Below are 57,671 nucleotides of genomic sequence, written 5' to 3'. Positions count from 1 at the left end.
CCATTTCCAACAGCGGCTGCCATTGGCGCAGCGCCTCTGTGCAAACTTCATCAATCGCAGAAGGATCCAAGCTTTTGAACGGTTTAAGACTCATCTCCAAGGAGGCTCGTTGAAGTGTTTTTTTCGTAACGTGATCTATCGCCATATCTGTCATCTCCTCACAATCAATTTATACAATTACCAGCCCTGCCACTATTCCTTCACACTGCCCAGAATAATTCCTTTTGTGAAATACCTTTGTAAAAATGGGTAAATGATGAGAATCGGCAGCGCTCCAAGAAAGATTTGTGCGGCACGTGCGGTACGATCCGATATGAGCGCCAACATCTCTAGATCTGTATTGCTTTTGATCAGTGTGTCCAGACCAACAACCACCGTATATAAATAGCTTTGTAGTGGATAATGCGATGGCGAGTTCATGAATAGAATACCGTCAAACCACGAATTCCAATGGGAAACTGTCGCGAAAAGCGTAAGTGTGGCCAAGGATGGCGTAGACAAAGGCAAGTAAATGTTCCACAGAATTCGCCACTGCCCTGCGCCATCCATGAGGGCTGCTTCTTCCAATTCCTTGGGCAATGCCCGGAAAAAGTTCAGCAAAATTACAACATTATACACAGGCACAGCATGCGTTAAAATCAAGGCCCAAATCGTGTCTAATAAGCCGAGCGAGCGTATCGTCATATAGAGTGGGATAATCCCTCCACTGAATAACATGGTGAACACGAATATCCAAACGTACACTGTTCTACCCTTGAAGTTTGCTGCTTCCTTGGACAGTGGATAGGCGACTAGAATGGTCAACACCATATTTACGATGACACCCAACACAACTCTTTTGATCGAAATGATGAAAGAGGTCATAAACTCTGGTTTTTCAATGATGAATTGATACGATTTCCATGTGAATTCGACAGGCCAGAAAGTGACTGAACCTGTAGCAACTGCATTATTGGAGCTGAGCGACATCGCCAGCAAATGAATTAATGGCAGAATACAAAGGACAGATAAGCTAACAAGAAACACATAGTTCGCAATTGTGAACCCTTTATACGCCCAAGACGCCGTCTTGATCATGCTGAATTCCCTCCTTCTGCTCAGAAAATGCGGTAATTGGCAAAACGATACGCCATCGTATAAGAAAGTGCGATGAGGATAAATGAAACGAGTGACTTAAAGAGTCCGACTGCTGTCGCCACCCCGTATTGCGCATCGATCATCCCAATCCGATACACGAAGGTGTCGATGATATCTCCACTTTCATACACAATAGGGCTGTACAAATTGAATACCTGCTCGAACCCCGCGTTCAGCACATTTCCAATACTGAGTGTCGCCAGCAGGACGATGATCGGTGCCATGCCGGGCAAGGTAATGTGCAGCGTTTGCTTCCACCGATTCGCGCCATCCATCGTCGCCGCCTCATACAGCGCTGGGTTAATGCCGAGGATCGCTGCCAAATACACAATCGTGCTGAAACCGAATTCCTTCCACTCATTCGTCAGTACTAACGTGAACGGAAACCACTGATTGTCTCCCAAGAAGAAAATCGACTGCATCCCCAAGGCTCGGAGCCCCGCATTGACGATCCCTTCTTTTGGCGAAAGGACATCCAATAAGATCCCGCTTAGAATGACCCATGAAAGGAAATGCGGCAGATAAACCAGCGTTTGAACAATACGTTTTACCGCATTCTTTCGAATCTCATTCAGCAAAATGGCAATGAGAATCGGCACGATCAGACCTACAATAATTTTCATGAGGGCAATATAGATCGTATTCCAAAGCACGCGATAGAAATCTGGCAACTCCATCACATATCGAAAGTTATCCAGCCCAATCCATTTGGAATGAAAAAGCCCCTGTGTTGGCATGTATTTCTGGAACGCAATAACAATGCCGGCCATCGGATAATACTGAAAAATAAGGATGGCAATCAATCCGGGAATGAGCATCAAATGCAGGGGCATTTGCGCTTTCCATTTCATTCTGTTCACATGTTCTCCCCCTTACCGGATGAAAAAAAGAAGCTGGATTATCGCCAACCTCTTCCATGTCTTCATTATAAAATTAACGAACATGCCACCGATACGGGACATTATTGCGGCTCTTGCCTTATATTAACCAGTTAATCGAGAGTCGCGATACACCTGTGGTGTAAGACCCGTAATCTTCTTAAATAGCCGTGTAAAATAAGGCGCAGACTCCAATCCAACCATCGCTGCGATCTCATGGATTTTGTGCTCAGTCGTCATTAATAGGGTCTTTGCCCGCTGAATGCGCACATCCGTAATATAATCAAGCAGACCTTGCCCTGTTGTTTGTTTATACATCCGAGAGAGGTATGGCGGGCTCAAATATACCAGCTCCGCTAGGCGCGTTAACGAGAGCTCTTCTTGTAGAAACGCATGCACATAATGATGAATCTGGCCGATCATATCCGTCGTTCTCTCCGCCTTTTTCAGCCCGTTATAGTCCGCCAGCGACAGCGCGATGCCCGCCAGAAATTGAACAGCATCCACCGTACTGTTGTGCTGAAAAGGATTCAGAAGCTCCTCCATTCGGAACGCTTCACCGAGCTGTGCGATCAAATGACGCTTATTGATATACGTTAAAAGAAAAGCAGCAAGATGCGAGAACGCCTCATAGGCGAGCGCCTCTCCCGAATCGTTGTGCGATATCAATTTGATTGCCTTAACGACCTCACCAAACAGGTGCTCACAGCCTTCTTTTTCACCGTTATCCAAATAGGTCTCCAGCAGATCCATCTTGTGCAAATGAATACGCAAATCCTGCTCTTCATAGAATTGCTTGCTAGAGCGCAATTCTTCTTTGTCTTCCATGCGTTGCTCGGTCAACAGCATCTCATGGCCTTTCCCGATGCCATAGGCCAACTGCAGCTTCAAGGCCTCAATCCGCTGCATCATCGCCTCCCAGGTGCAGAAACTAGAAGCAAGCATGAAAGAAACTGGCACCTTCAGATGCCGCCGACAAGCCGCCTGAACCAGCTCTACGCCGCCAGAGAGCGTACGAATCGCTTGTTCTTGCTCCTCTTGCGCTTCGGTAGGCTTGGTTGGTTGCACAAGCCAAATAAATCGATTGCGATCATAGGGAAGCGCTATCATCTTAAGTGAGCCATTTAAATATTCTTCCGCTATGTTGTGAACGGAATAGAACAGGAGCGATTGATCCGATGGTGCGGCGAAGGACCCCCATTCATCCAAACGACCGATGACGAGGAGCACAGGACTCCCTGCATGCAGCCCGATGGCAAGCTCCTCGAACCGTCTAGCCCTGACGGCGAGCGATTCTGACTCGCCTTGAACGAGCTGCCGCAAGTAATCGCGGCGTATCGTTGGCAATGCTGCGTGCAGCTGCTCTCGGGAGCGCTTCAGAATCTCTTCACGGTTGATCTCGAGCGCGATATCCTGCGTCGCCTTCTGTACCGCTTGAATGATCGCCTCATCGCCCTCTGTTTTGAGGACGAAATCGATACCCCCATTGCGAATGGCTGTCTGAGCGTACGCAAAATCATCAAAGCCCGTCAAGAAAATAATGCGGCAGCGCGGCCACCTTTTACGCGTATAATCGGCAAGCTCCATCCCACTCATCCCCGGCATCCGAATATCCGTGAGCAGAACGTCCACTTTTCCCGCTTCCATCTTCTCTATCGCTTCCTTGCCGGAGTGGGCTTTCACCATTTCGAAATCCATGTCCTCCAGCTCGAGCAAAGTTTCTGTCAAATAGTGAACGGCCAGTGGCTCGTCATCCACGATCATCATTGTCAGCATGACATCACTCCTCTTTTTACAAATTGATTTCCCTTATCCGACGAATGGAATGACGACCGATACCATTAGACCACCTTCATCCCGTTGTTGAATTCGTATGCCCGCCTTCTCGCCAAACCTTAATTGCAAGCGTCGGTGCACATTCAACATCCCCGTTACTTCTTCCGTTGCCTGCCCCTCTTGCGTTTTGGCCTGAAAATCTCGCAGTTCCTCGTCGGTCATCCCTTTTCCATTGTCCTCTACTTGGATGATAACGAGCATCTCACCCTCATCGTCCTCATGGCATGTGGTCGAAATCCGCAGATGACGCTCATGATGATCCTGATCAAACCCATGATGATACGCATTCTCCACGATCGGCTGTAAGATAAGCCGTGGAACAACAATTTGCTTGCATACCTCTGGCAGAGGCTGCATCTCAAATGAAATCCGGTTCATATACCGGATGGTTTGAATCTCAGCAAATGCGCGAACATGGCTTAACTCCCGCTCCAATGGGACCTCTTCACTGCCATTTCGCGTCATGTACTGGAAATAATCGCCGAGATATTTGGTGAATCGGGTCGAGTTCTCGAAATCTTGCGCTTTCGTCATGCGATATAATAGATAGAAGCTGTTATATAAAAAATGCGGATTTATCTGCGACTGCAGCTGCTTCAGCTCGGATTGCTGAGTACGGATTTTCTGCTCGTAAATTTCGAAGATCAGTTTCTTCAAATGAGCGACCATGTTGTTGAACTGAGCATATAAATAATGAAATTCATCACTGCTTTTATACGTTAGCTCGACTTGCAGATCACCAGATTCCACCTTGCGGAAGGCTCGGACAAGCCTGCTGAGCGGGCGATGAATGATGCGATACACATAGATGGAGAACAAGATGATGACAATGAGCGCGCATAATGAGATGAGATATAAATATACCTGATAATGATCAAGTGGCCCCATAACAGCTTTTTCCGGGACATAGGCAACCAACGTCAGATCCAATGACGGTGAATACGTGGAAACCGTAAGAAGTCGCTGATTTCCGATTTTGATAAGCTCATTGGTTGCTTGCGCTTTCTGCGAGGATTTGTCTTGCAATGCGGACATATGCCCGCGAATCGTCTGACTAATGATGGTGTAGGCCTCTTTATTTTGTGTATGGACGATATCCCAATCTGCTTTAACGATCGCTGCTCCGCCCTGATCATAATTGTTAATCTGCGCTAAATACGATTGCATGGCTGGCATAGAAAGCTCCAGTTCGAGAACGAACATCGGGTCGCGCCCTTCCACCAACTGATTATTGGGATAATATTCACGCAGGTAAAGATGATCGCCATCGCGATAAAATAACCCTGTGCGTGAGCTGGAATCTCGTTTTAATTGATCGAGCCGCTCTCTAGGCAAGCTGTCGGCTAATTCGGAGGAGGTAATAATTTTATTAATAGGCGGAATGAACACACTCGCCCGTTCAATATACATACTCGATTCCTTCAGTAAGACGAGGCGTTGCTGAAACCTTTTCAAAATAACAAGCTTCTGATATTCCGTTAAACTATCGGCAGTCACACTCAGCGCTTCCAAATCTTCATCATTCATGTATTGCCGTTGAATACGTCCCATTCTGTCAATTTCATTTTCGAGTGAAGAGCGATAGAACTGGATTTGCGACTCAAGTGATTTCGAAATTTCGCCACGAACGAGTTCTGCCCCCCACTCATTAATGCGAGTTCCAATCACATACATGGGTGAAAGCACGATGAGAAAAGTCACTATTAATTTGCCAAGTATTGAGAATCGTCGTTGTCTCCCTGCCATCCGCATAACTCCTCACCCAAACGTCCTTTAACTCACTATACAAAAGATTGACCTGATTGGATATATGAGCGACAAACTACCCCGCCAGTAGATTCCTCTACTTTCGGGGCAGTTCAACCTCATCCTATTTGTTCTTCGCGTACCAATCGTTTACTTCTTGCTCGATCTTATCGCCTCCGAGTTTTTGGAACTCTTCAGCAAATTTGTCGAACTCATCGATTGAAGAATCGCCCATAATGATTTTGGTGAACGTTTCCGCTACTTTCTTCTTCAATGTCGGCAGCTTCTCAGCCATAGTCGGTGTTGCTGGCGCTAGGAATAGATTATATTGTCCGATCTTCGCTTTGTTATATTGATCGATAACACTATAGCTGCCGCCATCGCCCATCACGATATTGCTAAACCACATGGAATCATCACCAGCTTTAAACTTCGTCATACGATCAAAATGAATATTGGCCGGGAAACCAAGTTTACTGCCATCCCCCGTCTTCAGCGCGTCTTGCACAAGATGGTAAGCTTCTAAATTCGTATTGAGCGCATCCATCGTCACTGGCGCGTATTTAGCTGGGAAAATACCTGTTTTGGAATCCGAAATAAACGGATTCGGATCTGGTGTATACGATTTCTCGTAGAAACGGTTTACATAAATATTGGCCAGCTTGATCGCTGCCTCAGGATGCTTTGCTCCTTTTTTAACTACATAAAAGGTACTTGCCGTATCATAAAGCTGCGGTATAGCTGGCTGGCTATCGGCAGAAACAATCGGATATACTTTCCATTGTGCTTTCGGATCCTTCGTATGATTTTCCTTCTGGATATACCCACCATCTGACACTAATCCGTAGGCAAGCCCAACACGCCCTGCTGCTACATCTTCTTGGATTTTAGCTGGCGGCTTAACGCCGAATTCTTTATCGAGCACACCATCCTTATACAGCTCTTGGAGCTTCTTTAAAGGTGCCTTTAATTCCTTTTGAACAAAACCATACACCAGCTTACCTGATGCATTCTTCACGAAAATATCCGTATAACCATGATAGCCGTTAAAGAATCCACGAAGTGAACCGTGTCCGTAATCCCAGAAATCTTTATTCACCGCAAGTCCAATCGTATCGTTTTTCCCATTTCCGTCTGGATCTTGTTTGGCAAATGCGGTTGCGATTTTAATAACATCATCCATCGTTTTGGGTTCTTGCAAATTCAGCTTCTGCAACCAATCCGTTCGTACGTAGATCATCTCCGCTGTGCTGACACCGCCATTGCTGTACGTGTGAGGAATACCCAGCAATTTGCCGTCAATTGTGGCCGCCTTAAGTCCAATTCCACCATCTTGATTCAACATACTCTTTAAAAAAGGCGAGCTATTTTGTTCCCATATTTTCGTTAAATCCTCTAATTGGCCCGCATCCGCCAAACGCTTCATTTCCTCTTTATTCACCTCAAGGAAATCCGGGATATCGCCCGATGCGATAGAAACATTCAGCTTCTGATGGTACTGCGTTGAATCCACAGACCACGAATTTTTCACTTTAATCCCGTAGTCTTGCTCGAAAATTTTGGTCCAGATATTGCTGTCGATCGAATCGCCAGCTGCATATTTGAAGGTTGCGTCCACCGATCGCACCGTCGTCACTTCAATTGACGGATCATATTTCGCCAACGGGTCTACACGCACTGCTGCCGTTTGAGCAGCTACCGGACTAGCCGATGCTGCTGCAGTTGCGGATTTGGACGCCTCTGGCTGATCCGTCGAATTGCTGCATGCACTTGCGACAACTGATAATAACATAATAGAGCCTATCGAAACCGCCCCGTATTTTCTCCCTTGCTTCATGGCCATTTCCCCCTCGTTCGCCTATTATTCCAACTGGATACGTTTTCATTATAGAATCACTCGAGCATGGCTCGAAACGGGACATTCTTGCGAACCTTGCCTTTTATTACACTCTTTGTATCTCTTTAGGATAAATGATGATTCAGGGGATGGCAATTTCTTCTAACGCGCTGAATGTGCCTCTACACCTATTTTGTTGTACAATGAGTTCGTAATCACTTTCGACGAAACTTGGGGGAATTTAGTATGTATGAAGGTAAAATTATTAAATTCTATCGAGAGAAATCCCAATTAACACAAGAGCAGCTGGGGCGCGGTATTTGCTCTGACACACATATCAGTAAAATAGAGCGCGGTTCCACCGAATATTCACCTGAAATCATTACATTTCTATCCAAACGCCTTCAAATCGATATTTCACTAGAAGCCATTCGGCTTAAAAATATAAGAACACGTCTTCATCATTGGCATGACGTTATTATTGAGCAGCTATTTGAGGAAATGGCTGTGTCGTATGAAGAACTAGAACAGGAACCGCTTATCCAACTCTCAGACTACCAACCACTTTACAACTTGCTAAAGGCCCGCTACTATCTGATGCACAACCAAGCTGATAAAGCCTATAAGGTTATTAAGCTCTACCAAAAGGACGTTCAGCAACTGCCCCCTTATGAAAGTAATTTATTCAAGCATGTCATGGGGATGTACTATTTGGCGAAACAGGAGTACTTAAAAGCCATAGATACGTTAACGGCCATCGTGCATGAGGATTACAATAATCCCGAGTATTATTATCATTTAGCCTCAGCCTATCATGCCATTCAGTCGCCTGTAATGGCTTACTTCTACGCTGAGAAGTCACTCACTTTTTTCAAAGGCATCAATAGCTTCTTAAGAATCATCGATGCCGAGATGCTGATGCTGATTCAAGTGAAAGATGAGAAGAGCCGTGACTTCAAAGAAAACATAAGACGTTTCGAGAAGCTGATTCAAAGCTGTGACATCTGTCAAGCGCCTGCTCGTAAAGCAAGAGTACTTCATAATTTGGCATATGAATACCTGAGAAGAGAAAACTTTGAACTTGCAAGTAAGTACTATCAGCAATCCATGCAATTAAAAGAAAAGAAAACAGGCGCATACCTGCTTTCTTTGGAGGGATATATTCGAAGTTGTATTCATGGGAACCTATTGCCCCATAATGAATTAGTGCAAATCACCAAGGATGGACTGGCCCTAGCCAAAAAGCTGAAGGAAATCTTCTATATGCATCTTCTGAATCTCCTACTTCTCCTTACACAACAAAAGGAACACGAATACCATACCTATTTAAATGATGTTGCCTTGCCCAAGTTTCGGGAGTCTGGGAATACGTATCTGATCCAAAGCTCGGAGAAAGAATTGTTTACCTACTACTTAAAGACGAATCAATCTGATAAAGCTTTGGAGATTGCGAGCGATGTGATGATGTATAAAATGAAATGACGCCTGTAAGCTAGTTGATGGGCTCAAAACCTAATTCATTCAAGTAATACAACAAATCCTTTTTCCCGTCTTTCTCATTCGGTTTACTCTTACCTTTCGCATCAGGATCCATCTTCAGGAAGTTCTTCTCAATGAACCGAACTTCTTTCTCGTCCACGATGCCATCTTGATTTAAGTCCTCTTTCTTGGATGATTTTCCATAAGCGTTGGCGACTTTCTTAAGATCTTCAATGTCGATCATGCCATCACCATTCACATCTCCAGCGTAGCTGATCGGTTGTAATTGGGCGAGCATTGGATTTGTCCCGATCAGCTCGCCTTCATCCGTTTTACTCAACTGCACCGTAAATTTACTTTTCAAATGCCCTGGGACCTCTACAATGACCTCATAAGCTTGTTTCGTGACAGGGAGATTATCAATGTAAAATACGCCGCTTGGATCGACAGATCCCTGATACGTTTTGCCATCCACCGATTTCGCAAACACTTTAGAGCCAATTCCACTTAAATCCTTCGTCCAATCCAAGTAACCATTCTCATCTAGGAAAGCCTCAACCCAAGTTACCGATGAAATTGTTGAGTGTTTCGGAATAATATCAAATCCATGGATTTGATTAAACACCGGTGCAATTGTTTGTACAGTTTCTCCATCTTTCATGTAGAAAAACTCTTCGATATTTTGTTCGATATTCATACTATCTTTTATGATCCCAAACCACTTATCATCCACTAATTTAAACGTGACATCAAGGAAGGCACTGTCTCCATCAAACCCATGGAAATTGTTGCCCGAAATGGTTGCTCCAACTTTCACCATCTGTTTTGTTTCGTACACATCGTGGTCCGTTACAACAGCCTTATCCAGTTTTACCTTCATACCTTTGTTGTCAGCCATTTTTTGAAAAGCAGGATTTACCTTTACATCTACAAATTTAAAGTGCTTATAGAAATCCACTGTATAATTACCTGAGATTAGTTTTTGAACATTATTTAAGTTTAAGGTCATCGTAATCTCGTCACCTAGATAAACTTTTTTCTTGTTATACTGTGGTACGACATATGCTGAGCCTGCTTTAATAAATCCGTAGTGACGGAAATCTCTAACAAGTCGAGCGTTTGTAGCCATATCAATTGGGAATACATTCATCGTTAATGGATGATCTTGAATATCCTCAGGCGTCACCCCGAACTTCACATTCCCGTTCGCCTGAATAGGGAATTCTCCGTCAGGAAAAACGTTTTGATTTTCATAATAGTACAAATGATTAGCGGATTGCGTGATATTAGACGATGCTAGGGCGTCAATCGCCGAGTCATGTACGTTGGCATGCACCCAAAGCGCACGATGGCTTTTACCATCTATCTCTTCAACTGTATACATATCATCACTAACTTCATAAACCCCTGGCGCATAATCAAGGAATTTGAGTTCAGGCAATGTATTATCAACAACAAATGCTTGTTCTTTTGTAAATGTGTGACCATCCGCTTCCGTGGCAATCATCTTGATTGTGTACGCACCTTCAGGTAAGTTGACAGCGTCAGGACTACTGGTTGGATGAGAAGGATCTCCTATTAATGGATACACCCATCCGCCAACGGGGTAGATATATATATCTTGGTCTAACGGCGCATCAACTGCATTAACCGTACCACCATTAGCACTTCCCAACACTTTTCCGTTTTTATCCGAAATGAGCACATCGATGGTTTGAATAGCACTATTTAATTTAAAGAACAATATTTTTATTGGGTCTTCTTGGAAAGGATGCATGATCTCAGGAAAATCCGTCATAATGGCCTGATTACTTAATTGTATATATTCAATTCCTGGCTCAACGACACGAACAGCGAAAGGAATTCGATATTTCTCTACTGATTGTGTTGAGTTTGCACTAACTATGTTCATATATCCTTCATATCTGCCTAATGCCGCATGAAACGGCACCTGAATGCTAGCAGTAAGATCAACCAGCTGACCAGCTGTCACATTCACCGTGTCTGGCACAGTTACCGTAACACCATTTGCTGCAGCGTTGGGTACACCAGGCTTAGCCGGCAGATACTCAACTGAGAACGTAAATTGTTTATTCTCAACGCTCCTGTTTTGAATGCGCAGACGACTGCTCTCTATTACATCTTTATTCGCAACTTTCGCGTGGTTTCCAAAAAATATGGAGCCCGTTGGATCTTCAATTTCGACTAATTCGCCCTCATTGTTTACGTTTAGCGTCTTATCTATTACTTTAATTGATGTAGTTGCATATACGGCTTCAACAACATCAACTAATCCAGCACCCACTTCATATACGGAATAGGTTCCATTCAGCGCATCTGCGGTATTCATCAATGCAGCCTTCACATCAAACGGCGTAAAGTTAGGATTTTGTTGCAAAATGAGTGCGGCAATACCTACCATATGCGGCGTAGCCATGGAGGTTCCAGATATACGAGCATAGGCAGACGAATAATCGATCCCATCTTCTGGACTATTGATATACTCTGGGTAGCTGGAGTAAACAGCAACACCTGGTCCAATTACGTCCGGTTTAATGTCGTAATTCGTATTGACCGGTCCTCTTCCACTAAAATCAGCTAATTGATTGCCATCAGTTGCCGTACTGCTAACATGACCAAACGTAATTGTAGGCAGTGTATCCAACCCTAATAAGGACTCCCCTTCGGCTTTGGTTAACCGGAAAGATGGGATAAATTTAGGACCTTGACCCGTATAATGCGGAATTTCTCCATCAACATTGTTGAAAATGAGAACCGCTTTCGCTCCGGCCGCTCTCGCATTCACGACTTTCTCGTCCAAGCCATTTTCGCCTCGTTGAATGAGAGCAACCTTTCCCGTAAAGTCTTTGCCTTCAAAGTCATAACTCGTACCTAATCCCGCGAATTCGATCGGGAATGTCTGTCCTGTTAAATCTTCAAGGTTATCCGTAAAGTTTTTGGCTAGCAGCTTCATTTCCGGAAGTTGTGTAGCAACGGTCGTATAGACAGTCGCAGTTACGGTTGGAATGGACATGGAGAAATTGCTTGCTCCAACTGTAATCCCAAGCGCAGCTACGCCAGGTACGGTTACCGTTCTCTCATTAGGCCCAGAATTTCCAGCAGCAACAAGGCAAACTACGCCAGAGAGCGTTGCGTTATTAATAGCAGTGGATTCAGGTGCTAACGGGTCATTGTAGGTAGCTCCCAAGGATAAATTAATGACTTGCATCCCATCTTTAACAGATTTATCTATGGCTGCAAGAATGCCGCTCTCAGCTCCACTTCCATATGGACCTAATACACGATAAGCATAAAGATCAACTTCAGGCGCTACGCCTAAAGCAGGGGAAGCAACGTTATTGCTACCTTGGCCCGCTATGGTACCCGATACATGGGTTCCATGTGAAGTGAAGTAAGTGGCTCCTTCAGGTTTTCCAGCATCTTCCCAATCCTTGTATGTCGTTTCCATTGGATCAGCATCATTATCAATGAAGTCCCAACCCTTAACCGTTGTTGGATCGACTGACTTCGGATCAACATTCGGTTGAGCCTTATACCCTTTATACACATCCTTTAAGTCAGGATGGTTATAGTCAACCCCAGTATCAAGGACGCCAACTTTGATCCCTGTCCCTTTAATACCTTTGCCGTGAAGATCGTCAATTCCATCTAAAGGTATACGATTCTCATCGGTTTGTTGATCGATCAGCGCTTCAATTTGAGCAGATGATAAGGCTGCTTCCCTAGGATCAAGCTTAACGATGTTATCTTTCCATATTCGATTTACGACGCCTGATTGCAGTAACGATTCAATTTCAGAACCTGGCAGGGTCATCGCTACACCGTTAAAAGCATGGTGATATTCTCTTGTAATTTGAAATTTACTTTCACTAATCACTAACGGATTAATTCCAGGTATAGATGGCGACTTGCCTTGCTTTTTCTGCACAAATTTATTAAATACGTCATGATCTTCCGCTGCATTAGCTTGCGCGGCTGAAGGTGAGATATGAATCCCCTCCGCCGCTTGCTTAATCACTTCTACCTTAGCAGGTCCCTGCTTAAATTCAATGATGACGTTCGTCATCGCAGCACTCTTCAGGTTTATTTCTGGAGAAATGACAGGACGTCCAACTTGAATTTCGGTTAGCGCTTTCTTTTGCTCAATGGATAGATTTTTTAATAGACTCTCCGTATGTGGAGTAGAACTATTAGCAAATGCTTGATAGGGAAGAAATGATGATACGACTAATAAACCAGCTAAAACTTTTACCGTCATTTGGTTCCATTTACTTATACGCATAATTTCTCTCCTCACTGTTTAAAACTCTCGATTATTAATAGGAATAATTCTAATAGAGTCATTCTACATGCCCATCAAAAAGTCGTAAATGGGGGGAATTCGGGCTGTTTTTCCGCATATTAAGCTTGAATTTGGTAGGCAATCCTTGCGCAATTACCATAAAACACAAAAAAATGCGCCCCTAAATGCTAGAGGCGCAAGCGTTTGATTTATTTTAGAATGGAACATTTTTCCTATTTATGTTGTCAGAAACTTTATGCTTTTTCCATCAACTATTGAAGCTCATTGACTTCGGACTCCTTACTACCAAAAATTACCTCTGAACGCTTCCTGTTGGCCGAATCCATGGCATAATAAAAAGCGGTGCGAGACTAGATCTCGCACCACCATTTCCAACTATGCCTATTCCACGTTGTGATACACTTGCTGTACATCTTCTAAATCTTCCAGCGCATCAATCATTTTATCAAACTGGACTTGTGCATCCTCTGATAAAGAGACGTTATTCTGCGCAATCATCGTCAATTCAGCAACTGCGAAATCCGTGATGCCAGCCTTCTTGAGCGCCTCTTGAACGGCGTGGAACTCCTCAGGCTCCGCATACACCATGACCATGTCTTCTTCTTCAAGAAGATCACGAACATTTACGTCCGCTTCCATCAGAATCTCCATAACCTCGTCGATGCTTTTATCTTCAATACCAATAGCCGCTGTCGCATCGAACATGTAAGCAACTGAACCCGTTACCCCCATGTTACCGCCATTTTTACTAAATGCGGCACGCACGCTTGACGCGGTACGGTTTACGTTATTCGTTAGCGTGTCCACAATAACCATGGAACCATTCGGTCCAAAGCCTTCATAACGAAGCTCTTCATAGATTTCATCGGAGCTGCCTTTGGCTTTATTGATAGCACGATCAATGATCGCTTTCGGTACGTTATACGTTTTGGCACGTTCAAGAACGACTTTCAACGCACGGTTCGATTCCGGGTCTGGCTCACCTTTACGAGCTGCTACATAAATTTCAAGGCCGAACTTCGCGTACACGCGACTTGTACTTGCATCATTTGAAGCTTTCTTCTCTTTTATGTTATTCCACTTACGTCCCACTATGGATCCCACTTTCTATTATGATTTCATTCCCTATCATAACCTATTTTCACGTTAAATTAAAATGTTTCCATAGGCCCTGATGATCTAGTCATAATAGATAATAACAAAATTTGAACGGTGTAGGGAAGATTTTTAATGATTTTTATTTGAAGTGACCCTTCGGCTTTTTACCGCTCCATCTTTCGTCTACCTTCTCGTTTACCGATTGATACCTCGCATCAACGCTGATTCGATACTGATTTGTTGTATTTTCAAGTGAACAATGCAGCAGGAACATGCCGAATATGAGTACATCCCCTGCTTTAAATTCTGTCGTCGCCCACTTACCTCCGAACTTCTCCGTGATGATGAGCGGATCATCCGTGTAATGTCCGACCCCATCCCGATCCGAATCTTTCGAACCGTAGGATTGCTTCAATTTCTCAAATCGATGTGAACCCAGACAAATAGCCAGACCGCCCATCTCATAGGATACGTCCCCAAGTGGCGACCACACCGTATACACGTTCTGCGTGCCTCTGCCCATATACACAATATCGTAGTGCGCCCCAGTGAAATCCCCTTTGCCAACTGCGCGAAGCCATTTGTAGTGATAGGTTAGTGAAGGATCACCTAGGAATTCATCGAAAAACCGCATGATGTGCTCGCCATTTAACACGTTCAGCAGAGCAGGCAAGTCGTCATTGGTCCCCCCCATGAAAATGGTTTTGCTGCCATCTGCCATGACACCATCTTCGAGCTGGGTGTCCCGATTGAGCTTACCCATTTGGGACATTTTCTCCAAAATACTCGTGCGAGCGTCCAGCACCTTGTCCCGATTATGAAATCCTCGAATGAGTAAGTATCCGTCTTCTGCCATCCGCTCACGTAAGGCTCCAATATCATGGAAAATATCATTCGAGCTTCTAAGTTCCGTTAAATGCTCTCCATTCAGCTCTAATTCGCGATTTCCTACTTTGACCATCATGTGTACATCCACTCCTCTTTAACCGTGTGATAGGTGTCCTATGATTTAACTGTAAGGGAAACGCGCGAAATCAGCCATGGATTGCTGTATGTAATACATGTATAATTGTACATAATTATAATCAATTTTATGAAAAAACCGTTTTTTACATGTATGATGGAACAATTCCAGGTGGTGTATAATTTGTGTCCTTTATGAACATCCCGTATGGCTTACCTGATCATTCAGAAGTCCCTTCCTGTCAATTGGGCTCCATTTGGAAAGTACAGGCGAATGATACCTATCACGTTACCAAGAACAATGGCTTCGATGTCCCCGGCGTATTTATTACCTATGAAGGCAAAGGAATGCTAACACAAGATAATGCCTCATACGAACTGCACGCTGGCACTTATTTTATTGTTCAGGAGGGTGTTACTACTTCGTATCGATGTCACAATAATGATTGGAAGTTTTATTTTATTGATTTCAATTCTCTTGCGATGCCCCGATTTCTTCAGCTACCCCTATGTGTAGTCGTTTCATCTGGTAAAATCGGTGAGGCCTTACAAAAATGCGAACGTCTCATTGAAACGCTGATCGAACAACCGTTAGGCTGCCCATATGCCACTAACATTTTGCTGCAGGAAATCTTACTCCTCTTCTCCAAAGAACAATCTGTTGCGACAATGCCTCAGCACAAAAAGCTGAACAAGATCATCCTATATATCCACAAACATCTAGACCAAGCCATTCGTGTTGAAGAACTTGTTCAACTGAGCGGGTTAGCACGAACGACCTTTTACACACGATTTCGCGACATAACAGGACTATCTCCAAGTGATTATATGCTGAAGCTTAAGTTAGAGTCGGCCAAAGTGTCACTTGAAACGACAACCTTATCGGTAAAAGAAATTGCAGCTAACTTGCAGTTTTATGATGAGTTTCATTTTTCCAAATTGTTTAAGCGGAAGTACGGCCTGTCCCCAAGCTCATTACGTCGTTCCTACAAGACAAATACCCTAATCTAGACAAAACTGACTTGTCTGACTAGGGCATCCATGCAACTTACCTTATCTTGATCGTAATCGGGCAATCCTGATTCCATAAATAAGTTTCTGTCTTCTCAGGAGTTCTACATTGTATCATTACCCCATCGCCACATCGTGAAATGACTAGATCGAAGCAAGAATCAAATGCTCTTATGGATCGAAGCGCCATACTTTCCCACCCCATTGGTAATCGCGGACAACATGTAAAAGAGTCAAGACCCGTGGGGATAATTCCGAATAAACCCTCAAGGATTACTCGAGCGTATAGCGCACTCTCTGCAGAAAGATGTCTTTGATTACCTTCAGGAAAAGCCTCGACGGCGTAAGGCACATGATCGCCAAGCAATCTGTTACGGGAATATTCGAGGAGTCGCGAAATCCCTAGCTCAGTTTCACCTGCATAGAGAATACCTCGCAGTGCATACAAGGTTGATCGATCCCAGTACGTGGCTTCTCCCGCCTGCGTGACGAGTCCGCCGTTTACCCACAATCGGGATGACAACAATGCTGCGATGGTCTGTTCCTTACGATCCAAGATATTCATTGTCAACGGCACGCAGATCCAAGAACGCAGAATGTCATTTCCTTCGTAGTATCGATAAGTCTCATACCCCTCGATGGTTGCACCAAAATGGGATTCAATTGCTTGCCGAAGGGTAACGGCTTCTTCCTCTAAACGATAAGCGGTATCCCCTTTTGCCAATTCTCGTGCTAGCTGTGCCGCGGAAAGCAAGGCCCCATATGCGAGCGAAGATGTGAAAAGATTGGCGTCACCGCTAGGAAACCGATTCTCAAGTTCGTCCGAGTCCGATGCGATAACGCCATCTTTGGTTCGTTTCCGCCAGCAAAATGCCAAACACCATTCGATAGCAGGCCACAGCTGCTCGGCTATGCTCCGGCTGCCGCTCGCCAGCGCGAAACGCGCAGCACCATAGGCATACATCGCAGCATCGCCGCGATCTCCAGCCCCTTCCCAGATATCCACACCTTCTGCGATGATAGAGGATGGGATGGGATGGAAGTCAGGTCCCATGAACGGCATGTAAAGTCGATAGGCATTCAAGGAAGCCTCCATCGCATCTTTCTCTCCTAAAAAAGGAAAAAACGGCCCCGCATATTCCGCTTGATCATTGGTCCAAACCGCAGCGTAATAAGATCCGCCTCCTGGGCAATGCATCAAACCACTCTTGGTGCGAAAAACGCTCTCCGCCGCGCGGATTTTGGCCATATTAAACATGCGATTTAAGTGGGGCTCTGGCGTTTCAAGCTGCAAGGACGATCCGATGTCCTGCAAAAATTCCCGCCGCTTCTTCTCCTCGATTTCAATATCCACTATTTCTTTGGTCGCATATAACGTTGATGCGCAAATCCACCCCATGTAAACCAACGATTCACCTGCCTCGAGGATCACGGATGCCGGTGCATCATGTCCCGCTTCCACTATATAGATCCCCTTCGTACCTCTGCGATATGTTGTTGATGCAATCTCCTCTATCTCAAGCCGCAGCGAACCCTCGGTCATATTCTGAACCTCTACGCGTTCTAACACATGCGGGTTATCCCGCGCAGGAAATACAGTTCTGCGTACCAGAACCCCTTGATCGGATACAGAAACCAATTGCAGCATCCCGTCGAACGTAATTCTAACCAATTTTTCTTGAACAGGTTGACCCTCTACACGCATAGTCGGTAATAGCTCATGTCCGAACACCTCGATTAAACTCGCGTGCGTATCATTCGGAATCGTTCGCAAACCAGGCCAAACTACTTTGCGTTTTAAAATAACGCCCCCCTCTACATCTATGCCGTAAGTTACGATCAGGGAAACCTCTTTCCCACTCATTTCTACATGATCCTGGTGGGCAAGGTCTCCGAGATGAATGTCCCAGACTATTTCTGCTCTTTCGCCTAAGTGCCAACGCATCCTTCCGCCCCCTACTCGTTTTATATAACCTTACTTCGATAGGATTGCTTCTATGACAACTTGTGGGACTATCTGCCGGATAGCTGGAGTAGTCCTTGCAATAATTTCTTCAACTACCCCTTCCTCCTCCGGAACTCCGTTGGCGAAACACCGTGAAACTTTGTGAATTGTTTGGTAAAATGATGGACCGACGAATACCCGAAATCCTCCGCAATGGCCGTTATGGAGCGGTTGCTTTCCCACAGAGCTGTTTCCACTTGCCTCATAATGGCCTTGGTCCAATACGCTTTGGGCGAGATCCCTGTAGCTTGCTTGAATAGCTCATGAAATTGGGTTTTACGAAGCCCACATTGGCTCATCCATTCGTCATAACCTCGACTAGCATTCGCTTCCCTGTCCATTCGCTCGATGATCGGGATGATTCGGTAATCGATGAAGTATGGCGTTGAAACCATTTGTACAAGCGCTAAAAGGAAAGCTTTGACGAGATTACTTACGATCAATTCGGAGTAGTGGTCACTTTTCCTCGACTGAGTTACAGCATGTATGAATAGTTGACCAAGTGAAGCATCATGCTGGATCGGCGTCACGACGGGAAGCATGGCCAGCTCTGGACACGGGACAATACGCGTCAGCAAATCACGATTGAAGTCAGACTCGTCCCAAACGAGATGTTGACTACTTCTCAATTTGACATTCCAGAGATCACAATACAGATTGTAGGTGGCTAACGGATACTCTGGATGGGCGTAAAAGGAATGACTAACCTCGGGTGGAAAATAGATCAGATCCCCCTTCTTCACAGGATATGTTTTCCCTTCTGCGGAAACCGTCCCTTTGCCTCCAGCAACGAAATGAAAGGCATAGCAATACCCGATCCTGCCCACCTCAGCTTGGTTTCGTTCGACTGGAAATTGATAATAATGGCCTACTCTTACATAGGGATTAACGGCAGTTAAGGAAGTCATAGTAACCCTCGCAATCAATAGTAAAATGACGAATTGAATGATCGGAAGAATTGATCAATCGTCGAACACTGAGGCAAATACAACGACCACTTGAAATGTTATTATTTTCTATATTACAACAGATGTTGGAGGGTGAGTAGGTTGATTAAGCAAAATGCAAGCGGAAGTTTAACTACCGAACAATCGCAGTTTTACGAGGAACAGGGCTATCTCATCATCCCCCAGTTATTGTCAAAAGAAGATTTAGCCTCCGCTCGTGAAGCGATGACTCAGAAGGTGTCGATGATTGCGGATGAACTGTTCGCAGATGGACTTATCACGGATAAGCTTGAAGATCGGCCATTTCCAAATCGCTTAGCTGAGCTATTTCAGGATTTATCCGCCGAAAACTTTCTGAAATACGGCCGAAGCTGGCGTGACCGCATCCCTGGCTACTTCACCTTGATGAGCAACCCGAAAATTTTGGATGCGGTAGAATCATTAATTGGCGGAGAGCTATTCGCGAATCCGGTATACAACGTGCGCCCGAAGGTCCCGAAAGTAGCTGCTGGCGCAGTTCCTTGGCATCAAGATAAATCGTATTGGCCGGATGCCAATGCGAATCCCGTTATTACCGTCTGGATCCCGCTTGTCGATGCGAATGAAGTGAATGGATGCCTTCATATTAAGCCCCAGACACATCGCAAACGCGTGCTCAAGTGGCATCGTGAAACCCACACAGGAACAGGCTATACAGCGCTCAAAGAAAGTCAACTTGGCAAAACGGAAACCGTTGCCCTGCCTGTCCCCGCAGGAAGCGCGATTCTGTTCAACGATCGCTGCCTCCATATGTCAACGCCGAACATGTCCAATGAGGTTCGATGGAGTGTTGATCTGCGCTATCAGCCTACAGATCAAGATCCTATGCTGCAGCACGGAGCAGGCTTTTTAGCCAGAAGCTACAAATATCCATCACGTGTGGCTACGCTGGAGGATTGGCTGGCCGGTAGACCCGAGCACGTGGAATAAGTGATAGATGCGGTTGGGTAATGGTGGTGGAAAGGCGCAATCGCTAAACAACTTGTATTAACTGGAAAATATACAGCTATTTATGAGAAATCCCCTCGAAAACTCGATTTAAATGGAAAACATGTAGGTAATTCTGCCTCTTTTGTTCAGATCAGGTTAAATGGTTAAAATTAACTGTAGGTTATCCATCTATTCTGAGTTTTCTCGGAATATCGAAAGATTTAACTGTATAAAATCCATCTATTTACCTGGAGCCTAGAGATGGCCAAATAACATGAAGTTTCCAGTAATCGAATACTTATACTTTGATATAAAAGGCAGTCCTGAAAGTAGATGAATCTACTGATGAGCGCCTTTATCCGCTGATCTACGCGGTTCCCACGCTAGCGCAGCAAAAAGTCCTTCGGATTCATGTCCGAAGGACTTGCATCATTCACAAGGGTTTACACACCGCTCTTGCGAATCCAAACTGTCATCTCGCCTACACCTCGATTGCCCCAGAGATAATACGGCACCGCCTTCAGCTTCACACGTTCTGAAACCTTCTGCTGTGTGAATGGACGGTACGGCGTATCCTCCGACCAAGAAGCGGACTCATTGGCATAGCCTTCCGCCGCAATCACGACGGCACCACCTAACAAGTCATCTTCGTAATTCACTTGCAGCTTCTGCATCGCATCAACCGATACCATCGCTAGAGGCGTACCATTATCTACTTCTTCCAGACAATAAACGAGTGGACCACGTTCAATCGCAACTTTACCAGCATTTGCTCGGATCTCGGGATGAGCGATAGTCAACTGGGCATCGACCGGAAGCTCCCACTCCACGATGTCCCCTTGCAGCCATTGCCTCTCAACCGAGGCATAGCCATTCACTGCGTCATACGTCGTCAGAACGCCGTTAATTTTCATGACAGCTCTACCTTGGCTCCAGGATGGGATGCGCAGCGCAAGCGTAAACGTATCTTGCGGAGCCAGCGATAGCTCTATTCTGACATAACCTTCCCATGGAAGCTTAGACTGCTGGGTAAATGCAACTTCGCCAACGGCAAGCTCAAAGCGAGCCTCGCTGCCGATAAATAGATGTGTGTAGACCGTATTTTGCGCTGGGGAAGATGTGTAGATATAGCTGTTCAATGAACTAAGCAGGCGTGCCACATTCGGAGGGCAGCACGAGCAGCCAAACCACTTCTGCCGTTCAGCTTTGACATGATGGCGACCTGGATTCAACTCTGATGCTTTCGGCCAAACTTCTAGCGGATTCACATAGAAATAATGCTTGCCATCCTGTGACATACTGCCAATGACATTGTTGAACAACGCCCGCTCCATGACGTCCGCATAGTCACTCTTTGCTTCGAGCTGCAGCATACGCTGGGCAAAGAATATGAGGCCGATTGAGGCACACGTTTCAGCGTAAACCGTGTCGTTGGGCATATCATAATCGAAAGTGAATGCTTCACCGTGATGCGTTGAGCCTATGCCCCCTGTGATGTACATCTGCTTCTTGGTTGTGTTATCCCATAATCGGCGGCATGCCTCGAGTAAATCTTGATCTCCCGTCAATCTGGCTAGATCTGCCATGGCTGTATACATATAAACAGCACGAACCGAATGACCGATGGCGACTTCCTGCTCGCGCACGGGCTTATGTGCCTGATTGTACGCCAACTGTTCTGCTGTCGGAATCGGTTGCTTCTTTTTCGTCCAATGGCTGTAGCCTTCTCTTTCTTTACATTCTTCAATTAGAAAATTTGGCTCTGTACCGCGCTCATCAATGAAAAATTGAGCCAGCTTCACATACCGTTCTTCCCCCGTTGCCTGAGCAAGCTTAACGAGTGCAAGCTCGATTTCTTGATGCCCGTCATAGCCTCGTAGTTGACCAGGCTCACGGCCGAAAATCGTTTCAATATAGTCAGCGAATTTGCACATGACATCTAGCAGTTTTCTTTTTCCCGTCGCATCATAATAAGCAACAGCCGCCTCCATCATGTGACCAGCACAATATAATTCATGCGCTTCATACAAATTCGTCCATGCCTGACCTGGCTCTTTGATCGTAAAATACGTATTCAGGTAACCGCTCTCATGCTGAGCTTTGGCAATCAAATCAATGACTTCATCCGCCGTTTGTTCCAACTTAGGATCTGGCGTATTCGCCAGCGAATAGCCAACCGCTTCGAGCCACTTGGCAAGGTCGCTATCCTGAAACACGAACCCGCCAAACTCTCCTTCTTCGAGCCCTGCTGCAATACGGAAATTGCGAATGGCATAACTAGGCTCTGCATCAGCAATCGCATCATTCAAGGCATCCCATTGATACGGAATAACCGTACCTCGTACAAGTTCCATAAACGGATTCCAGAATGAATCTTGTATGCGTACCTTGTTGTAGGCTGCCTGTGTACTCGTGGAATTCACCATATGTAGAATCTCCTCTTGTTTTCCAATTTTATATAACATTTGATTATCAACTACTAACAGTTTATCCTTATAAATAAAGAGAAACTACGAATAATTCAAACCTATTTTATATAAAATTTAACACTGCATAAGAGAGGGAAAACGATGAGTGAACTTGGCCATATTTGGATGGAACTACCACCCCTGCCCTATTACCTCATGATTGGCTTGTCCACCTACCGTCCAGGTGAAATGCACCCGAGCCGACGTAATTTAGGCATTTTCGATCTTCTCTGGGTGACCAAAGGGACCTTATATATCGGTGAAGATGATAAAGAGTGGGAGGTTACGGAGGGACAAACCTTATTATTGCTGCCAGATCGCTACCATTATCCCGTCAAAGGCTGTGACACAGAGACTGTTTTCTATTGGATTCATTTCGACTTTCATGGCGTCTGGCAGCAAACGTCTGATCAGGATCTAGGGACTATTTACCCTCAAATTCGTAAGTCTTGGGAGAATCCGTATCGGATTCGCATCCCGCAATATGGCTCTCCGCCAGAGTTCGCGCTTGCCGAGCGACATCTCCGCAAACTGTTGACGGATTCAGATTATCATCGTTCAGAGTCATATTGGAGTGAGCAACAACTTTTCATGGAACTGCTTCGTCTTCTTGATGCTGGACATACCCGCAACGATGCGTCACCCGCCCTGAAGCTCGCCGACAAAATCGAAACTTATTTGCGCCAACATTATCAATCCGATGTAACGAATACCTCACTCGCCGAAGAATTTCATTTTCATCCGAATTATATCGTCAGATGTATGAAAGAAATCTATGACTGCACGCCAATGGCCTATCTGCACGACTACCGAATTGAGCAAGCGAAACTGCTGCTCATTAAAACAGAGTGGTCCATTGCGCGAATCGCTGAGCATATTGGTTTTCTAAACGCCCCTTACTTCTCCAATTGCTTCAAGGCAGCTACAGGCATCTCACCCCTGCGGTTCCGGAAGCAATACTCAGCATGAGTATTGCTTCTTGGAGTAGTCTCTCACGATTAGTAAGCCTGCCTGATGAGAGTATTACTATCGAAGTCCTCCAACGAGAAATAAGCACACTTAGCTTGTCTATTCCTGCTACTGCAGGGGTATTTCAACGGATAAGACCTCCGTATGTGCTTATTCAATGACTTACCTGTAAGGGCAAAACAAAGAGGCTAAGCGCAACATGCGACTTAGCTTCTTTGAGGGACAGCTGCTTCAACACTTTTAACCCCCGTAAAAATTCGCCCGAGGGCCCTTCACATCTAGCTTTATTCGAAACAATCCACCAGCATGGGGTTGATTCTCTCGTTCAGACTCGCTGACACCTACACTAGCCGTGGTGATATACAATTCATCCATGTGCTCCCCGCCAAATGCACAAGAGCTTGTTCTCTCCACAGGGACAGCAATCGAGCCTATTTTCTCACCAGTGATGGGGTTATAACGTCCTACCTGCCAGCCTCCCCATTGCGCAATCCATAACATGCCATCGTTATCCACAGCCATCCCATCTGGAAAACCTTCACCCTCCGGTATGATGACCACGGTGCGTGGATGCGAGATCCTCCCCGATTCACCATCATAGTCATAAGCTACGACTTTCTTCGTCGGCGAATCGATGTAATACATGATGGTGTTATCGGGGCTCCAGCCTAGCCCATTAGATACTGTAATGCAACCATTCTCGAAGGTACGAACTGTACTGTCGATATCCAGACAATAAAGTGAACCAGTTGTAACCGACTCATTTTGTGCCATCGTGCCTGCCCAGAATCTTCCAGCTCGATCACATTTTCCATCATTAAACCGATTGTTTGGCAAATGACTCTCTGGATCCACAAGGGGTGTTAACGTCTCGGTTTCCAAATCTAGCAGATGAAAGCCTCGCTCCAAGGCAAGAACCACGCCACCCTGCTGTCTTGGCACGGCGGCTCCGACCTTTTGATCCAATGGTATTGTTCGGTTGCTTCCGTCAGCGGGTTTATACAGATGTATCGCTTGTCCATTAATATCAACCCATATTAATTGCTCTCTCGTGTGGTCCCAGACAGGACCTTCGCCAAGATTAGCTTTTACATCCCCTATGCGTTCAATTTCATGTGCCATTTCCAGGCCTCCTTGGAGATTTATTCGTAATCGTCGTCATGCATTTTGGACGCTGAAACGGGTCAAAAGTTGTGCCCCGCTGTTCTAACTTCCGTCTAGCAGTTCCCTACTAGCGTGGTCATGAATATGATTGAAGTACCACATGTCTTGGGAAAGGGGAGCCTTTATGATTATCCATAAAGCTGTGCGCGTTTCAAAGCCGAGAATATCGTCGACTAAGCCACGCCTGATTGCATCTATTCCCGTCAGCAGTCCGGCTGTATACTTCGCCATCAATCCCTTAACGAATCGGTTATATTTTATTCAAGGTGACAACCGCCTTGGTGTTCTGGATACCAAAACCAACAAAATCATAACCACAATTACCATTGGAAAAATGCCTTACTACATGGCTATCAATACGCGTACGAATCGTATTTATGTATCCAACTTTTATGATGGTACCGTTTCTGTTGTCAACGGCCTTACAAACCGTGTTATTTCTACAATCAAGGTTGGTGAACGCAGCGATCATATCGCGGTCAACACACATACGAATCTGGTATACGTTTCAACCATCTCCTTACGTTCGCGGAACGCCAATCTCGTCGTTCTGAACGGAGCTACAAATAAAGTACAAAGCAAAATTCGATTCACAGGACGCCCAGCTCAAATCTTAGTCAATGCTTTGACAAATCGCATCTACGTAACGAATACAACCACGAATACATTAGCCGTAATCCGAGGAGATAACCATAAGATTATAACTACCCTGAAGGTCGGAATAAACCCTGTCATTACACCAGTTCTTGATAGGAAAACAAACCAACTATATATCGCTAATAATCTAAGTAGATACAGCTCCGTCGTGAACTTGCGTACCTTAAATGTCCGAAAAGTTCAGCTTGGAAGACGACAAAGAGAAATTACATTGAACCCCCTTACGTATCGGATTTATATTTCTAGTGCACAAATTTCCGTGAAAGGCCGGCTTTTTGTTCTGAATAGCAGAACGAACAAGGTCATCGGTTCATTAACCGTACCTGCTTTTACGGATGTGCTGATTAATCCGAAAACGAACCACTTATTCGTTTCGGAATCAACAGAAACAGGAGCAGTTCCACTAATCGTCTATCATGGCAGCAGCCTAAAGCCTATCACGAAGCTCAAAGTTGCCGCTGGGTCTGGATCTTTGCTTCTTAACCCGCGCACGAATCGCATTTATGTAGGCGGAGAAAAGACAATCTCGGTTATTCAGGACTAGGAGGAAGCATAGTAACATCTGCAATATACCATATGGGGAACTAATAGTTTCTTGTGAGAGGGTTTAAGTCCAAAAAAGACGGGTCATACTTAATAGTATCTACTATGTAAGGAGTGGGCCGTATTTTAATAAATATCCTGATAGGTTTTGTTGTTCCCTGGTTATTCGGGATTGCCTTGTTTAAAAAAGCTCCAACCCTTGCCATTCTCATTTTTCCTGTCACTGCCTTTATCTCATTGCTTATTAATGTATTTGGATATCATATGAAATTTTGGCATTTTACACCACTAATTGAAGGTGTTGAAACGATTTCTTCACTCCCTTTTGACATAGGATTCTATCCCTTGACAGGCTGTATAGCTATCTACTGGATTGATATAAAGAAGAAGCATCCTCTGATTGTCCTGATTTTACTTTCGATCCTACTGACAGGTCTTGAATATATCGCCTATCTCGTTGGCAAAGTTGTATACAGCCATGGTTGGACGATCGGATGGACTTTCGTCTCTTATTTTGTCGCTTTTGCTGCTGTTTATGGATTCTATGCGCTAGCGAGAAAGCACAGGGTAAACTTTACTAGTTCAAAGTAGATAGGACGCTGTAATGAAAAAAAATGGTATCCGACACTACTAGACGAGCCCGAAGTATCCTTGCCAGCATATATGACGAACGTGAAAGGAATTCTAATCTAACAAGGAAGAAGCAGCAGACTGGAGATGAACTCCTGATCTACTGCTTTTTTATTTATGCTGAATCGTGGAACCAAGCAAGGATATTGACAAGCCTTCGGAAGATCAAAAATAAAGTGAACATGCAAAGGCTGTAAGCGTGTTTTTGCCAAAAAAGGAGCTAAGCGCAACCACCCGCTTAGCTCCTTTTCCCCTATTTTTAAAATATTCGCTGCTTCCAACCCAGCAGCTTAGCAAGCGCTTCGACATAATAGTAATCACCATAAATGAGCGAAACGTTCACGTTCTGTCCCGCAGGCTTATTTCCAGTACCCTCGAGTAGAATGGCTTGGTGTTCTGGTTTATCCCACGTACCATAATTCACAGTAAGTGACAGCAGCATTCGTTCCGCAGCACGGAGATACATGGCACCTTCGTTGGCTGGTAGGAAGGCCGCTAGTTCAATCAACCCAGAAGCTGCGCAGGAAGCGGCCGATGTATCTCTTGGCTCGTTATCCAGCGACGCATCCGCACGGAAATCCCAGTGTGCCACGTGATCTTCAGGCAGACACGCAAGGAAGTAGTTCGCCACGCGTTGTGCCGCTTTTAAGTACTGGGTGTCTCCAGTGAATCGATACACATTGGCCAAGCCGTGCAGGGCCCAAGCTGCGCCTCGGCTCCAAGCCGATTGCGGGCCGGCACCTTGGCCGCCAAACGACTCAATCAGCTCGCCTGTCTTCGGATCGAAGCTCAAGATATGGTTCACGGAGCCATCTTCACGGATGAACTTTTGAACAACGGTATCGGCTTGTGCTCTTCCGATATGTTCAAAACGCGGATCCCCTGTCATCTCGGCTGCCCAGAATAAAATGGACAGATTCATCGTGGAATCGACGATCGACCAACCTAACTTATCTTGGTTCCACGCGCGTAGGAAGTTACCTGCAATGTTGAAACGACCTGCCAGGAAATTGGCTGCTTGCAGTCCCCGACGCAATCCATCTTTATCACCCGTTAACTTATGTTTAATGACCGCTGTCGGCAAATATTGGAAACCGACGTCATGATGGAAATTATTATCTTGAATACTTTTTTGCTCGAACTTGCCGTCCCACTCCCAAGCTGCTTCCTTGTAGTGTTCTTTGCCTGTCATCTCATGCATAATCCAAAGAATCCCTGGCCAGAAGCCTGCAGTCCACCAATCGATCCGCATATCATCATAGATACCGTCATCATTAGCAACGTGGGGGGATTTGTCTCCGATTTGCTCCATCATGCGATCCACCTTCACTTGCAGCTCTTTCCATACTTCCGGCAAAATGTCCCCAAGCTTCTGTGCGTTCTGCCAGTTTACTGCATCCTTAAGTTCACTCATCTTATAATCCTCCTCGAAGTGGGTTTACTTCACAACTTTTATGACTGCTGTTACCGTAGACAGACCTTCACATGCTACGCTGACAACGGATGTGTATGTCCGCTGAACAGCACTATTCCCCTGTGTTAAGGACACAAGTGATGATGCCGGTCCACCTGCACTGACGAAATCCGTAACCGTCATGCCAGCAGGCAGTCCACCAGTAGGATCTACGTAAATTCCCGCACGACCACTGGCAAGCTGAACCTGCCTCGAACCACGAATTGTGCCGAGATTATCGAGCAGCTTCCCATCCCCTGCTAACCCAAAGCGAACAAATCTAGCTGCATCGGGACAAAAGATACCTTTCGCATCATACGCTCCAACTTCTACGTAAACTCGTCCATCCTCTAAAGTTTCCGTCGTTACTTGAATCTCTGCAGGTTCACCCCACGCGTCCGACTGATACGTAAATTGCAGCTCGTCGCTTACAACCTCGCCATTGCAGGTGGCTACCGCTCGCAGATGATAATCACCCGCGGTCAGCTCCGTTTCCCAACGTAGACCCGCGCAAGGGAAATCTTGTGAATCGCGCTGCTTTACGCCCAAACTCTTTCCATTAACAAAAAGCTCAACTTGTTCAGCGTTTGAGTACACTTTAATCAGCTTCCGCTCTCCTTCAGCTCCCCAGCGAATCGGCATCGTATGACCATAAATACGAACCATCGGCTTGTCTGACCAATAAGATTGGAACACATAAAAGGCTTCTTTCGGTGTCAGATCACGCTCGACAATCCCCTTCATGTTCAGATAGGGAATCGGGGAATCTGGCCTCACCGGTGTTGCAAAATCCTTGAAAGACCACTGCGCAGCACCCGTCAGCCAATCCATCTTCTCCTGCGATTTCAAGTACCAATCAATCATTTCACAAAAGTACGTTTCCGACCAATCGCCATCACGTGATACGCGCGGTTCACCACCCGTCAATAAATAATCCCCATCACGCTCGTCAGTAACGCCGTCATCAGTATTCTTCACAAATGCAAAGCCCGTGAACGGCTGCTCCACATGCCGAGTTGGCAAATTGTCTGCTCCCCACTCCATATGGAAGAACGAGTCCACATTCTCAAACGCCGTCTGGCAACTTGACTCATAGTCGGTATACACGCCACGATACCAGCCTGCCCAAATGGAAGGTGAATACACATCGATAATATCCTTGCAAAATTCACATCGGCGAATCGCTGTTAATCGGCTTGGGTCCAGCTCATGCGACAGATCATGCAACGCTTTCATGAAAGTTCGAATTTCTTGCTGATCAAAATGATCGAAATCGCATTCCCAATCGTTCTCATTACCCAATCCCCATAAAATCACGGAAGGATGATTATAATGCTGTCCAATCATCGCCGTAAGCATATCGATGCATTGTTGACGATACTCCGACCCACCAAGTCCACCGCGACACCAAGGAATTTCCTCCCAAACGAGAATGCCCAACTCATCACATAGATCCAACACAATACGAGACTGTTGGTAATGCCCAAGGCGGATGAAATTCGCGCCCATCTCCTTGATGAGCTGCATTTCTTCACGCAGCATTTCCTCTGTCATCGCCGCCCCGACTGCTGCATGATCCTCATGTCGATGCGTGCCGCGAAGCAAGAGTCGTTCGCCATTCAGCTTAAACGGACCTTGTTTCACAAACTCAAACGTTCGGAAGCCGAACCGCTCTTGGTTTGTCGTTTCGCCATCCGCACATTCGAGGGCAACGGAGCAGTTGAACAAATAAGGGTCTGTAACTGACCATAGATGTGGATTCTCAACCTCGAAGGCCGCAATCTCCTTCTCATCCTGCCATGCTGGTAAGGAAATCTCCTTTTGGCCAACAACTGTGCCATCTTGCTGCTTCAGCACAATCGTAAGTTTGATATTCTCCGCGAGCTGATCGGGATTATACAACTTAGCTCGTACCTTTACTTTCCCGCTTCCAGCTGTTTGTGCATAAACTTCGTCCACTTGCGTTTCCACATGCACCTGTGCCAATGAAATCTGTGGTACATAGACGAGGTTCAGATAACGATACACACCGCCATAGAGATTGAAATCACTAGCATCCGAAGGAATCGTCTCCAGTTCTCGGCTGTTATCACATGCAATAGCTACAGGCACACGACCCACATATCGCTCGATCTCCTTGGCCCGCTCCATTGCTTCCGTAATATCTACCGTGAACTCATCGTATCCGCCTAGGTGGGAATCCACCTTTTCGGTATAGACGTACACCTCTGTGCGCTGACCCGCACCTTCAAAATGCAGAAGTGTTCTCCCCTTGGGATAAGGGTTATTTACCTCTAGCTTATTCCGATACCAGCCTTGTCCTTGATAATATTTATGATCGGGATCCATCACATCAGTCCCGTTATACGTATGCGGAAGCGTAACCGATTCCCATGGCACATTATAATGATTTTGCAGCTTATCTGAACGCCATACCTCCCAAACACCGCCTAAGGAACCGCGATAGTGCTCCCATTGCTCATTTAAACGTTGTTTCAACATCGTACATGTCTCCTCCTAGTTGCGCATTCACTTGTCTACATCGTATCAAAAAAAAGGTCGAAAAAGTTTAGGCCTCTTATGATAAAATGTTGTTAGAATACGATGAGGAGACCTCCTATGAAGCTGATGAATTACATGAACTTAAACGTGCACCCGGTGCAATTATCATTTTTCAAAGATCGAACACTTGCCTTCGAAGAAGTATTTCATGCTCATCAGGGTATGGAGCTTCTCGTCGTACATGAAGGCACTGGGATCGTCGTAATAGAACAACAAATTGTCGAGCTGTCGCCAGGCTCCATTTTCATCTTTAGACCGTTCCAGCTGCATCGCATCCGGATACACAATCTGCCTCAAGACAGTTACATCCGCTCGCTATTCGTTCTTGAACCCGCTGTCCTAGAGTCAGCACTCTCAGCCTTTCCAAGTCTATGCGAGTTCCTCATGAAGTTATGGAAGGATCCGCTTATGCCGCAGGCATTTCGGAGTGAAAGCCTTCCGGAGCTTGAAGTCTTACTGCGCAGCTATATGCCTAGACTGGATGCTGCAAAGGAACGAGGACCCGAGCGACTGCTCGAAGAGCAGTTGCTTTTCCTCACAGCTTTCTTGCACCAGCTCCGCTCGGATGCCGAGAAGACCAGCGATTCACGATCGGACTCAGTGCCTCATCTTTCAGGTAGAAGCTCATCCACAGCCGAGCGAATGCTCGCTTGGATTGAAGCACATTACATGGAGCCCTTCAAGCTCGATGAGCTCGCAGCTGCGGTTCACCTAACGCCCAACCATGTATCTGCTACCTTTCATCAATCCATAGGCAGCACCATAACAGAGTACTTGACCGCACGTCGGATCCGACAAGCGTGTTGGCTTCTGCGTACGACAGATATGTCCGTACAAGATATTGGTGAGGCTGTTGGATTGGGTAACTTCTCCTACTTCTGCCAACTCTTTAAGAAACATGTGGGGTTCACGCCCTATAAATTCAAAGGAATGAGTGCCTATACCATTTTCATAGAGTGATACGCACGGGTTCAGATTCTTTAATTATATCCAGACTTTACCATGAGATCCGACTCTTGGCATGTGATAATGACAACATGAGAATCTAAACCTAGATGGAGGGTATAACGTGCCGAATTGGATTATTCGAAAATTACAGCAACCGGACGATTTTAAAGCGGTTGCACCGCTTCTAAATCTGATCTGGTCGGAACCAACAACAGCAGATCAGCTAAACGAAGACGAGGACAAAATTCCTCCTGGCAAGCTTCACTACAATGAAGAAGGACAGTTAATGGGATGGGATCGTCCCAAATGGGTTGTAGAAGACGAGCACGGACAAATTGTCGGATACGCAATCGCATGGCGCGCTCCATGGACGGAGCCTGGCGCACTGATCTATAACCTCGTGGTTGACCCGAAAATTCGTGGTAACGGTGTTGGGAATGCCTTGTATGAGACGCTACGACAATGGGCTGTTCAGGTCAAAGCCTCGCGACTCATTGGCTATATGAAGGAGAGTGACGAGCGGTCCTTAGCTTTTGCTGAACGTCGCAATCACGTGAAAGAGCGCCATTCCTTTGAATCCGTCCTAGACTTGGCAGCTTTTGATGACGGTACACTCGGGGAATCCATCAAAGATGCCGAACGATCAGGCATCCAGTTCATTACTTTGGCGGATGAACCTGGGGAAGTCAGTGAGAGGAAGCTGCATGAGCTATATAAGATCACACATCCGGATATTCCGGGCTACTCTGGCGACTTTCCTTGGTTCGAAGAATGGAAAAAGTGGAGTATCGCGCAAAATGGCGTACGCCCCGAATGGATCCATATCGCCAAAGATGGCGAACGCTATATTGGTGTCGTAACGCTTCAGCAGAACGAGCAAACACGTGCCATGTATCATGAATATACCGGTGTACTTCCGGAATATCGAGGTCGGCGGATTGCACTCGCCTTAAAAATGCTCGGTGTGCAAACCGCTCGTGCCTATGGAGTGCCTTATTTGAAAACACACAATGATTCCATGAACGCTCCTATGCTGCGCATTAACCGCGATTTGATCGGCTTCCGCGCAGAGCCTGGAAGTTATAAAATGGTATGCGAGCTACGCTGATGAGCAATATGTATACAGAAAACCGCCTTGCGAGAATTCGCAGGGCGGTTTATATTATTCAGGCTCCACTCGATCTGGGAGTTGGGACACATAACTATCCGATAATTGCAGTAACTTTAACGCATGATTAAATTCATCTACGGTTGCCGACTGATGTTCAGTAGCATTACCGGCAAGTGTATAATAGCTGCCATCCTCGAACCCTTTACCCGACATGAAAAGCTCTTCACTATTTACAAATGAGCCTGTTGGCAAGTAGTAACGTTGTGGCAATAAGTTATAAGCCGTTTGGTTAAGTAAATCCTGACCAAAGTGAATATAGTCGGTCAACGGCACACCTAAGAGGTTCGCAACCGTAGGTAGAATGTCAACTTGACCACCAAGCTGACTTTGCACTTGCGGTGTGGTCACGCCTTCCGATGCAATAATAAGAGGAATATTGATGAGTTCTTTTTCGCTATATTCATGACCTAGTATTTCCGTCATCAATTGTTTGTCATCCGCTTTTAATGAAAATAAGGGAAGTCCGCGGTGATCCCCATAGAGAACAACGACACTATTCTCCCAAATTCCCCGCTTCTTCAAATCCTCGATAAACAATCCAAGTGCATAGTCCGCATAATTCTCTGCGCGAATGTAGTCTCCTACAAATGTGCCTTCGTACCGCTCAGGCAATGTCATTTTATATTTTCCTTCGGGAATCGTGAACGGGTTATGAGAGCTCATAGAAATCACGTGTGCGTAAAAAGGTGTTCCTTGATTTTGATAATTTTCTAATTCTTCAGCTGTTTTTCGGTATAACACTTCATCGGACGAGCCATAGAAGAAGGCATCCTCATCTTTGAAAAACTGTTTATCATAATACCGATCGTAGCCAATTGCTTGGTATAAATCATCACGGTTCCAGAACCCAACTTCATTCGTATGGAAATTCATCGTCGTGTAGCCTTGTTTCTGGAGAAGCTTCGGAAGGCTGGGTAAATCTTTCTTCCCATAGACTTGTGTAGCCGCGCCATCCGGCGGTACGTAATATGACGTATTCACGATAAACTCGGCATCCGACGTATTCCCTTGACCAATTTGCTGATAAAATTTCGGGAAATAATAGCTGGAAGCAGCCAACCGATTCAGGTTGGGGGTAATTTCGATCCCATCAATTTTCAAACCGATGAGGAAGTTCTGGAAGGACTCCATTTGAATGATAATCAAATTTTTGCCACTCGCTACGCCATGTAAGATTGGTTCTTCAAGCTCAACTTTATTCTTCAGAGCATCAATGGACGACTGTGTAATTTGATCCGGGCTAATGATTTCTTCTTTCTTTTGCGAAAGCAGATTATACATTTCATAATTTAATATGCCCATTTTAGACGCCTTCACATTTTCATTGAAAGAACTGCGGTTAGGAATCACACTCAGTGCGCAAAGTAATAAAGAGAAGCAAGCAACACTAGCCACGATTTTCAAGCTCAGGGGCTTCCATTCTCTTGTTTTCGGTTTGAAAAATGCAAAGAAAGCAACAATCACAATATCCAAGAAGAACAACAGATACTGGGGCTCAATCACAGAGAAAATACTCTTCTGGACTGCACCGACTTGCTTGGCTTGGGTTAAAACGTGATACGTAGCGATAACGCCAAAATGCTTATAATAAATAACAAGTGCAAAAAACAAAATGGTCATAATCAGGTCAACCGCGAGATACCAAGCGAGTTTATGCTTTTTCACAACATATTCAACCACGCAATACGTAATTAATATCGCAGGTATTTCTGTCAAAAGAATCCTTGCCGATGGACCTGTTTCAAATAGAATCATCCATGCTACATAAATTTTAATCACAATGAATAATGGAAATAAAAATAATCTATGCCTGAGCCGTTCCAACATAAGGATAGCTCCTTTCATTTACACACATTTGTCACAAAATGGACTGAAACGAATGCCGAATCACATCTCCCCTGCTAATGATGCCTACCAATACGCCTCTTCTTAGAACGGGTAGTTTTTTTATTCGTCTTTTCCCCAAAATAGCTGCGATTTGCTCAATATCCTCTTCTGCATCTACAGCAATCACCTTCTTCTGTGCTATTTTCATCACATTCAAAGGAAGCAAGTTGCGCACGCGATCTTGAAATTCATCATTATCGCCTTTGATCACAGCCGTGTAGAGATACGAACCAAATATATAATCATCATGCTTGCCGATATATCGCATAATATCCCCATCACTAATGTAGGCCACAACTTCATTCCGATAATTAACAACAGGAAGTCCGCTTATTCGGTGCATGAGGAACTTCTCAATAACCGCGCGAACCGTATCATCTTCTTTCACTTTAAAAACCTGACTGACCATAATTTCTTTAGCCTTCAAATTGTGCCCTCTCCCGTCTACTGTTGCCTTCTATTCAAACAAGAAGTATGATGACACTATATACTTGCATTATACAACTATGTCGGATGAAGTCAATCATTTAGAGAAAGTCGATCACCCCTACTTTGGAAGATATTCAAATAAAGCGGTGTATGTTACGATACAACCATAAAAGATTGCAAACACCTAACAAAGAGGTCTACTATAATGACAAAAAATCCCGTTGAAACCATTGAAGTTGAATTAGGCATCTTTATTCGCCGCTTTATCGCTGCAACTACAAATAAAAAAGTCGGCAATTTGGATCGTGCTGCTTATCTATTGCTGCATCAGATTTCGACACATGGATCCGCCGGCGTGAAAGCTTTAGCGGAGGAATTCCATCTCGATATGTCAACAATTAGCAGACAAACAGCTGCTCTGGAACAAAAAGGCTACCTCTATCGAATCCCAGATCCACAAGATGGCCGCGCCTACTCCATGCAGCTCACGGATAGCGGAACAGCGGAATTGGCTTTGAACAAGCAAGCTCGCTTGGAATATTTAACGAAGCATCTTCAAGATTGGACTATAGAAGATCAACAAAGGTTCGGTGAGTTGCTGAATAAGTTCAACTGTACGTTTTAAAATCCTCCCCTATCCTAGGGATACTATCCTTTTACGAGAAATAAACAGGTTGGTCTCCATCAGTCAGCATCGTGACAACAAAAAAACTTCCAGTCAACTAAACTGGAAGTTTTTTTGTTTTTATCATCTAGTTACCAAAACATCATCGAAGTAAGCTTTCGTATTCGCATACGTGCGTGCCCCGATCTTCCCGCTGGTTAAGGAAGTATCCACAACACTAAATTGTAGGGCACCATCTTTGTAAACCGAGATCGTGCTGCCATTCAAAACGATCTTGTACGAGTAGAACGTGTCGGCAGCAATACTTGGACTCGTGTAGGCTAATGTCGTTTTGACGCCAACGACCGATTTGACCAGTTCCATTTTCCTACTACTGGAATGATCATTATTTTTCAAGTAGAGCATGTAGTAGTTATTGGCATCGGTATAGCGAACTAATAAACCCGCGTCTTTGTTCCCATTCGTGTTGTTCGTTACGTTGACTTTCGCTTCTAATGTGTAATCAGTCCAAGTAGACTCACCAGCAATAGAGTAGCTATTGGAATTTCCCGCTTGCCCGCTGTATTGCGAGGATTGCACTGACCAGGTTCCGCTTGTCGGTGTCCAACCTGTCGCAAGACCATTGTTGAAATCGCTGAGAAGCAACTGTTGCGTTACGATTGGGCCCGACTGTACGGCGCTGCTTACCGCATTGGAAGTCGTATCCGTCGTATGGAAATAGTAGGAATGGTTACCGATTGGCAGCTTCGTCGTATATTTGTAAGCTTTGCCATCGCTGTACGTTACATCAGCCGGATCAACAGCTTCCATTTGGCGAACAATGCCATCCAAAATGAGCTCCATAGAGAATGGCTTCTCATTTTGCGCATCCGTGTACGTTGTGTTGAATGTGAAGTTTGTTGCTGCATCGCCAGAAGCATGATCTACGCTGATCGCACTTAGCGTCGGAGCCGTTCCACTAGCTACGTTCGTAGCTTTGATCTCATCCATAAACATTTCACCATAACCAACACTCGTTTGGTTCAACCAGATGGATAACGTCGCTTTCTTTTTGTTCACAGCTGGCGTTAACGTATCTAGATTATAGGCTAAGTCCGTCCATGTGGTCGGAACTGTAATCCAGCCGCCAGTCAGGTTATAGGTGCGCGTACCATCATTTAATTCGATTTTCATCTTGAGATTGGCATAGCTCGGGTTCTTTACCTTGAAATTCAAATAACGATAACCAGACAAATCAACGAAGTCGTGCCACGGTTGGAATTTCGCATTTGAATTAACAGCGGTCGGCGTTTGCGAGAATTTACCAACTGTAAAACCATCCAACGTTGTCTTCACGAATGCCGCTGTTCCTCCATTTTGTGTATACCAGTTTACCCATTCGCCGCTGCCTCCCACGGATCCCCAAATGCCGCCACCACCAAAATCATCATAGAGCAGTGGTGTTGAAGGATCTGGCAGAGGCGCTGCCACCGTGTAATGCGTTGAGCTGTAGCTTTGTCTACCTGCTGCATCTGTCCCTCGGATGTCCACTCGCTTATTCGCATAGGCAACTGACGCACTTTCGTCAATCGTCGCTGCATACACTGCACCCGAAACGGACATCGGTAAGAATGTACCCGAAGTGCCTGTGGATGAATATTCAAGATTACTCAATCCTGTTGCAGGACCGCTAAATACGGTTACGTTACCTCGCACATAATCGCCGATGGTCGGTGATGTAATTGGGAGTGTCGTCGGTGTCACACCGCCTGTTGAGCTTGCCGTCGAATGCGCACTCAATCCCATTATCGTATACAAAAGGCCTGCTTGAATACTGATGCTGAACTCGTTGTAACGCCATTGATTTGTATCATCCAGATACAGAGAACGGTCTTCATACCAAGGACTTACACTTGTTTTATCCTTCGTGTCCTTCATATTCGGTCCGCTGACCATCGCGCCAGGGAACACGACGCCAGAACCGAGTTTGGAGTTAGCACCCTCATCGAAACGGGTATGCGGGTAAGTGACGAAGTCTGAACCAATACCCGAAACCCAGCTCATATTCCAAGGATTTTCCCCGAAAATCCAGTACATTCCCTTCTCGACCGCGCGCAGCGCAGCAGGATCCTGGAATAGCTCATAGTAACGCATCATGTCGCCAAGATAAGAAGCATGCGGCTCATTCACTCCGAAATTCTTAAATTGGTTCAGTACGCTATACGGAGTGTCGTCCGTTGAGGATAGAAAGTAATCAACCTGCTGTTTCAATAGCTGCTGAATATGAGTTTTCGTTGTGGCATCTGCGACAGGATAGAATTCTGCCAGAGACATCGGTCTCATATCCCAATAATTCGTTGAAGCCAAATCGGTAAAGACAAGTGTATTGATATTAGCAGTTGCTGCATTTTTGTAGGCTACGTTGTTCGTCAACAGATACAGCTCTACATCCGCTAGAAGCTTGGAATTCGGAATGCCGCCACGAGTTGAGTAAGAACCTACAGGCCCGTTCGGATTCGCAACAACATAATTGTAAAAAGTAACGGCAGCCGCTTCACAATTGTTCGCGAAGGTTGTGAGAGCCGTGACCTTCGCTGGCGCGATGTCACCTTTGGCGATCGCTGTGCGGATAGCCCTTGCTGTAGCAGCAAGCGTTCCCGCTGCTTTAGCGGATCCTCCTACACCTAAGCCGGAGAGCTTGCGATCATCCGCTGTGCCGTTAATGTTATCCGTCGATTTACTCGGATGAACAAAGCTTGCATTGTTCTTGAGATCATACATTTCACCGCCGAGTTGATTCGCGAATTTGACCAAATACTCACTGCCAAATACGGCTTCATCAACAAGATCAGGAATACCATTGCTGTCATTATCAAACTTGGAGCTGGCTGCGTCGGCATGTCGGATATAGGCTAAAGCAATTTCGCTGCCCACCCATTGGTTTCCGCCATATTTACCGTAATCTCCAGCATCATACCAACTGCCTGTCAAGTCGTAGTGCGTCAAGCCATCTGCCGATTGGGCATCGTCCAAGTGACCAGCTGCATGATAAATATTAGCGGATGGTGCTACCGTGCTATATCCAGCAGGATAGGCATCGGAGGTTGCCACACTCGCGCGTAAGATCCGATAGAAAGCGGTCATTTCATCCTTGTAATTCGACCAAATATTCGGTTGAATCGCGAAAGGGAAGGAGGAAATGCTATTGCTGACAACGGTATAATTCGTACCGCTAGCCGTGATGGATGAGAAATCGATCGAATATACGTGTTTATTCCAAAAGAAACCATCGTACGTCATATTTCCAGTTGCAACGACTGTTGCACCATTCTTTACGACATAAGACGTATCCGTTAGAGCAAGCTGCGCTGTCACCTTGGCGTTTTTAAAAGCACCAGCGTTGTACCCCGCTTGGCTGACTGTAACATCGATGACTTGAGCGCTGTTTGTAACGACAGGCTCATTCTGGATCGTAGTTGAAACTTGATTCGACGTCAAATCTGTCGTTCGGAAATAATACGTATGGGAGCCCACGGGCAGCTTCGTGATGTAGTAATAATTTTTGCCATTCGAGTAGGTAGTATCTCCGTTATCCTCTTCCCTCATATCGTAGAGGGTATCGTCGACGACAAGCTGCATAGCAAATGGCTTCTCATTGTCTACATCCGTATACGTCGCTTTGAAAGTAAAGGACGTGTTCTGATTATAGCCACTCGCCGAGTTAGCCGTCATGCTGCCTGTTAATGTGGGTGCGGTGCCACTGTTGTCCGTAGATGCGAAAATATCATCAATCAGCGTCTCACCGTACGTACCTCCAGATTGACGGAGCCAAATTTCAAGCCTAGCTGTTTTCTTGTTCAGAGCTGGTGTCAAGGCGTTCAAATCAAATTGACTCGTCGTCCACGTTGTTGGAATGGCAACCCATCCAGCTGTTAAATTATAGTTGGTTGTTCCATCTCCAACCACAACTCGTATTAATGAATTCGCATACCCAGGATTTTTCATGGTGACGTTCAAATAGCGATAGCCCGTCAAATCAACCGTCTCATTCATCGGCTGAAATTTGGCCCAGGACGAGCTTGACGTTGGCGTTTGGGTGAATAGCCCGACTTGGCGCGAATCGACGGTTGTCTTCGAATATGTGCCCGTTCCGCCCGCTTGGTTGAACCAGTTCATCCAATTCTGCTTGTAGATGCCCCCACCATTAAAATCGTCGTAGAGCAGCGGATTCCCTGGGCCTGGCAGCGGTGTGACAGCAGCCGAGGTTGTGCTTGGTGAAATCAAGAGGGTGTTTAACGCGAGGATCAAACCTAAACACATGCACCAAAATCTCCTTGACCTTCCTTTCATACGAGTGGTGCTTGACATTAACCATTCCTCCTATGCATGAATATTTTGGTAATCGCTTACATTTCTATTATACGGAATCTTTGATGATCGAACGATGATGTAATCTCGACTTCTTGTGATCAATTCTGGGTGTTGGGCAGATGCGGCTACTTCGCCTACTTCTGGGGTTCCTGCGCCACTCCCGTTCAGGGCCGCAATACAGTTTAACTGGAATTAGTACAGGTAATATCGAGCAATCTCATCGAAAATCAGATGTAAATGTATAATATGTAGCTATTTCACCCCCTTAAGCTCATTTCAGCGAGATTTACAAATTTTAACTGTACATCTAATCTGCAAATGAACGGAAATACTCCAGAATTAACTTCAGGAAATCCATCTAAGCTTGCCCAAGAAGACTGAAATCCTAATTATCCCCTCATAAAACAAGAGCGCAAAAAAAGGAACCTCGCAAACGCGAGGTCCCTCCTTCTGCCCTTCCATTACCTACATCTTTCTCCGGAGCACTAACCGTATCGTTCGTTTCTCTCCGGTTAGATTAAAGCGCAGGAAGACTAGTTCATCTTTAATCACTTTCAATTCCACTTCGCTTGAGCAACTTTCGATTTCATAGTCACTTAGCTCTTCGTCCCAATACACCAGACCGAACGGCATCGGCTTCCAGTTCCCGATCTCGTAGACAAGCTCGATGCGTTCACTCGTTTTCTCGTATGTCGTTATGAATAACGGTGGAATCTTCTCCTCGAATTCGTCTTGCATATTCCACTGACCGACATAATTGCGGACAAGCCGCGGTTTACATTCTCCTTTGACGAATACCATCTGACACTGATTGTCATAGTAGAAAAACGTATCCGGCCAAGGTCCTGCGGCCACACCGCCTAACGTCATCGTGTAGTCGTTCACTTCAGGACGAATAGGTTTATCCTTTGTCAACATATAGGACGGTGCAGTGATTTGATTATGCTCATGATACGTGGCCAGCGCCTTCGGCAAGGTGGTAAGTGTGACGCCACACTGTGCAACATAGGCAAAAAATCGGTCCAACATCCCTTCGCATGCCTCAACATGTGAAGCCGGAAACACTTGAAAGCGATCACTGAACTCCATTTCATGTGCTTCTTGCTGTTGCAGAAAGAAAACCTGCTCATTGTGATCCGTATTCGCCAAATATTCATCAAATAATAGCTGCCAATACGTGATCTCTTCCCCGGTACATAAACCTGCACGCAGCACATCATTAGGATCCGTCGAATAGACGACAGGACTTCCTGTATGGTAAGACAAATGCAGATCCCGTGCTGTCCATTCGCATGCGACAACTTTTCCTTTGCCAGTGTGTGGGATCTTGTACCGGTGACTATCCACATACCAGGATCCCCAAGGGATCCCTTTATGTGTAATGCCGTCCCACCACACTTGCTCCCAGCAATAGCCCCACATGCCCTGAAAGTCCAGCTCCTCGAGCACTTCAATCACTTCATTGTAAATCTTTCCCCTGCCTGCAATCTTCGTTGTCGCCCAAGGAAAAGCTTCCTTCACAAGATTCCAATCGGCTTCCAGACGCGCTTTCAATGCATCCTTCGACATCCCCATATCTTCCATAAAGAAAGGGCATTGCAGAATGATATCGTCGCCATAAGCCTCATGCCACTGCCGAATTTGCTCACCCAATACGGGTATTGAGCCTCGGTTGACGATCCATGTCACGGGTATCCCATGTGCATGGGCTAATCTTGCTGTTCGCTCCACACCTTCGACAGCAGTTCCATGTCCCCAAGGTGTATCATAGTGGGAAGCATAACTGACGAAGGTGTATATGAGGTTCTGGGGTTTCAACGGTAATCACCTCTAGTTCTTCCTATTTTTTGTTCTCTTTCCACCATGCATCAATTTGCTTCTGAAGCTCTCCACTCACTTTTTCAAGTCCTGCTGCTTTCAGCTTGGTGTTACGCTCTTCAAGCAATTTCGAAGGATTCGGAACCGCCCCTGTACTAATGACTTTATACTCGTTCACAATTGTAGTCAGCTGAGCAATTTCGTTCTTCACATTCGTGTCATCGAAAACAAATCCAATTAACGGGAAGCGTTTCGCATCGTTGTTGAATTTCTTCCAGCTGTCATACAGATCGTCTGGTTGACCAGGTTTCATATAGTTCAAGAATTGGTTGCCGAGTACCCAGAAAACTTGGCTATCATAACCGGAATCTTTGATCGGTTCGATACGGTTTGGACCTACTTTTTTGTAGTGTTTGCCTTCAATCCCATTGACAAGAAGGTTGATTACGTAAGGATCTGTATGAAGGTAGTTAAGAACCATCATCGCTCTTTCTGGGTTTTTCGATGTTCTCGAAATGGAAAGCATGGAACCTGTTGCCAAATCCGTCGTTACGATTGGTTCTTCAATAACGTGGGAGACCCAGTCGAAATTGTCAGTAAGCTTTAATTCGATATCAGAACCTGGCTTCCACACCGTGGATTGCACCCAAATTTTACCTTGCTTACGAATTTCCCCAATATTTGTCGTTACCGTAGCTGCATCAGCATTGGTGTACCCTTTTTCATAATATTTACGGTACGTTTCTGCATCGGCTTTATTCAAATCAACAATATCTTGATCCAACACAGTTTTGACCTTCATATCCGTTGACTTGTAATCCAAGAAGAACATCGGCATTTTAGCAGGAGTTGGCCCGATCGGACGATAATTTGACTTGGACTCATACATCATGAAGCTCGCACCATTAGAAGTTCCACCAGCGACATAGTTGTTGATGATGTCCGGATTATCTTTTTTAATTTTTTCAAAATACGGTTCCAAGTCTTCTACCTTATTGATCTTATCGATCGGAATTTGATACTTGTCAATGATATCCTTCCGGAATGTCCAAGCTTTCCCTTGTGTGATTTCTTTATCCGTTGGAACCGCATACAATTTTCCTTTATAACGTGGTGCTTCTAGATATAGCGGGTGAAGCATTTTTTTCGTTTCTGGTGCAAATTTATCGAGCAGCGTATCGAGCTCCAAGAAGGCACCCTTTGTCACATTCGCTGAGAAATCCAGCCATGAAGCTGTGAATACGAGATCCATTTTCTCACCCGTGTTCATCATCAACTCTGTTTTCTTCTTATAATCGGCTGACGCGATTGGCTGCAAGGAGACCGTTGTATTAATTTTTTCTTTTAAATATTTATTCAGTTCTTCCTGTACGAGCGCATCGTCCTTCATCGGCTTTGCTTGATAAAGGAGAGAAACATCATAAGGCTCCAATGTTGCTTTCGGACTAGCTGGAGCTGCTGAACTTGCGGCAGTTGCTGGACTTGCAGATGTACTTACTTTGTTATCACTGGAACATGCTGGCAGTACTGCAGTTAATCCAAGCGCTAGCGCCATTGGGGCTAGCAAAACTGATTTTCTACGTTTCATTGTGGACCCTCCTGTATTGAATGTTATAGGAAACGACTCACGAAAGCGAGCAGCATTCGCAGCCGGTGTTACTGTGATCAGCCTTTGACGGCACCGACCGTTAAACCTTTGACGAAATATTTTTGAAAGAATGGGTAAACAATCAGTATGGGTCCCATAGCAATAAAAGCTAAGGCCATTTGCAGGGACTCATTGGGCAAATTCTTAAGCAACTCTGGATTCTGAGCGGCTATCGTCAGATTCTCGCGGATATACTGAACATCTTTCAGCACGCGCAACATCAGGAACTGTATGGGATACATATGCTCCTTATTGATGAAGAGCAAAGCATTGAACCAATCGTTCCAATAATTAATCGTTGAGAATAAGGCCATCGTCGCCAGCACTGGAAGCGATAAGGGAAGTACTATCCGTAAGAAGATACGCAGCTCGCCTGCTCCATCAATTCGCGCAGATTCAATCAATGCGGGATGAATCGTTGACTGGAAAAATGTACGCATAATAATCACATTGAACGGAACGATTAAGAGCGGTAGGATCAAGGCCATATAAGAGTCTTTCAGATGAAGCGTCTGGGTGTAAATCATATAACGACTCACTATTCCGCCATTAAATAACATCGTGAAGAAAAGAAAGAAAGTAAACACGGTACGATAAGGATAATCCTTGCGAGATAAGGGATACGCGTATAAAGCCATAAGTAAGACACTTAATAGGGTACCTACGACGGTAATCCCAATAGAAACTTTGTAAGCATTTGCCATCGTCGTAAAATCTTTGAATACGGTCTTATAAGCGATCAACGACCATTTCGAAGGGAAAAAGCTGTATCCTTCATTGATCAAAGAATCATTATGTGTGACGGATACAATGATGACGAGAATGACAGGTAGTAGGCATGCTAGCGATAATAAGATGAAAATGACATTAAGTATCGTCTCAGCCAGTGGGGAAATTCGGTTTTCCCTTCGATACGATTTGGAGACCATCTGGTTCACTTCCTATCCAATCAATTAGAATAAAGCTTGATCCGAATTTATTCGACGGACCGCTCCATTCGTCAGAAATACCATAATGAAGCCTAGAACCGACTGTACCATAGCTGCTGCCGAGGACATGCCGATATCATTCAGTTGCGTCAAAACACGGTACACATACGTATCTACTGTATCGGTGGCTGGATATAAGACACCAGAATCCAACGGCACTTGGTAAAATAGGCCAAAGTCTGAATTGAACACATGTCCCATATTCAGAATTGTAATGATAATGATAATTGGCATAATAGAAGGTAAGGTGATATGCATCATCTGCTTCCACTTCGAGGCCCCGTCAATGACTGCTGCTTCATAATACTCAGGATCAATGCCGGCGATCGCTGCGATGTAGATGACGGCACCAATACCTACGCCTTTCCAAGCGCTGACCACTGTGAGTATGAATGGCCAATATTCCTTCACCATGTACCAAGACACAGGTTCTTTACCCAGCCATTCCATCACTGTGGAGTTAATGAAGCCATGAGTCGGGTGCAGGAACGCGTAAACAAGATAACTAATGACGATCATCGATAAAAAATGGGGCATAATCAGTAAACTTTGATAACTCTTAACCGCTATTCGGCTCCGGAGCTCATTGAGTGCCAAGGCAATAGCCACGGATAAAATCAAATTCACAATCATAAACGTCATGCTGTAGCCTACTGTATTTCGTACTATTCGCCACAAAGATCCATTATTAAATAGAAATGTGAAATTATCGAAGCCAATCCAAGGACTCCCCCAAATACCATCGACATAGTTGATTTTCTTGAAGGCAATGAATAGCCCGAACATCGGTAAATAATTATTAAGCAATAGCACGAGGGCTGCAGGTACTAGCATCAATGTCAGCGTTCTGAATTGCCAGAAGTTCCGCCAAAACTTAACTCCCTTAGCTTGATATCGCGTCTGCCCTGCCTGTCGTGCAGGTGCGGCTGTCTCTCTCACTGCGTCCACTCCTTTCTCTGTTAAATCAAGTATAGTACACGGAATCCTCCAATTCGATGATGTATCCGCATAAGAACGTGATGAATACTCAGCAAGTACATCGATGAAAAATCACCACTGCCGCGTGTAAAATGTGGCAGCACCGCGACTTCGGGCACACTTCCCAAAACAAAAAATCCGGCCTTAGGCCGGATCAAGATCTCACTTTATTCACTTGGAGGAATCGGAATCGTAATGGTAGCAATAAGCCCGCCGCCGTCCCGCAGACGGTAGCTTAACCCATACGAATCGCCATAATGCAGCTGAATGCGTTGGTGAACATTACGAATGCCATAGCCTTTGTCGTCCATTTCCCCGCTGACAATCATTCGGAGTTTATCGAGATTCACCGGAATAAATCCATTATCCTCAACAAGGATATGAATCTCGTCTTCGACGCGTTTCAATCGAACCCACAGATGGCCTTCCCCATCCATACTCTGAATACCATGGAATATCGCGTTCTCCACCAGCGGTTGGATGATGACCTTGGGCATTTTGTACACTTCGAGATCCTCATCCATGTCCCAGAACACTTCGAAGTTACCTGGATAACGCTTCATTTGAAGCCGAATATAGGCACGTACATGCTCCAGTTCTTCGCTGATCGGAATCATGCTCTTCCCTTTACTTAGCCCGATACGCAGCAGCTTCGATAAATCTTTAACCATGCCGCCAACATCGTGATTGCCACTTTCTAGCGCATACCAATAGATTGAATCCAGCGTATTGTACAGAAGATGAGGCGTAATTTGGGAATGGAGTGTGTTCAACTCCTGTTCCTTCTGTTTGATTTTCATCCCATAGTTTTCTTCAATCGATTCATTCAGCCTGCCCGTCATACGAATAAACGCCGTGTATAAAACACCGAACTCATCCGAACGTGAACGTGATGACGGATCTCCAAAATCAAAAGGTCTGCCCAGCTCATACACACGCGTGAAGGTAACTAATCGAGCTAATGGTTTAATAATATTTCGCAACAAATACAACACGAACAGCAACACTAGAACTAAATAGATGGCCAGCATCACCATGATTAACTGTTGAAAACTCGTCTGTTTCCCCATAATGGAATGGAGCGGAATCTTATAAATTAATCGTGTATTAAAGTTAAACTCATAGGAAACGGCGTAGAGATATTTATGATTATTGGACTCCGAATAATAATAACCATTTGATTTATTGCGAAGTACTTCTGGTAATTCGGATAACTCCATGTCTGCCGAACCCGACTTCAATAGCAGTTCGTCCCGGTCATCATATAAAAAGACTCCTGCATGATCGGGCAGTTGCACCGAAACAAGATTTTTGGTCAATAAAACCTCCACCTTGGAAACAGCAAGAAAGCCAATCAATTCGTCATATTTTTCTGGATTCAAAATACTTCGTGTATATGTTACCGTTGGCTGTCCTGAATTCGACTTGGCTAGTCGAAGACTTCCAGCCCCTTTCTCTTCTTGTGTCTGCAAAGCCCACTCCGGGTAAGTACTGCTGCTATCCAGATAAATAAGCCCCTGTTTTTTATAAAGTGCATTGACAGGAAAAGGTTGATTTCCCCTATTCCCCATATAGATCGCATATTCGGTGCCATCCGATGACCAGCGATCCAGAATCGTATCTGCTTCGCTTAAGGCATTAATACTCTCAATATGCGTCCAGAACGCAAATTGCTTGGGGTTGCTGAAGAAATGGTTATCCAGAAAAGTTACCGTCTTATCTCTGACCGAAGACAAAGTATTCTCCATCGTGGCATGATTCTGCTTCACGAGCTGAAGCATCGTCTTCCCAACCTCATCCTTAATCGTAGCGGAGGTTCGTGAGAAGGAGATCCATCCGACAATCAGAAACGGCCCGATGATGAACAAACAGAATGCCACAATCACTTTATATTGGAGCTTCAGTTTAATTCCCCCTGATCTCTTTGCGATAATCAGCCGGCGAGATCCCGATAAAACGTTTGAACATTCGGCTGAAATGCTCCGGCGACTGATACCCCACTTGATACGAAATTTCATACCGCTTCAAATCGGTTACAGCAAGCAAACGTTTCGCTTCCTCGATCCGAACCTCGGAGACGAAGTCCCAGACGTTTTTGTTGGTTTCCCTTTTGAACAAATAACTTACATAAGCCGCACTGAAATGGACCTCACCCGCAATATCCTGAATCTTAAGTTCATGATTGCCATAATGATTGTAAATGTAAGCTGTTATGCGGGATACAACAGTCTGATCCCTCTCGCTAATACAGGCGCGGATCACTTCGGAGAGCCCTTGAACATACTCCTGTAGACAGGCCACTTTCCGACTAATTTCCATACCTCTGAAATAGACATCTGGATCATACTGGCGGAAGGAACTACTTGATTCTTGTCCATTATCAAAGAGCAATCCATACAAACGATACACCAATAATCCGAAGCAACTATGAAACAAGCCTTCTGAATGCGTCAAGTTCGCCAGTATTTTCACAGCGGATTGAAGCTCCTGAGAAAGCTTAGCTTCATCCACTGTTTTCATGTGAAGCACGATCTCTTCCACCTTGGCTGCCCATTCCATCATCCTCATATTGCCTAAAGCCGACATATCTTCATAATAAAGCACATTATTATCGGGGTGCAGCTTGCGCCATTCAATCGCCGCATTCGCCTCTTCCATTAGCTTCGGCAGCATCGACAAATCTGGGCTAAGTGTACTCATTCCAACTGTGACGTCCACATTCAAATACTGCTTCAGATTAATAATGATCGTTTGACCGATCAGATTCAGTTGCGAATTCATCGGCAGCCGCGTGTCCACGTTATCCGAGGCTTCCAATTGGATCACACAAACAAGCTGGTTGCCAAATCCATAAAAGGCTACACCGCACCAATCCGATAGACTTTCTTCCAATATATTTACCGATGCATATTTCAAAAGCTTCCGATCCATCAATGTAATGTCTTGATTACTGAACCCACCCTTACTTAGGTTCAAATGAACGGCGGCGATACCATACCAATAGCCTTGCTCCTTAAGGGAGTTGCCGATTTCACGAAGCAGATCTTCATAATCTTTCTCCTGCAGATCGGTTTCCGTTACCAATTCGATGAGCGCTTCATGCCTCTTTTTGAGCAAATGACCATCTTTACTAGCATCCGCTTCTGGACGTTGCAGTGTCAGTCTGCCCATTTCCTTCTTCTCTTGGAGGGCTTTGCCGACAACTCGCATCAGTTCATCCAGCTCTACGGGCTTGATCAAATAATCCTTGGCACCTAATCGAAGCGCTCTCTTGGCAAAATCAAACTTCTCATGGGCTGAAATGACGATAACTGGAAGATGAGGCTGCTCTAGAAGAATCGCTTCCATCAGTTCGATGCCATTCATCATCCCCATTTGAATATCCGTCAATACGAGATCATAGGTGTCCATGCGTAAGCAATCCAAGGCCTCAAACCCATTTGAAGCCGTTTCCACATGATCGATTCCCAGCTCTGATCTCATCAAATAACTCTTAATCCCCGTACTAACTGTCGGCTCATCATCCACGACCAGAATTTTATACATCGCCGGCTCCCCCTAGTCAGTCTACCTGTTGCCAATTATTCTATATGATATCATGTTAGCCATCGGTTTTTGCACTGTCTATGATAATTTCAGGGAAGAACGTGATCAATTCCATGTTGATGGTACGATGGTCGCATGAATAAAAATGAAAAGAGGAAGGGCATGCTCCCCTCCTCTTTTGGCAATCACATTTAATTAATCGTCCACTGCTGATTATTGCCGCCATTCCACGTATATTGAATGTTCTGTCCGCCATCCGCTGTAGAGCTTCCACTGATGTCCATAAATTTACGACTATTGCGATTCTCGATTGCATAATAACCATTTCCTAGATCAACCAGCAGCCATTCTTGATTCTTGCCGCCATTGCTTGGATATTGAATGTTAGTGGCTCCATCCGCCGTGGATTGACCGTTGATATCCATATATTTGCCGCTTTGTTTGTTGATGATATTGTAGTAGCCATTCGCTTTTTTCACGAGTTGCCATCTCTGGTAAAGTGCCGTCGTATCCGTAAACTGCTGGATTGGCGCTGCACTGAGCGTTTTATCCGTTCCGCTCACGGCCAGTGATTTATTGCTATTCCGATTGAGAATCTTATAATTTGTCGTGGTGTTAAAACTGTAATTGGATCCAGAAACAGCGCCAGTCGCTGTATCAATCGTTATTTTATCATAGTAGGTTAAACTCATGGATGTATTGGAAGGGAACGAGATCGGCAGGAATACGTACCTCGAGTCATTCACGATGCCTCCCCACGCACCAGCCCATCTATCCCCGATATAGAGATAGGATGTGGTTGAAGTACCTTGAACAGGGAGAATATATGCTGGCTGTGAATCGAAGGAAGTGGAATCTCCGACATTACTCAGCGCGCTCCATGTGCCGGCAATACTCGTTGCCGTCCCGTATTTCATTTGATTCGGCGCCCAACCGGTTGCTCCAGAAGTCACGAGGAAGTAGACGCCATTTCTTTTAAACATCGCTGCCGCTTCTCGTTGAGAACCAACCCAAACCTTCTGAACTAAGGAAGCAATGGATCGATAATCTGATGAAAGCTTGTAGATATGCGTATCTAAGTTTTCTCTGGCTGAAGAAATGAAGTACGCAGAACCATCGTCATCCACAAACAAGGTATCGTCTCGCGACATGTACTGACCTTGAGGTTGGAAGCTGCCCTGCCAGGTGTAGTTGCCATCCACTGTGGAAGAGTAGGCTACAGCAGCTCTTGCTTCGCTGTAATCAACGCCGTTTTCTTTATGCATCCACATGACGAATTGACCTGTAGAAGCATTATAAATGACTTTAGGCCGTTCAATATTCGCAGTCGCGAGTTCAGGAGCTGATGAATGTTTGAGTACATTGTTGCGGAATTCCCATGTTTTGAGATCCGTTGACCGGTAACAAGCAACTAAGTTGTCACCGCTTCTGTTCTCACCGAACCAGTAGTAATACGAGCCTACTTTAATAATGCCTCCGCCATGTGCTTGTAAGAGATTGCCTGCTGAATCCTTTATTTGAACGCCATTACTCGGGATGGTGACACTCGCTGCTTCTGCCTTTTGTGCGGATAGAAACAATGACACGAATAATGCAATGATTAAACCGACAACCACTAATTTTCTTACATTTCCAATTGAATTTACGTACACGGCTCTCATCCTTTCGTCCTAATTTGGGACAAGCGGTGATTCGATCCTGCATGGCCATCTACTTGATTCATAACTTCCTTAAGCTCACCTCCTATTCGTCTAACTGAGGTTAATGCTATCGGTTTTATGGGCTGGTTCATAGTGAATAATTACAAGTTCTATGAACAAATTGAACATTTGGCTTAGCTACTTTCATCACATTCCTGCACTTTTTGCTTGTACATTCGGGAAAATGTTCTAAAACAACAAAAAAAAGCCACGCTTAGTTGCGGGCTCCCCTATCTTTAAGCTTTAGTGTACACTCTCAACCTCATCCACGTGTTTCAGATGCTGGCGATTCATCCACAAATAGATGACAGCCACAACCACACACGCGCCGCCGACGATAAACGGCATTTGCGGGTTGAACCATTCCGCCAGCTTGCCAGCCAGGAACGGAGCGATTGCCCCACCGATGAATCGCAAGAAGCTGTAAGCCGCTGAAGCGGTTGGACGTTCGACGGGCGCAGCGTTCATTACTGCTGTCGTGATTAACGTATTGTTATTACCAAGAAAAGCTCCCGCGATGATTACTGCGACAATAATAACGGTTTTGTCTGTCGTCCAGTTCGCTATGACAAACAACGTAACCGCGAACAAAAGTAATTGAACGCACATGGAAGGCACTGTTCCAAAGCGTTTCTGCAGCTTAGGTGCCGTAAAGACAGATGTAAAGGCTAGCATAAGTCCCCAGCCCAAGAAGACGTAACCGAGTTGATGCTCATCCAATCCTAACTTACCCAAGACTAATGCTGCATATACGAGTAAGGTGAAAAAACCAAAGTTATATAGAAAAGCTGCGATTCCGAATGTACGAAGTGCTTTGAATTTCAAAACGCGGAACGGATCCGCTAGTGATGCTTTGGATTTGCGAATTTGCGTTTGTTGTTTGGGCATAATAAATAGAATCATAAAGAAGGCAATCACCATGAGACCGGCTACACCAAAGAATGGACCTCTCCAAGAGACAGCACCTAGCTCTCCACCTAGCAACGGACCAACGGAGATCCCAAGACCAACCGCTACTTCGAACAAAATGATGGATCTGGCGACGCCTGTTTTAGACAACGATACAATCGCTGACAAGGCCGTCGCGACGAAAAGCGCATTTCCGAGTCCCCAGCCCCCACGCAGCCAAACAAGACTCCAAATACTATTTGACATTCCACCTAATGCTGAGAATAGGGCAATGATAATGATACCTGTTAGTAGTGTTTTCTTGATGCCTAGACGGGACGAGACGACTCCCGTGATCAACATCGCAACAGCCATAACGGCATTATAACTCGTGAATAACAAGGTGACATCGCTATGAGATGCGTGCAGCTTCTTAGCAATCGCGGGCAAAATCGGATCTACGAGACCGAGACCCATGAAAGCGATAATGCTGGCGAAGACGACTGCCCATACCGCTTTCGGTTGACTAAACATACTAACTTTCTGTGAATTCTGAAGCGCTTGTTCGGCCGTATTGGCCTTACTCGTAGCTGTTGGTTGCATGTCCCAAAAGACTCCTTTTATGTTGACATTTTAGTAATACCATCGTTGATGCGTTTCTGCATGTACTCAATTTCCTTGCGAAACTCAGCCATCTTGGAGAGTTTCTGGTCCACCATTTCCAATTGTTGGTCGACCATGACCTTCATTTCCTGCAATTGCGAAAGCTTCTCTTCTGCTGCTTCGGTTTTCCAATAGACTTGCTTCTGTTCGTCCATCTTTTCGCGAATGGCTACGAAATCCTGAATTTCCGTGAGTGAGAATCCAAGAACATCCCGGGCATTCACGATTTGACTCAATCTTTCGATATGTTTGCGGGTGTATAAGCGCATGCCTCCCTCGCTACGTTCTGGAGGAAACAGCACGCCGATTTCCTCGTAGTAACGAATCGTACGCTTGGTCAATCCGCTCTCTTTGGCCACGTCATCAATTTTGAATTTATCCATTTGAACACTCCCTTCAACATAGTTTACCTATCGATAAGATTATCTTAATACTTTCGAACGTTAACGTCAACGTTAACTTTAGAGACAACTGCATATCAGTCATGTGATAGTGTTAGCATGCGCGGTTGATCATTTTCTATACCTATTACTTATGTGACATTGCATGTACTCGTTTTTCCTTCATGTTCAAAAAAGCATGCTACATCAAGATTACGTTCTTGATGTGGCATGCTTTTTATTATGTTACTTTAAAGCCTCTAACTAAGCTGTATAGGGTATCTGCGATTTGGGCCAAATGCTCGGCTGTTGAAGCATTTTCCTCCGCACCAGCTGAAGTTTGCTCCGTAATGGCAGCCATACTCTGAATCGTTCGATGAACTTCCGAGCTCTGTATGGATTGTTCCTCACTTGATGCTGCAATTTCGTTGATGTGGTTCGATGAATCTTTGATCATTTCAACAATACGATCAAAAGCGACACCTGCGCGCAGCGCCATTTCATTACTTTGATGAACCGCACTGACAGTCTCCGTTGTATTCTGTTGAATGGTTTTGATAAGCGTCGCGATCCGTTTGGTTGCTTCTCCACTGCGTTCTGCTAGCTTCCGCACTTCTTCGGCAACAACAGCAAAGCCTCTGCCTGATTCTCCTGCTCTAGCTGCTTCAATTGCCGCATTCAGCGCAAGTAAATTAGTTTGCTCTGCGATATCGTCAATCACTTCAATAATATCGCCTATTTGATTGGATTTTTCAGAAAGATCATTTATTTTGACACTCATGTTCTTGATTTCGACCATCGTGCTCTGAATAATTTGACCGCCGTCATTGGCTACATGAACGGCTTTCAAGGTCATAGCCGCTGCTTCCTCCGAAGACTTGGCAACGGATCGAATACCTTCTGTCATGTTGTCCACCATATTATTTACACTTTCTACTGCCTCTGCTTGCTGTTGATTACCTACAGCAATTTCATTGGTGCTGCTAGATACCTCTCGCGTGCTTTGCGTAAGGGAAGCAATACCTGTGACCATTTGGATAAACATCCCTTGAAAATTCATAACCATTCTATTGAACGATGCCGAGATATCACTAAACTCATCTTTACCTTCAGCCGGCAACCTTAATGTTAAATCGCCTTCCTTACTTGCTAAATTTTCAATCGATGTACTTAATCTTCGCAACGGATTAAGAACCCTTGTATATAAGAGTATCATTGAAATCACGATGATTACAGCCAACAAGGAGAGAATAACCATCGTTGCCATAAGCCATCGACTTGCATTGTCACTAGCTGTTTTTGTCTCATCTTCTGCTCGGCTGTTCATCATGCTCTGAAATTGCGTGATAGGCTCCTTGATGATACTCATATTTTTATCATAGTTCGCATCAAATAATAGCTGTCTAGCTCGTTCTAAGTTAGAGGTTTCCACGGCCAAAAACGCTTCAGTCTCGGTTTTAATCAACGCATCCGAATTCTGTTTCGCTTTCTCAATGAGCGCTAGTTCTTCTTGAGGTGCCCTAAGCTCCTTAAGCCGACTTATGACTTTATCTCGCGATTTTGTTTCATTTACTTCCTTCCAGTAGTTATTATAGTGGATTTTATCACCAGTAACTGAATAAAGACGTGCTTCGTTCGTAAGTAATGTGGATGAATTGGCCAAATCAAAACCCAATTGTTTGAACTCTCTCTGATTATCAACAGCTGTTCTTTCTTTTTTAAAGCTAGCATTCAAGGAAATCGTGCTGTAAATCGTCAGTAAGATTAGCAAACTGCAGCTTACTGCAACTGCTTTAATTAACGTTGAAACCTTCATATTGACCTCCTGAAATTAAATTTGTTGGGTAGTTTCGATAACACTTTCAATGAATACTGAGTGGTGCTCAGCTAAATTAAGCAGCTCTTGGGTTGCTTCATATCGGATGATCGGTCGCTGCATATGTGTGGTAATTGTCGTTACAATGGCTGATTGACCATCCTTCATCTTGACACGGACGCCGGGCATATAGGCGGGGACTGTTAGAACGAAGGCTTGAATAACGCTATGTGAATAGGATTTATCCGATAACGACATAAACAATTCCATGATTTCATGCGGAGCTATGTTCATTTCAGATAGCTTTTCTTGATACTGATTGGCAATCCCACATATTTGCGCCATCTCCAGAAAGGCTTCCCCTTGAATACCTCTAGGAAATCCCGATCCATCCCGTAATTCATGATGCTGGAAAGCGACATGCGCCGACATCAAATTGATCTCCCGATGTTTCTTAATCAACTGAAAGCCAGCTTCTGGATGCTGGGAATAATTCGTTTGGACGGCTTTCCCAAAGTCATGGAGCAGACACCCTACGGCTAGATCGCGAAGCTGCAAAGCAGTGTATCCCATCGCTCTGCCAATCAGAAGCGACCAGATGGTAACGTTAACTGCATGGGCAAAGGGTAGAAGTTCCTCTGCTACAGTAGCTGCAGGGATAGGAAGGAGAATTTGATTTTTAGTCAACTCATCCAACAGCTTTCCTGCCATGTTAAATATTGGCCTTGGCTCAATTTCCTTTTTCAGTTGTGTTTGCTTGAAACAGCTCTGCACCCCCTGCACCAAGTCCATCCAGGTCGGCATATCCATTAAATCATCTAATGAAATGCCAGCAGATAATTCATCTTCGATCACGAGCATGCGAATTCCCATCGATCTTAGTCTATTAATAATCGTCGGGTGAACGGTCCTTCCCTCCGCCAGAAGTACCCTGCCAAAGTTATCATATACAGGCTCTGCGAGAGTCATTTTCTTTTCATCATATTCGTTAATATGGATGATCCTCATCTATAATCACACTGCTTTCTTCAGCTTAATTTCTATGAAATATAATGTAATCTTATAATGTAATTGTTAGTTTTTTTATTTAAAACATGTGAGTTTTATCGTGTCTCGCCTTAATAAATTGCTAATATATATGGAAAACTCTTATAAAAAAATGAAGCCTTAACCACTTATGATCCGTGGTTGTAGGCTTCATTATGATTTATAAATGACTCAATTCTTGGGTAATGATGAAAACCATCGATCCTTCGGCACCAATTTCCACTTTAAAATGCCTGTCAGCTAAATTGTTCCTTATACCGACTAGGCGGGATTCCCACTGCTTGGCAGAACACCCTGCTGAAATATAAGGGATTCTCATAGCCGACAATGGAGGCGACCTCCTTCACATTCAAAGAAGTTTCAGCTAGCATCTTTTTTGCTTCATTAACACGAATACTGGTCACATATTTGCCTGGCGTCGTTCCAGTAACAGCTTTGAACTTATGAATAAATCGAAAAAGACTTAAGTTGCACTTTCTAGCAAGATCCGAAACAACCAGGTTCTGACTATAGCTTTCATGCATGATTTCCATGATCTTGTGGATGTCGGCGTTGTGGTCCACTTTCCCTTGAACTTCCGTGCTTTGCAGCCTTCTACCTAGTAAAGCGAGCAAAGTGAGCAGATAAGCGGATGTCAATTGATCACTGAAAGGCTTATTCATATTCAGTTCTTGGATAATTTTTTTAAACAATCCGCTCACTTCATCCACCTGACCTACCGTGTGAATAGCTGAGTTATGAAGCCCAAATTGCTGCAAATAATCATGCGTACCATGTCCGGTAAAATGAATCCAGTAAGCCTCCGTGGCATCTTTGGCGTAATAGGTATAATTTTGAGGCTCGTTTGGCGGAAAGATGACGATTTGACCTTTATGCACTTCTTGTGACTGGTGATTGAGGTAAAAAGTCCCTCTCCCGCCAACCAAATAAATCAACTGATAATCCACACGGCCTTGGTCACGCTTCCGATTTAAATCAATGGTCATCAGCTTCTGATAACCGCAACAGTTGACTGTAAGCAATTTGTCATTCCGCTCAACGCCTTGCTCATACCAATCATCCAGCGCATTGCCGGATACATTAATCATCACGATCACTCCAATAGCAATTTTGTGCATGAAAATAGCAATATGTTTTATTCACTAACTCCAATTGTAATCTTATAATGAAAGCGCGACAACGAAAAATCGTGCAATTTTGTGAATGCTCAAATGAGAAGGGAGAACGACGATGAATAGGAGCAGAATCATTGAAAATATCAATTTGAATTGGAAGTTTTTCAGAGGAGATGAACTCAAAGCTTGGTATAGAGGATTTGAAGATGCACACTGGCGTGATGTAACCCTTCCTCATGATTGGTCAGTTGAAGAACCATTTTCGCAAGAGCATTCCAGTGGTACGGGTTATTTGCCCGGCGGTATGGGCTGGTATCGCAAACACTTGGCACTTCCTCAGGAAGTAGAAGGCAAACGCGTCTCTATTACCTTCGAAGGCGTGTATAATAACGCCCAAGTATGGTGCAACAGCTATTATCTTGGGAAACGTCCCTACGGCTATAGCAGTTTTACCTATGACATTACAGATTTCATCTCCTTCGGGAAACAGGACAATGTGATTTCTGTTAAGGTCGATCATAAAGATATTGCCGACTCGCGATGGTTTACTGGCTCAGGTATTTACAGGGATGTTTATATCACGATCACAGATCCGATACATATCGATCAATACGGTGTATTTGTCACCACGCCTGAAGTCTCTGAGAATCAAGCTACCGTTGCCGTTAACATACGATTATCCAATCAGTCACAGGCAGATGAGACGATTGAGCTTTCAAATACCCTTAGGGATGCTGGCGGAAACCTGATCGAATCGGTAGGAGACGAGATAGTCGTTCAGACTGGCTCAGGTACGGAATGGAATCAAACGATCTTGGTGACTACCCCTAATCTATGGTCCCCTAGCTCTCCTTATTTGTATGTGTTATGTACAGAAATTAGGAAGAACGGCGAAGTTATCGATCAAGTGAACACCTCTGTGGGCATTCGGTGGTTTGAATTTGATGCGGATAAGGGATTCTTCTTGAATGGCGTGAATATGAAAATCAAAGGCGTT

At 44.9% G+C, this 57,671-nt stretch carries 40 protein-coding genes (2 of these 40 cut by a window edge); 10 read left to right on the top strand and 30 right to left on the bottom strand.

Annotation, left to right across the window (positions count from 1 at the left end; translation table 11 throughout):
• From ACSQ8P_RS13240 to ACSQ8P_RS13215, 6 genes are all read right to left on the bottom strand, one after another.
• On the bottom strand, positions 1–145 hold the 5' end (the start) of the coding sequence (locus ACSQ8P_RS13240) for a hypothetical protein (RefSeq protein WP_436235613.1). The gene continues 2,318 nt to the left of window position 1, outside the view; 145 of the gene's 2,463 nt are visible here — the first part of the coding sequence; it begins with the start codon at positions 143–145; its stop codon lies off the left edge, out of view.
• A 47-nt stretch (positions 146–192) separates the two neighbouring features.
• Positions 193–1,077, bottom strand: a complete 885-nt coding sequence (locus tag ACSQ8P_RS13235) for a carbohydrate ABC transporter permease (RefSeq protein ID WP_436235612.1) — start codon at positions 1,075–1,077, stop codon at positions 193–195.
• A 20-nt stretch (positions 1,078–1,097) separates the two neighbouring features.
• Positions 1,098–1,988, bottom strand: coding sequence for an ABC transporter permease (locus tag ACSQ8P_RS13230; protein ID WP_436239518.1), 891 nt, complete (start codon positions 1,986–1,988; stop codon positions 1,098–1,100).
• A 132-nt stretch (positions 1,989–2,120) separates the two neighbouring features.
• The gene (locus tag ACSQ8P_RS13225) at positions 2,121–3,791 is read right to left on the bottom strand and encodes a response regulator transcription factor (protein ID WP_436235611.1); all 1,671 of its coding nucleotides are present in this window, start codon (positions 3,789–3,791) and stop codon (positions 2,121–2,123) included.
• A gap of 33 nt (positions 3,792–3,824) precedes the next feature.
• Positions 3,825–5,597 carry a sensor histidine kinase gene (locus ACSQ8P_RS13220; RefSeq protein ID WP_436235610.1) on the bottom strand — a complete coding sequence of 591 codons (1,773 nt, stop codon included), beginning with the start codon at positions 5,595–5,597 and terminating at the stop codon, positions 3,825–3,827.
• A 124-nt stretch (positions 5,598–5,721) separates the two neighbouring features.
• Positions 5,722–7,434 carry an extracellular solute-binding protein gene (locus ACSQ8P_RS13215; protein WP_436235609.1) on the bottom strand — a complete coding sequence of 571 codons (1,713 nt, stop codon included), beginning with the start codon at positions 7,432–7,434 and terminating at the stop codon, positions 5,722–5,724.
• Positions 7,435–7,680: 246 nt separating this feature from the next.
• Between ACSQ8P_RS13215 and ACSQ8P_RS13210 the strand changes: the two genes are divergently transcribed.
• On the top strand, positions 7,681–8,916 hold the full coding sequence (locus tag ACSQ8P_RS13210; protein WP_436235608.1) for a helix-turn-helix domain-containing protein: 1,236 nt from the start codon (positions 7,681–7,683) through the stop codon (positions 8,914–8,916).
• Positions 8,917–8,926: 10 nt separating this feature from the next.
• Here the strand turns inward: ACSQ8P_RS13210 and ACSQ8P_RS13205 are convergent, their stop codons facing one another.
• The 3 genes from ACSQ8P_RS13205 to ACSQ8P_RS13195 all read right to left on the bottom strand — a co-directional run bounded on the left by ACSQ8P_RS13205 (position 8,927) and on the right by ACSQ8P_RS13195 (position 15,299).
• On the bottom strand, positions 8,927–13,216 hold the full coding sequence (locus ACSQ8P_RS13205; RefSeq protein WP_436235607.1) for a S8 family serine peptidase: 4,290 nt from the start codon (positions 13,214–13,216) through the stop codon (positions 8,927–8,929).
• Positions 13,217–13,618: 402 nt separating this feature from the next.
• Positions 13,619–14,329 (bottom strand): YebC/PmpR family DNA-binding transcriptional regulator, encoded by a 711-nt coding sequence (locus ACSQ8P_RS13200; protein WP_436235606.1) that lies wholly within the window; start codon positions 14,327–14,329, stop codon positions 13,619–13,621.
• Positions 14,330–14,474: 145 nt separating this feature from the next.
• A complete protein-coding gene (locus tag ACSQ8P_RS13195) occupies positions 14,475–15,299 on the bottom strand; it encodes a phytanoyl-CoA dioxygenase family protein (RefSeq protein WP_436235605.1) in 825 nt (274 codons plus the stop codon).
• Between the two features lie 194 nt (positions 15,300–15,493).
• Between ACSQ8P_RS13195 and ACSQ8P_RS13190 the strand changes: the two genes are divergently transcribed.
• Positions 15,494–16,309 carry an AraC family transcriptional regulator gene (locus ACSQ8P_RS13190; RefSeq protein ID WP_436239517.1) on the top strand — a complete coding sequence of 272 codons (816 nt, stop codon included), beginning with the start codon at positions 15,494–15,496 and terminating at the stop codon, positions 16,307–16,309.
• Positions 16,310–16,346: 37 nt separating this feature from the next.
• Here ACSQ8P_RS13190 and ACSQ8P_RS13185 read toward each other — a convergent pair whose 3' ends face one another.
• Positions 16,347–18,254 carry a hypothetical protein gene (locus tag ACSQ8P_RS13185; RefSeq protein WP_436235604.1) on the bottom strand — a complete coding sequence of 636 codons (1,908 nt, stop codon included), beginning with the start codon at positions 18,252–18,254 and terminating at the stop codon, positions 16,347–16,349.
• A 113-nt stretch (positions 18,255–18,367) separates the two neighbouring features.
• The gene (locus ACSQ8P_RS13180; protein ID WP_436235603.1) at positions 18,368–19,222 is read right to left on the bottom strand and encodes an AraC family transcriptional regulator; all 855 of its coding nucleotides are present in this window, start codon (positions 19,220–19,222) and stop codon (positions 18,368–18,370) included.
• Positions 19,223–19,363: 141 nt separating this feature from the next.
• On the opposite strand from ACSQ8P_RS13180, the gene ACSQ8P_RS13175 reads away from it, so the two are divergent.
• Positions 19,364–20,230, top strand: coding sequence for a phytanoyl-CoA dioxygenase family protein (locus ACSQ8P_RS13175; RefSeq protein ID WP_436235602.1), 867 nt, complete (start codon positions 19,364–19,366; stop codon positions 20,228–20,230).
• Positions 20,231–20,673: 443 nt separating this feature from the next.
• Here the strand turns inward: ACSQ8P_RS13175 and ACSQ8P_RS13170 are convergent, their stop codons facing one another.
• Entirely contained in the window at positions 20,674–22,656 is a 1,983-nt protein-coding gene (locus ACSQ8P_RS13170) for a glycoside hydrolase family 127 protein (protein WP_436235601.1), read from the bottom strand.
• Positions 22,657–22,824: 168 nt separating this feature from the next.
• Between ACSQ8P_RS13170 and ACSQ8P_RS13165 the strand changes: the two genes are divergently transcribed.
• The gene (locus ACSQ8P_RS13165; protein WP_436235600.1) at positions 22,825–23,667 is read left to right on the top strand and encodes an AraC family transcriptional regulator; all 843 of its coding nucleotides are present in this window, start codon (positions 22,825–22,827) and stop codon (positions 23,665–23,667) included.
• A gap of 240 nt (positions 23,668–23,907) precedes the next feature.
• On the opposite strand, the gene ACSQ8P_RS13160 is transcribed toward ACSQ8P_RS13165, so the two are convergent.
• Positions 23,908–24,789: an SMP-30/gluconolactonase/LRE family protein gene (locus ACSQ8P_RS13160; protein WP_436235599.1), complete on the bottom strand. Its 882-nt coding sequence runs from the start codon at positions 24,787–24,789 to the stop codon at positions 23,908–23,910.
• Between the two features lie 166 nt (positions 24,790–24,955).
• On the opposite strand from ACSQ8P_RS13160, the gene ACSQ8P_RS13155 reads away from it, so the two are divergent.
• Positions 24,956–26,032, top strand: coding sequence for a YncE family protein (locus ACSQ8P_RS13155; RefSeq protein WP_436235598.1), 1,077 nt, complete (start codon positions 24,956–24,958; stop codon positions 26,030–26,032).
• Positions 26,033–26,145: 113 nt separating this feature from the next.
• Positions 26,146–26,622, top strand: coding sequence for a CBO0543 family protein (locus ACSQ8P_RS13150; protein WP_436235597.1), 477 nt, complete (start codon positions 26,146–26,148; stop codon positions 26,620–26,622).
• Positions 26,623–26,920: 298 nt separating this feature from the next.
• On the opposite strand, the gene ACSQ8P_RS13145 is transcribed toward ACSQ8P_RS13150, so the two are convergent.
• Both ACSQ8P_RS13145 and ACSQ8P_RS13140 read right to left on the bottom strand, forming a co-directional pair.
• Entirely contained in the window at positions 26,921–28,075 is a 1,155-nt protein-coding gene (locus tag ACSQ8P_RS13145; RefSeq protein WP_436235596.1) for a glycoside hydrolase family 88 protein, read from the bottom strand.
• Positions 28,076–28,099: 24 nt separating this feature from the next.
• Complete coding sequence (locus tag ACSQ8P_RS13140) at positions 28,100–30,616, bottom strand: glycoside hydrolase family 2 TIM barrel-domain containing protein (RefSeq protein WP_436235595.1); 2,517 nt, start codon at positions 30,614–30,616, stop codon at positions 28,100–28,102.
• Positions 30,617–30,733: 117 nt separating this feature from the next.
• On the opposite strand from ACSQ8P_RS13140, the gene ACSQ8P_RS13135 reads away from it, so the two are divergent.
• Both ACSQ8P_RS13135 and ACSQ8P_RS13130 read left to right on the top strand, forming a co-directional pair.
• Positions 30,734–31,636 carry a helix-turn-helix domain-containing protein gene (locus tag ACSQ8P_RS13135; RefSeq protein ID WP_436235594.1) on the top strand — a complete coding sequence of 301 codons (903 nt, stop codon included), beginning with the start codon at positions 30,734–30,736 and terminating at the stop codon, positions 31,634–31,636.
• A 109-nt stretch (positions 31,637–31,745) separates the two neighbouring features.
• Complete coding sequence (locus ACSQ8P_RS13130) at positions 31,746–32,732, top strand: GNAT family N-acetyltransferase (protein ID WP_436235593.1); 987 nt, start codon at positions 31,746–31,748, stop codon at positions 32,730–32,732.
• A 54-nt stretch (positions 32,733–32,786) separates the two neighbouring features.
• Here ACSQ8P_RS13130 and ACSQ8P_RS13125 read toward each other — a convergent pair whose 3' ends face one another.
• A complete protein-coding gene (locus tag ACSQ8P_RS13125; RefSeq protein ID WP_436235592.1) occupies positions 32,787–34,622 on the bottom strand; it encodes an LTA synthase family protein in 1,836 nt (611 codons plus the stop codon).
• Positions 34,623–34,653: 31 nt separating this feature from the next.
• Positions 34,654–35,109, bottom strand: coding sequence for a CBS domain-containing protein (locus tag ACSQ8P_RS13120; protein WP_436235591.1), 456 nt, complete (start codon positions 35,107–35,109; stop codon positions 34,654–34,656).
• A gap of 207 nt (positions 35,110–35,316) precedes the next feature.
• Here ACSQ8P_RS13120 and ACSQ8P_RS13115 point away from each other — a divergent pair, with 207 nt between their 5' ends.
• Positions 35,317–35,736 (top strand): MarR family winged helix-turn-helix transcriptional regulator, encoded by a 420-nt coding sequence (locus ACSQ8P_RS13115; protein WP_436235590.1) that lies wholly within the window; start codon positions 35,317–35,319, stop codon positions 35,734–35,736.
• 123 nt (positions 35,737–35,859) lie between these two features.
• Here the strand turns inward: ACSQ8P_RS13115 and ACSQ8P_RS13110 are convergent, their stop codons facing one another.
• The 13 genes from ACSQ8P_RS13110 to ACSQ8P_RS13050 all read right to left on the bottom strand — a co-directional run bounded on the left by ACSQ8P_RS13110 (position 35,860) and on the right by ACSQ8P_RS13050 (position 56,677).
• Positions 35,860–40,035 carry a glycoside hydrolase family 9 protein gene (locus ACSQ8P_RS13110; protein ID WP_436235589.1) on the bottom strand — a complete coding sequence of 1,392 codons (4,176 nt, stop codon included), beginning with the start codon at positions 40,033–40,035 and terminating at the stop codon, positions 35,860–35,862.
• Between the two features lie 516 nt (positions 40,036–40,551).
• Entirely contained in the window at positions 40,552–41,904 is a 1,353-nt protein-coding gene (locus ACSQ8P_RS13105; RefSeq protein WP_436235588.1) for a hypothetical protein, read from the bottom strand.
• Between the two features lie 22 nt (positions 41,905–41,926).
• The gene (locus tag ACSQ8P_RS13100) at positions 41,927–43,492 is read right to left on the bottom strand and encodes an ABC transporter substrate-binding protein (RefSeq protein WP_436235587.1); all 1,566 of its coding nucleotides are present in this window, start codon (positions 43,490–43,492) and stop codon (positions 41,927–41,929) included.
• Between the two features lie 77 nt (positions 43,493–43,569).
• On the bottom strand, positions 43,570–44,481 hold the full coding sequence (locus ACSQ8P_RS13095; protein ID WP_436235586.1) for a carbohydrate ABC transporter permease: 912 nt from the start codon (positions 44,479–44,481) through the stop codon (positions 43,570–43,572).
• 24 nt (positions 44,482–44,505) lie between these two features.
• Positions 44,506–45,480 (bottom strand): ABC transporter permease, encoded by a 975-nt coding sequence (locus tag ACSQ8P_RS13090; protein ID WP_436235585.1) that lies wholly within the window; start codon positions 45,478–45,480, stop codon positions 44,506–44,508.
• Between the two features lie 206 nt (positions 45,481–45,686).
• Positions 45,687–47,387, bottom strand: coding sequence for a sensor histidine kinase (locus ACSQ8P_RS13085; protein ID WP_436235584.1), 1,701 nt, complete (start codon positions 47,385–47,387; stop codon positions 45,687–45,689).
• A 37-nt stretch (positions 47,388–47,424) separates the two neighbouring features.
• Positions 47,425–49,065, bottom strand: coding sequence for a response regulator transcription factor (locus ACSQ8P_RS13080; RefSeq protein WP_436235583.1), 1,641 nt, complete (start codon positions 49,063–49,065; stop codon positions 47,425–47,427).
• A 191-nt stretch (positions 49,066–49,256) separates the two neighbouring features.
• Positions 49,257–50,717, bottom strand: a complete 1,461-nt coding sequence (locus ACSQ8P_RS13075; protein ID WP_436235582.1) for an RICIN domain-containing protein — start codon at positions 50,715–50,717, stop codon at positions 49,257–49,259.
• Between the two features lie 291 nt (positions 50,718–51,008).
• Positions 51,009–52,256, bottom strand: a complete 1,248-nt coding sequence (locus ACSQ8P_RS13070; protein ID WP_436235581.1) for an MFS transporter — start codon at positions 52,254–52,256, stop codon at positions 51,009–51,011.
• A 17-nt stretch (positions 52,257–52,273) separates the two neighbouring features.
• Positions 52,274–52,699, bottom strand: a complete 426-nt coding sequence (locus tag ACSQ8P_RS13065) for a MerR family transcriptional regulator (RefSeq protein WP_436235580.1) — start codon at positions 52,697–52,699, stop codon at positions 52,274–52,276.
• 238 nt (positions 52,700–52,937) lie between these two features.
• Positions 52,938–54,512 (bottom strand): methyl-accepting chemotaxis protein, encoded by a 1,575-nt coding sequence (locus ACSQ8P_RS13060; RefSeq protein ID WP_436235579.1) that lies wholly within the window; start codon positions 54,510–54,512, stop codon positions 52,938–52,940.
• Positions 54,513–54,527: 15 nt separating this feature from the next.
• Positions 54,528–55,520, bottom strand: a complete 993-nt coding sequence (locus ACSQ8P_RS13055; RefSeq protein WP_436235578.1) for an HD-GYP domain-containing protein — start codon at positions 55,518–55,520, stop codon at positions 54,528–54,530.
• A gap of 275 nt (positions 55,521–55,795) precedes the next feature.
• Positions 55,796–56,677, bottom strand: coding sequence for an AraC family transcriptional regulator (locus ACSQ8P_RS13050; protein WP_436235577.1), 882 nt, complete (start codon positions 56,675–56,677; stop codon positions 55,796–55,798).
• Positions 56,678–56,789: 112 nt separating this feature from the next.
• Here ACSQ8P_RS13050 and ACSQ8P_RS13045 point away from each other — a divergent pair, with 112 nt between their 5' ends.
• Positions 56,790–57,671, top strand: partial view of a glycoside hydrolase family 2 TIM barrel-domain containing protein gene (locus tag ACSQ8P_RS13045; protein WP_436235576.1) — the 5' portion only. It continues 1,506 nt past the right edge of the window; the window shows 882 of its 2,388 coding nt (coding positions 1–882); the start codon lies at positions 56,790–56,792; its stop codon lies beyond the right edge, outside the window.

It is taken from the genome of Paenibacillus sp. LjRoot153 (genome assembly GCF_964253085.1).
GTDB lineage: Bacteria > Bacillota > Bacilli > Paenibacillales > NBRC-103111 > Paenibacillus_E.
This window is presented reverse-complemented; position numbering and strand designations above follow the sequence as displayed.

Bases quoted from the DNA above. Each gene is read 5' to 3' on its own strand.
- ACSQ8P_RS13195 (WP_436235605.1), bottom strand. From the start codon at position 15,299: ATGATGGTCAAAGTAGGAAATCGCGAATTAGAGCTGAATGGAGAGCAT.
- ACSQ8P_RS13060 (WP_436235579.1), bottom strand. From the start codon at position 54,512: ATGAAGGTTTCAACGTTAATTAAAGCAGTTGCAGTAAGCTGCAGTTTG.
- ACSQ8P_RS13070 (WP_436235581.1), bottom strand. From the start codon at position 52,256: ATGCAACCAACAGCTACGAGTAAGGCCAATACGGCCGAACAAGCGCTT.
- ACSQ8P_RS13170 (WP_436235601.1), bottom strand. From the start codon at position 22,656: ATGGTGAATTCCACGAGTACACAGGCAGCCTACAACAAGGTACGCATA.
- ACSQ8P_RS13055 (WP_436235578.1), bottom strand. From the start codon at position 55,520: ATGAGGATCATCCATATTAACGAATATGATGAAAAGAAAATGACTCTC.
- ACSQ8P_RS13215 (WP_436235609.1), bottom strand. From the start codon at position 7,434: ATGAAGCAAGGGAGAAAATACGGGGCGGTTTCGATAGGCTCTATTATG.
- ACSQ8P_RS13095 (WP_436235586.1), bottom strand. From the start codon at position 44,481: ATGGTCTCCAAATCGTATCGAAGGGAAAACCGAATTTCCCCACTGGCT.
- ACSQ8P_RS13140 (WP_436235595.1), bottom strand. From the start codon at position 30,616: ATGTTGAAACAACGTTTAAATGAGCAATGGGAGCACTATCGCGGTTCC.
- ACSQ8P_RS13225 (WP_436235611.1), bottom strand. From the start codon at position 3,791: ATGCTGACAATGATGATCGTGGATGACGAGCCACTGGCCGTTCACTAT.
- ACSQ8P_RS13110 (WP_436235589.1), bottom strand. From the start codon at position 40,035: ATGTGTTTAGGTTTGATCCTCGCGTTAAACACCCTCTTGATTTCACCA.
- ACSQ8P_RS13205 (WP_436235607.1), bottom strand. From the start codon at position 13,216: ATGCGTATAAGTAAATGGAACCAAATGACGGTAAAAGTTTTAGCTGGT.
- ACSQ8P_RS13185 (WP_436235604.1), bottom strand. From the start codon at position 18,254: ATGCGTTGGCACTTAGGCGAAAGAGCAGAAATAGTCTGGGACATTCAT.
- ACSQ8P_RS13190 (WP_436239517.1), top strand. From the start codon at position 15,494: ATGAACATCCCGTATGGCTTACCTGATCATTCAGAAGTCCCTTCCTGT.
- ACSQ8P_RS13100 (WP_436235587.1), bottom strand. From the start codon at position 43,492: ATGAAACGTAGAAAATCAGTTTTGCTAGCCCCAATGGCGCTAGCGCTT.
- ACSQ8P_RS13165 (WP_436235600.1), top strand. From the start codon at position 22,825: ATGGAACTACCACCCCTGCCCTATTACCTCATGATTGGCTTGTCCACC.
- ACSQ8P_RS13115 (WP_436235590.1), top strand. From the start codon at position 35,317: ATGACAAAAAATCCCGTTGAAACCATTGAAGTTGAATTAGGCATCTTT.
- ACSQ8P_RS13220 (WP_436235610.1), bottom strand. From the start codon at position 5,597: ATGGCAGGGAGACAACGACGATTCTCAATACTTGGCAAATTAATAGTG.
- ACSQ8P_RS13180 (WP_436235603.1), bottom strand. From the start codon at position 19,222: ATGACTTCCTTAACTGCCGTTAATCCCTATGTAAGAGTAGGCCATTAT.
- ACSQ8P_RS13135 (WP_436235594.1), top strand. From the start codon at position 30,734: ATGAAGCTGATGAATTACATGAACTTAAACGTGCACCCGGTGCAATTA.
- ACSQ8P_RS13155 (WP_436235598.1), top strand. From the start codon at position 24,956: ATGATTATCCATAAAGCTGTGCGCGTTTCAAAGCCGAGAATATCGTCG.
- ACSQ8P_RS13145 (WP_436235596.1), bottom strand. From the start codon at position 28,075: ATGAGTGAACTTAAGGATGCAGTAAACTGGCAGAACGCACAGAAGCTT.
- ACSQ8P_RS13160 (WP_436235599.1), bottom strand. From the start codon at position 24,789: ATGGCACATGAAATTGAACGCATAGGGGATGTAAAAGCTAATCTTGGC.
- ACSQ8P_RS13050 (WP_436235577.1), bottom strand. From the start codon at position 56,677: ATGCACAAAATTGCTATTGGAGTGATCGTGATGATTAATGTATCCGGC.
- ACSQ8P_RS13080 (WP_436235583.1), bottom strand. From the start codon at position 49,065: ATGTATAAAATTCTGGTCGTGGATGATGAGCCGACAGTTAGTACGGGG.
- ACSQ8P_RS13210 (WP_436235608.1), top strand. From the start codon at position 7,681: ATGTATGAAGGTAAAATTATTAAATTCTATCGAGAGAAATCCCAATTA.
- ACSQ8P_RS13230 (WP_436239518.1), bottom strand. From the start codon at position 1,988: ATGAAATGGAAAGCGCAAATGCCCCTGCATTTGATGCTCATTCCCGGA.
- ACSQ8P_RS13065 (WP_436235580.1), bottom strand. From the start codon at position 52,699: ATGGATAAATTCAAAATTGATGACGTGGCCAAAGAGAGCGGATTGACC.
- ACSQ8P_RS13235 (WP_436235612.1), bottom strand. From the start codon at position 1,077: ATGATCAAGACGGCGTCTTGGGCGTATAAAGGGTTCACAATTGCGAAC.
- ACSQ8P_RS13125 (WP_436235592.1), bottom strand. From the start codon at position 34,622: ATGTTGGAACGGCTCAGGCATAGATTATTTTTATTTCCATTATTCATT.